This is a genomic window from Citrobacter sp. Cc139 (assembly GCF_030334645.1).
Taxonomy (GTDB): domain Bacteria; phylum Pseudomonadota; class Gammaproteobacteria; order Enterobacterales; family Enterobacteriaceae; genus Citrobacter; species Citrobacter werkmanii.
In genome coordinates, this window is sequence record NZ_JAOWDM010000074.1 from 1 (window position 1) to 41452 (window position 41452).

General features: G+C 48.8%; 33 protein-coding genes. 23 read left to right on the forward strand and 10 right to left on the reverse strand.

The genetic code is table 11. The annotated features are described in order from the left end of the window. Window positions 1-8 precede the first annotated feature (8 nt). From OGV69_RS08105 to OGV69_RS08140, 8 genes are all read right to left on the reverse strand, one after another. Window positions 9-1177, reverse strand: a protein-coding gene (locus OGV69_RS08105) for an IS3 family transposase (RefSeq protein WP_114140367.1) whose coding sequence is annotated in 2 segments (ribosomal slippage) — window positions 9-928 and window positions 928-1177 — 1170 coding nt in all. Because the reading frame shifts where the segments join, the coding sequence is not laid out codon by codon here. A gap of 67 nt (window positions 1178-1244) precedes the next feature. Further along, window positions 1245-1739 (reverse strand): hypothetical protein, encoded by a 495-nt coding sequence (locus OGV69_RS08110; protein WP_141700258.1) that lies wholly within the window; start codon window positions 1737-1739, stop codon window positions 1245-1247. A gap of 107 nt (window positions 1740-1846) precedes the next feature. Then, entirely contained in the window at window positions 1847-2494 is a 648-nt protein-coding gene (gene ptuB, locus OGV69_RS08115; RefSeq protein ID WP_045898148.1) for a retron Ec78 anti-phage system effector HNH endonuclease PtuB, read from the reverse strand. Beyond that, window positions 2491-4149 (reverse strand): retron Ec78 anti-phage system effector ATPase PtuA, encoded by a 1659-nt coding sequence (gene ptuA / locus OGV69_RS08120; RefSeq protein WP_069325323.1) that lies wholly within the window; start codon window positions 4147-4149, stop codon window positions 2491-2493. The genes ptuB and ptuA overlap by 4 nt, the downstream gene beginning before the upstream one ends. Then, window positions 4146-5213, reverse strand: coding sequence for a retron St85 family RNA-directed DNA polymerase (locus OGV69_RS08125; protein ID WP_247672846.1), 1068 nt, complete (start codon window positions 5211-5213; stop codon window positions 4146-4148). Before OGV69_RS08125 ends, ptuA begins: the two co-directional genes overlap by 4 nt. Window positions 5214-5882: 669 nt before the next feature. Further along, on the reverse strand, window positions 5883-6563 hold the full coding sequence (locus tag OGV69_RS08130) for an inovirus Gp2 family protein (protein WP_069325321.1): 681 nt from the start codon (window positions 6561-6563) through the stop codon (window positions 5883-5885). 251 nt (window positions 6564-6814) lie between these two features. Continuing rightward, complete coding sequence (locus OGV69_RS08135; protein WP_069325320.1) at window positions 6815-8326, reverse strand: DUF3987 domain-containing protein; 1512 nt, start codon at window positions 8324-8326, stop codon at window positions 6815-6817. 29 nt (window positions 8327-8355) lie between these two features. Continuing rightward, window positions 8356-8577 (reverse strand): helix-turn-helix transcriptional regulator, encoded by a 222-nt coding sequence (locus OGV69_RS08140; RefSeq protein ID WP_069325319.1) that lies wholly within the window; start codon window positions 8575-8577, stop codon window positions 8356-8358. Between the two features lie 24 nt (window positions 8578-8601). Between OGV69_RS08140 and OGV69_RS08145 the strand changes: the two genes are divergently transcribed. The 3 genes from OGV69_RS08145 to OGV69_RS08155 all read left to right on the forward strand — a co-directional run bounded on the left by OGV69_RS08145 (window position 8602) and on the right by OGV69_RS08155 (window position 14871). Continuing rightward, window positions 8602-10521, forward strand: coding sequence for a hypothetical protein (locus tag OGV69_RS08145; RefSeq protein ID WP_141700257.1), 1920 nt, complete (start codon window positions 8602-8604; stop codon window positions 10519-10521). 319 nt (window positions 10522-10840) lie between these two features. Continuing rightward, on the forward strand, window positions 10841-12862 hold the full coding sequence (locus tag OGV69_RS08150) for an ATP-dependent nuclease (RefSeq protein WP_069325317.1): 2022 nt from the start codon (window positions 10841-10843) through the stop codon (window positions 12860-12862). Between the two features lie 5 nt (window positions 12863-12867). Further along, window positions 12868-14871, forward strand: coding sequence for a UvrD-helicase domain-containing protein (locus OGV69_RS08155; protein WP_069325316.1), 2004 nt, complete (start codon window positions 12868-12870; stop codon window positions 14869-14871). Between the two features lie 49 nt (window positions 14872-14920). On the opposite strand, the gene OGV69_RS08160 is transcribed toward OGV69_RS08155, so the two are convergent. Further along, window positions 14921-15649: a hypothetical protein gene (locus OGV69_RS08160; RefSeq protein ID WP_074458560.1), complete on the reverse strand. Its 729-nt coding sequence runs from the start codon at window positions 15647-15649 to the stop codon at window positions 14921-14923. A 323-nt stretch (window positions 15650-15972) separates the two neighbouring features. Beyond that, window positions 15973-19764 carry a hypothetical protein gene (locus tag OGV69_RS08165; RefSeq protein WP_069325315.1) on the reverse strand — a complete coding sequence of 1264 codons (3792 nt, stop codon included), beginning with the start codon at window positions 19762-19764 and terminating at the stop codon, window positions 15973-15975. Between the two features lie 305 nt (window positions 19765-20069). Between OGV69_RS08165 and OGV69_RS08170 the strand changes: the two genes are divergently transcribed. The 20 genes from OGV69_RS08170 (at window position 20070) to OGV69_RS08265 (ending at window position 41444) form a co-directional block, all read left to right on the forward strand. Then, entirely contained in the window at window positions 20070-20945 is an 876-nt protein-coding gene (locus OGV69_RS08170) for a GTPase family protein (RefSeq protein ID WP_069325314.1), read from the forward strand. Between the two features lie 200 nt (window positions 20946-21145). Continuing rightward, entirely contained in the window at window positions 21146-21850 is a 705-nt protein-coding gene (locus OGV69_RS08175) for a helix-turn-helix transcriptional regulator (protein WP_014226755.1), read from the forward strand. Further along, entirely contained in the window at window positions 21850-22419 is a 570-nt protein-coding gene (locus tag OGV69_RS08180; protein ID WP_069325312.1) for a hypothetical protein, read from the forward strand. The genes OGV69_RS08175 and OGV69_RS08180 overlap by 1 nt, the downstream gene beginning before the upstream one ends. A 36-nt stretch (window positions 22420-22455) precedes the next feature. After that, entirely contained in the window at window positions 22456-22908 is a 453-nt protein-coding gene (locus OGV69_RS08185; RefSeq protein ID WP_000737933.1) for a YfjS/YafY family lipoprotein, read from the forward strand. Continuing rightward, a complete protein-coding gene (locus OGV69_RS08190) occupies window positions 22905-23354 on the forward strand; it encodes an IrmA family protein (RefSeq protein WP_014226752.1) in 450 nt (149 codons plus the stop codon). The genes OGV69_RS08185 and OGV69_RS08190 overlap by 4 nt, the downstream gene beginning before the upstream one ends. Window positions 23355-23425: 71 nt before the next feature. Next, window positions 23426-23656 (forward strand): DUF905 domain-containing protein, encoded by a 231-nt coding sequence (locus tag OGV69_RS08195; RefSeq protein WP_014226751.1) that lies wholly within the window; start codon window positions 23426-23428, stop codon window positions 23654-23656. Between the two features lie 98 nt (window positions 23657-23754). Further along, window positions 23755-24576: a DUF932 domain-containing protein gene (locus tag OGV69_RS08200; protein WP_014226750.1), complete on the forward strand. Its 822-nt coding sequence runs from the start codon at window positions 23755-23757 to the stop codon at window positions 24574-24576. A gap of 30 nt (window positions 24577-24606) precedes the next feature. Then, window positions 24607-25050 carry an antirestriction protein gene (locus OGV69_RS08205; RefSeq protein ID WP_014226749.1) on the forward strand — a complete coding sequence of 148 codons (444 nt, stop codon included), beginning with the start codon at window positions 24607-24609 and terminating at the stop codon, window positions 25048-25050. Window positions 25051-25062: 12 nt separating this feature from the next. Continuing rightward, entirely contained in the window at window positions 25063-25605 is a 543-nt protein-coding gene (gene radC / locus OGV69_RS08210) for a RadC family protein (RefSeq protein ID WP_069325311.1), read from the forward strand. Continuing rightward, window positions 25602-25823 (forward strand): DUF987 domain-containing protein, encoded by a 222-nt coding sequence (locus tag OGV69_RS08215; protein ID WP_069325310.1) that lies wholly within the window; start codon window positions 25602-25604, stop codon window positions 25821-25823. Before radC ends, OGV69_RS08215 begins: the two co-directional genes overlap by 4 nt. Window positions 25824-25848: 25 nt before the next feature. Further along, complete coding sequence (locus tag OGV69_RS08220) at window positions 25849-26214, forward strand: type IV toxin-antitoxin system YeeU family antitoxin (protein ID WP_069325309.1); 366 nt, start codon at window positions 25849-25851, stop codon at window positions 26212-26214. A gap of 38 nt (window positions 26215-26252) precedes the next feature. Continuing rightward, window positions 26253-26582, forward strand: a complete 330-nt coding sequence (locus tag OGV69_RS08225; protein WP_069325308.1) for a TA system toxin CbtA family protein — start codon at window positions 26253-26255, stop codon at window positions 26580-26582. Window positions 26583-26986: 404 nt separating this feature from the next. Further along, window positions 26987-28228, forward strand: a complete 1242-nt coding sequence (locus OGV69_RS08230) for an integrase (protein ID WP_069325307.1) — start codon at window positions 26987-26989, stop codon at window positions 28226-28228. 1198 nt (window positions 28229-29426) lie between these two features. Continuing rightward, a complete protein-coding gene (locus OGV69_RS08235) occupies window positions 29427-29630 on the forward strand; it encodes a helix-turn-helix domain-containing protein (protein ID WP_049034488.1) in 204 nt (67 codons plus the stop codon). After that, window positions 29627-32356, forward strand: coding sequence for a type I restriction endonuclease subunit R (locus OGV69_RS08240; protein WP_049034487.1), 2730 nt, complete (start codon window positions 29627-29629; stop codon window positions 32354-32356). Before OGV69_RS08235 ends, OGV69_RS08240 begins: the two co-directional genes overlap by 4 nt. A 19-nt stretch (window positions 32357-32375) precedes the next feature. Then, the gene (locus tag OGV69_RS08245) at window positions 32376-34835 is read left to right on the forward strand and encodes a type I restriction-modification system subunit M (protein WP_049034486.1); all 2460 of its coding nucleotides are present in this window, start codon (window positions 32376-32378) and stop codon (window positions 34833-34835) included. Beyond that, a complete protein-coding gene (locus tag OGV69_RS08250) occupies window positions 34832-36757 on the forward strand; it encodes a restriction endonuclease subunit S (RefSeq protein ID WP_049034485.1) in 1926 nt (641 codons plus the stop codon). Before OGV69_RS08245 ends, OGV69_RS08250 begins: the two co-directional genes overlap by 4 nt. Further along, complete coding sequence (locus OGV69_RS08255) at window positions 36757-38520, forward strand: AAA family ATPase (RefSeq protein ID WP_049034484.1); 1764 nt, start codon at window positions 36757-36759, stop codon at window positions 38518-38520. Before OGV69_RS08250 ends, OGV69_RS08255 begins: the two co-directional genes overlap by 1 nt. Then, window positions 38513-39610 (forward strand): hypothetical protein, encoded by a 1098-nt coding sequence (locus tag OGV69_RS08260; protein WP_049034483.1) that lies wholly within the window; start codon window positions 38513-38515, stop codon window positions 39608-39610. The genes OGV69_RS08255 and OGV69_RS08260 overlap by 8 nt, the downstream gene beginning before the upstream one ends. Before the next feature lie 665 nt (window positions 39611-40275). Beyond that, a protein-coding gene (locus OGV69_RS08265; protein ID WP_114140367.1) for an IS3 family transposase occupies window positions 40276-41444 on the forward strand; the annotation gives its coding sequence in 2 pieces (ribosomal slippage) (window positions 40276-40525 and window positions 40525-41444; 1170 coding nt in all). Window positions 41445-41452: the final 8 nt, after the last annotated feature.

Here is a 41452-nt window from a genome sequence, read left to right on the forward strand (position 1 = left end):
TGTAGTGGTCAACTAAAACTGGCCACGGCTTTAGAGTTTTTCCAGTATCGGTTTTCCGATTCGTTTGGAGGTAATCCACCGTTATAGTCATGCGGCCTTAGCGAGCTGTAATACCCGACGATATAGTTTGTGATCGCATGAGCTGCTTCGCTAAAGTTTATATAGCCTGTCACTGGCACCCACTCGTTTTTCAGACTTCTGAAGAAGCGTTCCATCGGGCTGTTATCCCAGCAGTTTCCGCGTCGGCTCATACTTTGCCTGATCCGGTAACGCCACAGTAACTGCCGGAACTGCCTGCTTGTGTAGTGGCTACCCTGGTCACTGTGGAACATCACTCCCGCTGGTTTACCTCGGGTTTCCCACGCCATTTCCAGCGCTTTGATGGTTAGCTTGCTGTCCGGTGAGAATGACATTGCCCAGCCTACCGGTTTCCTGGCGAACAAATCGAGAACGACGGCGAGGTAAGCCCAGCGCCTGCCTGTCCAGATATACGTCACATCGCCGCACCATACCTGATTAGGCTCTGTCACTGCGAACTGTCGCTCAAGGTGATTTGGGATAGCGATGTGTTCATGACCACCCCGTTTATACCGGTGGGTGGGTTGCTGACAACTCACCAGTCCCAGTTCTTTCATGAGCCTGCCGGCAAGCCAGCGTCCCATTCTGAAGCCTCTCAGGGTTGCCATAATGGCGATACTTCTCGCGCCAGCAGAGCCATGGCTAATGTTATGCAGCTCCAGAACCTGACTACGTAATACAGCCCGCTTGCCGTCTGGCTTTTCGGGGCTTTTCACCCAGTATTTGTAGCTGCTGCGATGAACCCCGAACACGTGGCAGAGTGTGACCACAGGATACTGCGCTCTGAGTTTCTCGATTAACGAGAACTGTTCAGGGAGTCTGACATCAAGAGCGCGGTAGCCTTTTTTAATATGTCGTTTTCCATTTCGATGCGTTGTAGCTTTTTCTTTAGCTCACGTATTTCAATCTGTTCTGGGGTTATAGGAGAGGCTTTAGGTATTTTGCCCTGTCGTTCATCCCGTAACTGCTTTACCCATCGCGTCATGGTAGAAAGCCCCACGTCCATAGCACTGGCCGCAGCTGCAACTGTGTAGTTCTGATCAAGGACCAGTTGAGCGGATTCGCGTTTAAACTCTGCGCTGAAATTTCTTTTTTTCATTGGGACACCTGTATTGTTCTGAGATGAGCATATCACCTCTGTTCAGGTGGCCAAATTCAGTAAACCACTACAATACTCCATAAAAGTTCAAATCATCCGGATGGGAAAGCCTATGCTGTTCATCGAGTAATGAACGCAAATAGCAGTGTGTAAAGCAGGTAGATGTCAGCGCGATTTTTAGACTCGGAACTCTATTATCAGCATTGAAGAAAGCCGGGTTGGCATGTGCGATCGCAACGTTACGAAACTCTGTCATCTCTTTCCAGTAGGTTAAATAATGCTCCTCTGTAATATCAAGATGCGCCAGAAGCTTTTCTTTAAACACGAGTTCGTCATCCACCAGATTCTTCCAGTGATTCCCCTCGCTTTTCTTGCCGAAAACTTGGCACCACTTAATTGCTGCATCTCCTAACAAGGAATTACAAATATTTCTAAAAGGAAACAGATCGCCGAAGGCATTATCCAACCATGAAATATTATCGTACAGGGCGAAAAAAGAATGTGTACTGCGTGAAACAGCCTCAAGCGACACCATCGCATGTTTGATATTCTCTGATTTCAACGTTGCTTTACTCTAAAGGGCCAGCCTGCACATGAATAAAACATCAGCTCTAGGCAGTCTGGATACCCGATTAACGGGCGGGACACAGCACGGTGCTAACGAGTCAACTAATAAGCATTGTTATATCGCCAAGCATGCTTTAAGGCCGTGCTGAACTCAACGTCTTCTAACCGCTGGATCTCAAAGTGGAGCATCTCACTCCACAATTCCTCTTCAATCTCGTCTTGAACAGCATAAAGCTCCTCAACTTCAGCCATAATGGAGGTTATCGCGGCTCTTCGGCTGCCAAAAAGCGCCGGGTCACCATTGAGGTTAAAAACGCGGATAGTCTCCTGGGCTTTTATCAGGGCGGGGCCGGTTAACCCCGGAATGGGTACTACACGTCCGGTAGTCAGGAATAGCAAATAGTCATCCGGGATATCATCATCAGGCTTAATAAGCTGGTTGGCATCGTAGAGCTCAGCGCCGTCATCTTTATATATGCCGCACCGTTCCCAGCCCCCCGCCTTGTGTGTATCGCCACAGGAGCCAAACAAATTAGTCCATTCAAATGTCAGCGCCGGAAAGTCTTTTCTGGGTCTAAAGTGTTCAACGTGTTTTCGGTTAAGCCGACACTCGCAGTAGGCGCAAAAACCACCCTGCATGAGTAATAGGTGCGACCAAATATCGACCAAGTCAACATATCCCCATTGATCACGCCCAGCCGTAAACCTGGCCAGTTGCGCGGGTCCTTCCCTACGGATCAGCTGCTTCATCCTTCACTACCCTTCTCACGTTTTGCCTCACTTATCCTAGCTTTCATACGGCGAAGGCGGATCAGGCTGTCCGCTTTTTTAAGCTCAGGACTGTCAGGTCCAAAATGCCCTTTAATTTTGTCATAAATCGTGCGGGCGGTTTCGCTGAGGTCTTTGTATTCACCTGTGAGTGCCAGTTCGAAATCATCTAACCATTGGGCTTCTTCAACATTTGGGGGAAGGGAAAAAACCTTCATGACCTGCTCAAGGATCTCCGCATTTTCGCTTCCTCGAGTCTGGATCGGCGGCAACTCTAAAAATGACTCTGCGCTTTCTCTGTTTTCTCCAAAGACCCTTATACAACGCTTCTCGGCCGTGGAAAGAATAATTGGGCTGTGAGTTGTGATAATAAACTGCACATTGGGGAAAACTGCCCGGAGGTTAGTAACAACATCCTGCTGCCATTGAGGATGCAGATGGAGTTCAAGCTCATCTATTAGAACAATACCACGCCCGGCAAGCGGATTAACAAGCACAGGGTTTAGCATAACCAAACGACGCGCAAGATCAGCGACTAATGCTAAAAACACTCGCTGACCGTCCGAAACCTGATCGACGGATACGTCCTGCTGATCGTTGGTGACCTTAATGACATCTGCACCTGAAGCCGTTTCCACCCAAATATTACTGATGCTTGGAACAACCGCTGTAATTGCACTTGCGACGATTGTCATCTGTGCGGCAACGGAGTGCATGTTTTTTGCTGTCGTCACATCTTTTAATTGCGCAATTTGAATTTTCCGCCGCGCGTCATCGAGCAACGGTCTTAAGGAGAGCATACCCCCGTCTACAGAGCGTTGCAGATCTCTGACTAGAGTTTGCAGTTCATCAAGCTGCGAAGAGCTACTTGCCTCACGTCGCTTATGCAGCGCAATAAACCATTCAACGAAATGATCAAAACGCCCAGGGCCCGTCAATGCGTGATTGTAAGCATCAAAGCGGTCATCCCTTCTGTCCGTTCCATCTTTGGCTGGCTTACTCAAAGGGTGGGAGCGTTCAACGGAATAATACGCAAACGTGGGAAGGTTGACAGTTCTCGCTTCATTAATAATCCGCCAGATATCTCCAAACGACTTCGCGGGCTTGACGATGCTCTCTCGTCGTTCTGCCACACCGAGTGCCGATCGCGAAAGTCTCACGGAGAGATGCTTAAGCCCCTTCCCAAAGAAGAAGCTGGTGCTGACATCGGTGAATTTGTCTACTGAATCGTTTTTGATGTCAGTATATTCGCTGAGTCGCTGTCCACTGCTGTCTTCTTTAAGAATGTTCGCGCTGAACCAACTCAGAGTCTTCGCAATTGCGGATAAAATGCTGGTTTTACCACGCCCGTTATTGCCGATGATAATTGTGAGATCGTCTTCAAAGTTCACATCAAGATGCGAGAAACGACGGTAATCGGTCAGTGACAGTGTACGAATGCAAAAAGCGTTTTCAGGCTTGTAATTAGCCTCATCATCGCGCACGGCGTTCTGCAGATAATTCCAGCAGATAGAGAACCATTCCTCTGCCTTCTCTATTATCTCATCAGACGGACTATTGTCTGTGCCACGCTGATACAGTTCAAAGGCGGCGAGCAGGTTTCCACCTCTGGCGCTTCGTTCGAGTTGTTTCGTCACTTGTGTCTCCTGATGCGATCCATCAATTCAGAGGAGTATTTTGCATTCATTCTAAGAATGAACTCCGGTTCAATATGGCTCGCGAAAGCGAGCAGCCCTACCAGATACGCCTTGTCTTCTTCATCAAGCAAATCATACCGGTACTGGTTGATCAGATGCTTGATGTATCGCTTACGCTCTCGCCCCAGAGACAGGAGACCTTCATTGCTCAGTGTGACGCCAGTGACATGGCGATTGTGCGCTTTAGAAGAGAACACAGTCTTCCCACGGTTCAGGCGTAACCTTCTGTTAAAAAGCCTGTTTAGCAGCGCCTCAATTATCGCAGGCAGCGTGCGTAATACGTTCGGCATGCTGCAAGAAAATGTCAGGTCGTCAGCATAACGGGAATAGGCCACCCCCATTGTCTGGCATGATTCGCTTAACAGTCTGTCAAAGTCGTAAAGGCAAAAATTGGAAATCGCCGGTGAAGAGGGCGCCCCCACGCTCAGTATAAGACGCTGGCTGCGCTTGGCTGGCTGCCAGAAAAGGATACGCTCTATATCTACCCTGTCACTGCCGTCAAACATCGGTGCACCGTCGTGAGAAGCGTCGACACATTGCCAGAAAATCTCAGGGGTAATGGAATTAAAGAAGTCTTCCAGATCTGTTTTCAGCAGATAGGAGTTCTGCGCATGAATAAAGGCGTTATCGCGGATACTTTTACCTTCGCGATACGCCAGCGCACACGCATGAACAGGTAATGGGTAGCGCTGAATAAAGGCGCGCTGGCATTCCTTCAGAGCCTTTGCTGGCTGCGCAATGATTCTGAATCCTAATGTGCGTTTAGGAATTTTGTAGACCTTGTATTTGCTCGGCGCATTTTTCAGAAACGCTCTTAAATCCTGCTCATTCTGATTTAACAACATCGCCAATTCACTGATAACAGACATGAATTTACCTGTAAAAAAGCCCGGCAACGCTAAAACTGCCGGGCTCCACTCTTTACTGGAGGAAGCGAAAGTGTCGCAACCCGAGGGAGGAACGAGTGAGGGGGGCGACACTTTCGCAACCCCAAATTCGCTCAATAAGTTAGAGTCTGGCTAATCACCCGACTAGACGTAAAACGCCCAACGCTAAAGAGTATTTTAAGCTTATCCCACGCAGCGACACTTCACAACAATGTTTAAATCAGTTTTTTCAGTATGTTAACTTAGCGTGTCTCAGTGATGTTTGCACTCAGATTGCGAACAAAGGCCCTTTTTTGAGACATATCGCCGATTCTGCATGGCCTTGAGGCGTTACCTGGAAACTTGGCTTACTCTAATACGTCAATTCCTGCTCTCTTCTTTAGCTCATCAGGCACATGTTGCATAAGCATCCCCCCTCTAATCCACGACGCATTGGGGTGATAGACACTGAGTCCACCTTCAAGTACTAACACCGATACACCAAACCATTTTATTACTGCATGGCCTGCGCATCTAAATGGGTCTTGAGCCAGAAGTGCTCAGCCAGCTATACATTAGCAGAGCACAGTTACACTACAGCCGATCATATCATGGCTTCCGACAGGGAAAGTAAACATCATGCCGAAATTCTGTTTCTGAATGGAGCAGGATTTTTGGGTAGGGTTTGCACAGAGCGACATTTCAGATTTGGTTTGGCTGCATGCCATTACAATTCCATGTTAAATCCGAGCTAATACAGGCAGAGCAAGAGGCTTTGAGCCCCTTACTCATTTTTATAGCAAATTATCAATCCAAGATTTGACTTGTGCCGATGTTACGATAACCATCGTGGAAATCTTTACTGTACTCTTTTGCCATGTAACCCATCCGTAGCAGAAAGTCATAATAATCAGGACTTAACGTTAAAGCGTCATGTCGGCTGAACCAAGCACTATGATTCTTCGGAAAATGAGGGAGGTAAGCATAGTCAGGGTAATGAAGCCCAATGGCGCTGCACCAAGCTTTCTGTATTCGTGTTGCCATATTATCTGCACTACGGTTGGTGTAATCCCCTAGGTAGCCATAGACCTCTCGGTTGAATAGCAACAACAGATGATAATGAGGATGATTGCTGGTATCACGTTCTCTAACCCAGACATAAGATGGTAATGCAGGCTCACCAGTCCTGTCTGAGCGTTCGTGTTCTGCTCTTAACTGGCTTTTCAGTGAATCCATAAAACGAGTTATGGCCTTAGCATCTACTCGCTGGAAGCAGACAGGAGCGTCAGGATCATTAGGTATGTGATCCTCTGCGAATCTTAGAACTATAAACATCGCAAATATACGGTTATGCTGTTCCAGTGTATTACTTACCACTGCAAACGCTCTACGAAGCATATAGCACGATATCCGAGAGTTATATTTATCTTCTACTATTTGAAGCAGAGATTCAAACTCTTTTTTAGTTAAACCATAAGGCGATTTCATAATAAATTACTCAGGTAATATTTATTGATTAATGGGTAGCAGTGGGCTACCCATGTGATTAGGCGTATAGTTCCTCTCACAGAGATGGATTATCTATGCTGGTATCTAGGTATATGTTAATAAGGATATATATTACATATACCGACCAACCAAAACTAAGAAAAGATATTATTCGCTACACTCTAACCCGCAACCAACCTAGGCTCATGAGTAAGACAACTCGTTGATAAATCATAAAAATCACTCTGAAGTTATTCAGGCTTAGCAAGCTTGCTCAGTGTCAGTGATCCAGACTGGTATATGGGCGTATTAGTTTTCTCAGCTAGAGAAACAGGATCCATTTCTGAACCAGTAAATTTGACATAATTTATACCCGCCACTTCGAATAATTGCACCTTCCCTCTCGACTCAAGTTTTTCCAGCGCTGGTATCAACCTCTCAGCGCGCCTGACTGAGTTCGGACCCTTTTTGATAATGTCATTTCTTCTGAATTCGAAAGACCTATTTTCTACAAGATGCGACTCTAGCCAGAACAATATTTTCTCTTCATCGCTAAGCTCTCTTGTTGAATCAATTTTTGTGATGGCATGATTGGCAAACCAGTCTGTAAGATCCAAAGCTGACGACAAATGTTCCTTTGTTATTACTGTCGAATCAGGATCACTAGAAATCTGAAAAATACCTGCCAACTTGAGGCTCTGCTCAGGAAGGCGAGCACCTATATCATCATAGTGGTACAAGAGGCCGCCAGGTTTCATCTCCTGCTTCAAGTTCAGCAATGTTGATTCGTAGAGTTCCAGTGCATCCGGAGCCAGGGTAAGTGGAATATATTCATCTTCATTTTCTCTTCGCTTAACACCGGCTTTCATAAGCCGCGTCAAAAGTGAATACAGTTCACGAAGCGCTGACTCATCATGTGCATAACGGCCATTGGCGGTGCATGGTTCAGTAATCTGATCCATATCAATCATTAAGGTACGGGCATATAACCCAGTATCTCTGATGCTTGCCATTTTCTGTCTGAGGGTATTGTTATATGGCTGCGGTTGCATCATTAAAAATGATGAAAACACGTAGTTTTCAATAACAAAACTTTCACTGGATGCTCTGTCTACAGTTTCCTTATCTGCACACCAGTATGTGTTAAGAGACGCAGAATTATTGACGAGCCTCCTGTACACAGTTGCTGCTTCATCGTTGAAGAGAGCCCTGTTTTGATACCCCAGCCCGATGGCTTTTGCGAGTGCTTCGCTTGTCGGATTTGTTAAAATAATTGATTTTCTAACTGGTGCCTTCGGCTTTCGAGCAATACACTCCTCAAGTTCCTTAGCCGTTTCCGTTGTGTCTTCGCTCTGGCTCAGTTCTTTTTTATAACGCTTGTTTAATACTTTAAACTGCGCTTCCCAAAGAACGATGTTTCGCTCAAATACCTCAAGCTCCGTACGGTAATCTTCTTCAAACTCCCGCTCAAGTTGTAAAACCGGCTCCTTCAACTGTCTGAATATACTTGATTTTCCACTACCAGACCTTGAAAGCAGTAGCAGATACAATGCCAGGAAAGTTCGCGGTCTACCCACTAATTTAACACAGTACAAATCCTGACAAGCCAAACCCAAAAAGGCTAATAGCGCAACTGTTGCTATCTCAAGAGCCACTCCTGTTTTGTAGGAAAAATGAGAAGCCCAATACCTGATGTGCCGTGGTAATTTCCCAAAGTTCAGTTTAAGCTCATGATTAATTTCACTTTTAAATTTATTGCTCATTGCATCATCCTTTATTTTTTGCCAAAAAATTAAACTGTTCGGGAAGCGATCCACTCATCAATAGCAGTAGCTCGCCAACCAACAGATGCTGCCCCTAGCCGGACCGGTTTAGGGAACTCAGCATCGTAGTACCTCGATTTCGGATTCAGTTTTTCGTAGATACTTGAGCGCGAGATCCCAAGAATCGCCGTCAACTCAGTCATGCGTAGGATGCATAGCGGGTGTGCTTTTTGTTCACTAACGTTCGACATTTTCACTTCTCCTGTTGGATGTCTTTGGCTGGATTAGAAATTTGCCATAGCATCTGGGATAGTGTCCGCGTAGAAAAATGGAAACCAACCGGAGGAAGTTCAGTGGCACATGCATTTGCAAAACTGATGTACGACGTCTGTCAGATTTTGGGAGTATTCAGGGAAGGGAGTAAACAGCGGGATATACGAGCATATGGAAGTTTTTGGCGTCATCAGGCGTTTTTTAATCAGCGCTATAATGAGATAATCGGAATAATTGATAAAGAAAGGGTATTCAGTGAAGAAGAACGTCGTAGTTTGTTCTACAAATACGAAATGTTTTATAACCAAATCATGTCTTACCCCGTATTCAGCACTCTGACCCGGAGCCAAGTATTCGAACGTTATATTCAGCTCGGGGTTTCTTCATGCTTGGCACTTGATATACACAAAACCTTCAACACCACTAATAACAGTGGATTCTACTTTCATATTCATAGTTTTTTGTTGAGTAATTATAGCCCAACACTGGAAAATAATGAAAGGGATATCCTACAAGGAGTAAAAAACTATTTAAGGGACCTTATCAAGTCATCTAACGGGAGTTATAAAAAAGTTTTCAGCCCACTGCCTGAACATATAAGAAATATCAGAAAAAACAGTACACCGATAAAATCATGGATGAATAGTGCCATAGATGAATGCATTGAAGATTCCAAAATAACTTTAGGCAATAATGAGTTTGAGATAATAAAAAAACAACTGGATGATTTTAAAACAGCCTACTCTTCGCTTCGAATCCTGCTGGCTTTTGAACGAAGAATCGGCCTGACTAAGTATCTTTCCAGTTCTTACAAACATATCCACGAGGGAGGTGGAATGAATGACAGCTATTATTCAGCATTAAATCAATATCTTTATGAATCGAAACACTTCGATGAAAGACTGCTGGTATCAGTAGTCGAAGAGTTTCAGAAAGAAACGAACAAACATGATTTGATAGAGATAAATGAAGATACATGGATGGATATCAAGGTCATCTGGCATCTTGTTTTCAGTTCTCTTCAAGGTGACGTCTTTTCTGAATTAGATTTGATAGAGTTGTCTATCAACCTTAAAAATTCTCCAGACTCAGTTGTCCTGACACCTTATCTGACGTTATCTAAAATAATACATAACATTTGTATAGACGATTTAAACGAGGCAAATAAAAAAGCTAATGCAATGTCAATTAATGAGCTACCCCCAGGTTTTATCTCAGCGGCTATTAGTACTATCAAGTTAGCTCTTAACATCAAATTAAATGGAAATACGATAAAAAATGGAGAGTTACTTTCAGATATAAATACAATTTTAACGTATCGCGGCGTTTATACTGATCATGTCAATATCGATCGCAAATTTAAACAACCCGATTTGATATTAGTAATGTGTGCAAATAACTTGATAATAATGAGTGCGATAAAACAATATAATAATATGGTTCAGATGACAAGTTTCTACAACGAGCTTGAACCATCTGCCATCCACCCACAGTCTATAACAGGCATTCTGGATGAAGTTGAATCTGCATTGGGGAAAATAAATAAACGGCTTGATGAAACCGAGAAAGTTATTAATAGCGAAGAACTGGCCAAGTTAATTATAGATGAGAAAATATTAACCGTTCGGGAGTGCAGACAAAACCTCGTAAGCTATTTGAATGAATTTACATTGTACAATTGCATTCTTAACCTGAATTATATAAAGCCTTACCTGACACTCCCTGGGGAGAAGTTGGTGCATATTTCCGGGCTTGTCGGTAATTCAGAAGAGCGTGTAATTAAGCGAGAATTTTTAGCTGAGGCTATAAGAATTGTAAATGAGAGAGAAGGGAAAATTAAACCTTTAGCTGAAGGTGAGAAATCTCAAAAAATGGCGCTATTACACGACCTGAGCAGTGAGTGTTTCAAAAATGGTGAGTGACCCCCTTTATCCCTGCTACAGCTGCTACATGTAGCAGCTGTAGCAGGAGGTTGTATTTCATTTTTTACATTATCTGCATACAACTCTATGGCATCCCTCATAGAGCTGTATGAATTGTTGACTATTTATAGCCTTCAAACAATGAAGTCTGAAGAAGCTCAGACAATAATACAGACACCTCGAGATTACCAATTTCTCCTTTTAACATTGGTAATAAACATAAAAAATGGGGCTTTCAAAGTTCGGTAGAAAACCAAACACTCTGGTTTCTTGACAATGCTCTTCTTGCTAAAATCGTTAACAGTGGAAGGAGTCTTAAATGTACATATCAGAAATTCGAATTGAGAACTTTCGGTTGTTTGGAGCCGCCGAAAACGCCTTTGTACTAACACTAAATCCAGGGCTAACCGCATTGGTTGGAGAGAATGATGCAGGAAAGACCGCTGTGATTGATGCCATCCGGTTAGTGCTAGGTACACGTGACCAAGATTTTCTGCGCATTGACACCAGTGATTTTCACCAAGCCACTCCGCACTCTGAACGCGCGGATCAAATAGTAATCCGACTGACATTTAGTGGACTTACGGCGGCAGATCGTGGTGCCTTTTCAGAATTTCTGACCTATGAAACGATTGGGGAAGCAGTCGAAACCGTACTCATCATCACTTGGGTGGCAAAACGCAATACTAAAGAAGGAAGCTCACGCCGGGTGCTTCCACCCGAATGGCGTACTGGCGCTATAGGGGATGGACCATTGCTTGATCTTGGAGCGAGATCGCTATTGACGGCGGCTTATCTACGTCCCCTTCGCGATGCCGAACGTGCGATGAGCGCAGGCCGAGGATCACGATTATCGCAAATCCTACAGCACACAAAGGAAATACGTGAAACAGGAAATGCTTTCGACCGACATATCGATCCGCCAGTTGACCCGAAAACTTTGAGTATTCTCGGACTTGGAGATTATGCCAGCTATTTATTTGGTGAGAGTGAAGGTATTAAACAAGCACGCAAGCGTCTCAATGAAGAATATCTTGCTCCACTGTCATTCGCCAACGATATGCTGCTAGCACGGATAGGCGTCGCCAGCACACAGGAAGATAACCTCCGATTACGCCAACTACTCGAAAAACTTGAACTTACCTTGACTGGTTCGGCCGAAGTCGATAACCATCATAGTAGGGGACTTGGCTCTAACAATCTGCTATTCATGGCTTGTGAGTTACTTCTGCTTGCAGCCGAAAGCGACGGTTTTCCATTACTATTGATTGAAGAACCAGAGGCTCATCTCCATCCTCAGCGCCAGCTTCGTCTTATGTCTTTCTTGCAAGAACAAGCAAAAAAAGAACGCACTGACCATCAACATATCCAAATTATCGTCACAACACATAGCCCTAGCCTTGCCTCAGAACTGCATCTTGACAATATAGCTTTAGTTGAGGGTGGCCGAGCCTTTCCACTATGTAAAGGTAAAACTCAGCTTAGCCCATCGGACTATCGCTTCCTTGAACGCTTCCTCGATGTGACCAAGGCTAATCTATTATTTGCTCGGGCCGTAATGATTGTTGAAGGCGATGCCGAAAATATTCTATTGCCAGTGTTAGCAAAACTTCTCGGCCGCGATTTCCATCACCACGGCGTGTCAGTTGTAAATGTTGGTGGCGTCGGTCTTGGTCGCTATGCACGAATCCTCATGCGCCAAGATCCCGAGAATGACGGAATGATTAACATTCCAGTTGCATGCATCACTGACATGGACGTAATGCCTGATTTAGCACCATGGATCGTCGGCAAGCTCGAGGAAGGTCAACAAGTACCAGTTATACCGCCATCGAAACGACAATGGCGAATTAAAGCAGATTTTCCCGGTAATGCACTAGAGCAGCGCCGCATTAATCGACGAGCTAAAGCGTCGGGTCAGAATGTCGAGAGCTTCGTGGCGGATGAATGGACACTCGAATATGATCTCGCTTTTCACGGCCTCGGTAAGCAAATGTATCAGGCTGCGTCGCTCGCACTAGCTGACGATCGACTCAACGCTGGTACAGTCATCAAAGCCGACATTATCAATGCTGCTGACGCAGCCTATGAGACTATCGTGGATAGTTCTACTGACCGAGAGATACTCGGTTCGCATGTCTATGCGTTATTCGAGTCGAATGGAGCATCAAAGGCAATCGCTGCACAGTATATGGCAGAGCTATTAGAAAATGACATTGAATCAGGCAGGATGGATTCGAACAGTCTGCTTAATCAATTACCTCCTTATATCATTGCAGCGATCTCGCATGTAACTACACCATTCGATATAGCGATCAATGACACTGCAACTGAGGACTGACCTCTATGTTTGATGGCCTTATTCGCGAACAGGATATTGCTTGGGCAGCAGCACTGATGGGAGTGGGAGCCGATGGGTTTGCTCCGGTCGGCGATGATGATAGTCGGCTAAAAGCAATGCTAAATCTCGAAACGACCGATTTCGAGGCATGTCCGGGAAGTGGTAAGACAACATTGCTTGTTGCCAAACTAGCGGTACTAGCGATGCGTTGGCCATACCGCCAGCAAGGTATTTGTGTACTTTCACACACCAATGCAGCTCGTAACGAGATTGGCGCTAAACTCAGCAACTCAGCTGCTGGAATCGCACTCTCACGCTACCCACACTTTGTTGGAACAATCCATTCGTTCGTCAATGAGTTTCTGGCCCTGCCATGGCTACGCTCGAAGGGTATAGCTGTGCGCTGTGTTGACACGCAAATCGCCCTTATGAAGCGCTGGAATATGCTTCCGAATAATACACGTTGGGCGTTACAGCAGAATCGATTAACAGAAGCATGTCTAATCTACACACAGCCCGACTACTCTGGTGGCGCTACTGGCAGATTCGGGCCACAGACTCCGACTTATCTGGCGATACTTGAGGCTCGTCGCACTATTAGCGAGCAAGGTTATTTCTGTTTCGATGAGATGTTTGTGTGGGCTAATGAGTTGTTGGACAAGAATCCTGAGGCAGCAATGGATCTACGTCGGCGCTTCCCCTTAGTATTCATAGATGAAGCGCAAGACAATAGCGAGGAACAATCGGCACTATTGCATCGTATCTTCTGTGCTGGCGATTCACCATCGCGACGGCAAAGATTCGGCGATTCGAATCAAGCAATCTATTCGCGAGCGGGACTCGAAGGTGCTAGTACCGATCCATTTCCCGGCTCTGTCGTCCATGTTCTTCCGCGAAGCTATCGCTTTTCCCAAGACATAGCCGATAAAGTAAAGGGCCTCGGCGTCGCGCCGCAGGCATTAATTGGCGCTGGTCCACCGGCCCGAATAAATGCCGAACCCAAAGCCCCAACAATCTTTCTCTTCGACGATGCATCAGTGCAATTAGTCCTTCCCCGCTATGGCGAATATCTTATTGAATCCTTTGATGCAGCAGCTTTGAAGTGTGGTGTGTTTACTGCAATCGCTGGGGTCCACGAGCTAAAAGAAGATGGCCTCGTACCCCATGCCATGGGGCATTACGTACCCACCTATGATCCCTGTAGCGTACGAAAGGAAGCAACTCCGAACAGTTTCGCGCAATATCTGGCTCGCGCATATATTGAGATTATGGGCAGCAACAACTGCGAAAAATTGGTGAATGCAACAGCCTCAGCATTGCTGGCCGCAAGTGAGTTATCAGGTAGCATACATAGCAGAGTATCGCGAAAATCACCGCATCGTCGAGTTGTTGAGCTTTTGGACGAGACAGAGGCAATTACAAGCTATAGGGCGCTACAAGAGAAACTCTTGGCAACTCGTGGAAATATTACGCAAGATGATTGGAACACAGAATTGCTCCCATTAATTGTGTCATGCGTTAAGCAGTTGAGCGGCTCTTCAGTAATTGGCAATAGCGTCACGGCTTTCCTCGCCTGGCCACAGGTCAATACGTTGCAAGGGGGGGAGGCAATTCTCACGCAGAGCACTAATTTTGTATCTTATCCAAAAACTTCTCCTCAAGTACAAATCCGACTAGGGTCAATTCATTCCGTTAAAGGCGAAACGCATACTGCAACGCTTGTACTTGATAGCTTCTACTTCAATCATCATCTGTGCGAACTAAAGCCCTGGTTACTCGGAACGAAGGCCGGTGGTTCGAGAGTTAATAAGAGGGGGACAACAGTATTTGAGGGGCCACGTATGCTTGGTCGATTGAAGCTTCATTATGTAGCCATGACCCGCCCAACTCACCTCTTGTGCCTAGCGATGCGCAAAGACGCGTTTGTAGATGAAGAACTTAGTGTGCTCGCAGGTCGCGGGTGGAACATTATCGATTGTTGTGCTTCTATAATCCCTAAAGACTATTGATAAGTGGCCCTCAAGAGCCACTTATCAAAAGAGACTTAGATCATCTTTTTTAAATATTGCGTTGCCGAAAAAACCTTGGGGGCTTATTACGAAATTTATTTCGTTCAAAGTTTTCGAATAAAATAACCCCCAGCATTGCTGGCACTGCAATAATATACAGTGAATATATACCGAGCCCCCATCCATCCGGAATGGAAAAATTAAAGTGAGAATTAAAAAAACTTGGGACCCCGAAACTAATTACTCCCCCCACCAGTGCTCCAAGAGTTCCTCCCCGTACCCTGGCATTAGTAACTTCATGTTTTGTAGCCTCATACGCAACTTCTGCTTGGCAACCAGTACATACCATCTGACCGTGGGCAACAAAAGAATTACAGTGGCCACAGTACCATCCAGGGGTTTCTGGCCCTTCATCTTCTAAATGTCTACCTTCAAGCTCTTGTCTAATTTTACTCTCAGTTAGACTCTTCCATTCACGAATCACAACTTCTGTATAGATTTTTTCATCACTATCAATAAGTTTCGCACAATTCTGGCACAGCCATATTCCATTTGATATATGTTTACGTTCTTCATTAGAAATAAATGGATTAAATCTAGGCCCATTCTGAGCGGCGGCGGTTATATGTGCCGCAACACCAATACGCGTAGCTTTTCCCTCATCATAATTGGGCCCAGATGTTAGGCAGTTACAGCCTGGGTTAGAGCAACGATTAGCGACTCTTTCCTGAAGGGTTTTCTTTACTTTTTCAGTAAATTCATCTCGAATGTTAACCATGATGTTCCCAATTAGCTATGCTTGTTCGAGCTCTGTGCTATATAGACCGTATGATCTAATCTCTAAGTATTCTGATATTTTTGCGTTAGCAGACAGTTAAACTAATTTAGCGGGCCGCCCTGTCTAGGTCAACATCCCTGTTTTAGGGTTGAAATTGCTAAACCACAATTGAAAAGCTAGTGCCACTTCTATCGCAGAATGATAGTAACTTTGGCATAATAAGCTGCGACGATCGGTAAGTTTATAGAGCTTCCCCACATCAATTAACAATTTTCATCCTCTCAACAGAGCCTGTCCAGGGGCTTCCAACATGATGTCAATATTTACGCTTGAGCTAAGGCAGTTACCAAATCCTGTGTCAGTAAGGTAAATTGTAAGTTCAACAATGCTTCTCCACCGGCAGTCAGTTGTCCATGTAGCAAAGCATTCCCTCCCTCAGCTACGTCTATTCTTCCAGCAATACACTCTTCATTTAATTGTCGGAGACACATTTGAACTTGGGTGCCTTCTGCTATCTTCTCAAATTTGCCCAAGGCACTAATCAGTGCTTTTTCATTTTCCTGGCGCACAGACTGCTCCAGATGAGGTCTTTCTGCGGTACCAAGGTTGAAATGGCGTAGTCCATCAAGCTCGGTGATAAGTGACAATACAGGTTGCGCAGCTTGAGTCAGTGTATCGTTAAGTCGATTGATTTTTAATTCATCAAGCCAGTCATCAACCGCGTATGGAGATGCGAAAAGTTTAAATATCGCGCTAACGGTTAGTTGTGATATTACAATCCCTGCAATGCGGGGAATAACCCAGAGACGATGATGCTCTCCAATTGCGCTCTGAATATGTTCTCCATTTTCGTCAAGCCATAGCAGCCAATCTTCTGGATATTCAACATCAATAATCGCCAGAAACTCTGATGTTGGCCACGGCAAAAGTTGCTCCCAATCTGGGCGAGCGTAGAGTTCCGCTTCAATCCCTCGATTTCTCAGCCGGCCCTCTATCTCCAACAGCTTCTCCATGGCTAACTTATTGAACTGTCGCATTATTACTCTGACAGCGCTGCTCAATGCTCCTCCACGTGCAGCCGCTTTAGACTCTGCAAGCCATAAACGTGTAGGATTTACTCCCTGAGAGCCCGCTGCTGCTGACAACAAACGTAGTGATGTGATTAGTTCTTTCAGTCGAGTGAAGGATTTTTCCGGATAGCCTCCTACGAGTTCCCAAGGGTAATCCTTACCTTCCTCTATGTTCCTTAACAGATCTTTTAGCCACGCAATATATGCGCCATACCTTTCAGGTAAAGATATAAACCGCCAGATCATATCAGCGGAACAGGAAAATAATATATTCTGAATCGGAGTAGTATGTAGTTCTGTATTTAAGCCAATAAACTCCCCTCCTTTCGGTGGGGTAAGCTCGCGGGAAGCTTCATGCACGGCCCCAAGTTGTTCCAGAACTTTAGATGAAGTGGTTTTACACCGCAGGATCCCATCCAGTATCTTCTCAACTAGCGGAACGAGTTTATCTAACAGTTTGATCGATCTCTGTAAATAATCCGTATAACTTTCTGTTCCCACTAGTCCAGCAGTGGTTGCTATCCACCGTTTGTTCCATTCTGGTAATGCCGATGGTGGCAGGTTCTCTCTTGGTATTCGCTTCGATGCAAGGGGATAATCAGGAGTGCCTGAGAGAAAACCACCCGGAGCTATAGCATCTACAGCGACCATTGCAGCGGATGGATCCAATCCAAGCAAAAGTGTGCAAAGACTTACAACATCGTCATGTATGTCTGTCTGGACCGAATGTGCGACATGGAATATTGAGCTACGTAGTAGCCGACCTTCTGGCACGGTTTCAATACTGACAGATCCAGCCCATGGTACTTCTCGTGGAATACGCGCAATTAAATACTCTGGAGAATAATTACTTAACCAAGCAAGAGGAATACCAGGATCGATGAGCCGAGCCACACCAAGTAGATCTGCAATAGCCACAAGCTCCAGCCCATCAAAGCAAGGTCTTAACTCAGCCATAACTTGTCGAATATTTACCGGAATATCTATACCCAACATCGCTCCCAAGACCCCCCGAAGATTTGATACCTCGGACGCAGAAATTATCTGCTTAACAGTAGTAGAAGATACTTGGGTAAATAAAACTAGTCTGGGATCTTCCATAGAGCGTGTTTGCAGCAACCGCATTGAATCTTTTATACGTTCAGGAAAAATATTATCCGAAAGATCGGCATCAGCAATGGCGAACATAACAACGCCAGTAATCTGAGTTGATTCTAGGCCTAGGGTCCGTGCTTCAGGTATCCAGCCTCTCAGCGTCATCTCAATATGTGCCTGACCAAGCCCTGAAAGGGCGGCAATTAGCGTTACGGGTTCGCACTCACGTTCGATTCGAGTCGCAATCGCCTTAATCAAAATGTCTTTAGCTTTCGGATAATGAATAATGACATATGCCGCCAAGGTATCCAGATTCGAATGATGAACGACAAGCGCTGCTTCTGCGATGGTGTGCGAAAGTGTTGGTGGGGGATATTTATGGCAAAGGCGGAATATAGCCGCAGAACGTAGCTGATGTAACCCTCTCAAGAAACCGTTTTGTGGTTCGGATATCAGATGTTCGTCAATGAGCCGCCGTAGTGCTCTGGAAAGATCGTTCTGAGATAGACCTAAAACTTCTGCCAAACGGTTAATATCAACCATAGCCCCTGCGGCCCCAGCCAAGGAGGTAATACGAAGAATAGCTAATTCAGCATCCCTGGCCTCCCTAAGTCGACTATCTATCTGTTCCCCAAGAACAATTTCAAGCCTCTCACCTCGAGTGAGGATATGCGTGTATTCAAGTAAAAGTCCGTTACTTTGTATCCAAGGCTCTCGCCAGCCTGCCCATGTAGTATGATTCTGATGAGAAAGCTGTCGCCAAATTCGTTCAGCGACATCTTCCTCCATGGTTGGACGGACCTCTCCGGCAAGAGACCGGGTTGTCAGCATAAAAGCATCTTCCTCTCTGATTGAACCAAGTAGAAGAATGCCGCTTCCGGCTCTTGCCTCACGTAGCAAACCATCCCATATATCAGCTTTCCCTTTACCCACATCATCAAAAATAAAACCAACGGGCGCTGTAGAGGATGCTCTCAATGAACGGGTAAAGCGGATAAGAATGTGGGCATCGGAGCTGTAGCCTCGCGTAATCTCAAACCAACGAACTGTATGTCGACTGGCTCGTGCCACTTCCCACATAAGTGCTGATTTTCCAGTACCCGACTGACCAACGATTAGAGCGGCTTTTTGAGTTTCCAGCATCTTCAAAACTTCGCTGCGTGCTGCAGGTCTTTCCACGACAAGGCCTGCGGCAAGATGAGCAGGCCGTGTATTCATTCCCAGATAAAATGCAGGATCGTCTACAATAGTAATAAAATCAATAGCATCGCAATATCCTTCACGTAGAGCAATTTCCATACTCGCCACATCAAGAACAGGCTCCATTCGACGTAAAATAGCTTCGACATCGGATATAGCCAATCCTTCATACCTTCCGTCCTTCACCATCCCATTCTCATCTGCCAAACCACCAATGTGGTTTAGCAATTCGCCGTAGTAAACTTGTGCGGCCACTGGTGCACAGGGAAATGTATCACTGATGGTTTCAATTGCTTGTTCCGCAGGTTCAGCAACAATCCAGATGTGGGTACGGGATGAAAGTAATTGCCAGCAAGCATCTCCCTGCAGAGCATCAACTAAACCTGAATGCTCAGTTAGGACATAATCTGTTTTTGGCCCGTGTATAATAGGACGTTCAAGGATCAAGTTAAGTTCTATACTTGGATCAGAAGATGCTTCATAACGGTTCCATAGCGCCCTTACAAAACCTACGACATCGCTAACCGGGAATAACCCCATGTGATCACGACGGGACTTAACTTGAACAAGTGCAGAAGAATTTATGCCCTTTAATTCGTAATCATCTCGCCCCTCAGGAATAACAAGACCATAGGAAAGCTCTTGGCTCCAACAGCGAAGCGCCAACCATACTCCTACCGCATCTTGGTATCGAAACCCTCGCCCCGCATGTGAGCCAGCACCTGATTGATTACGTTTCTTGTATCCCATGGCATTTCATCTTCTCTATTCAAGCATTCTCAGATAAGAGATATACTTTTGCATGGTCATTTTCTTTAGAAAATTCATTACAATAAGTACTATTATTCTACTTCAAAGTTATTCATGAGGCTTGATCTGTCTCCCAAGAACTAAACAGAGCAGACCATTAGCACCAACATTCTGAAATCATTACAACTATAGATGCTGACTTAAGACTAGCATTTTAAATAATTTCAAATAGATATCATCATGGTGAGTCCCCTCGCATCCTGACCGGATTGCGTAAATTTTTGTTTTCACGCCGAGATATCTGTATGAATAAATCTAAAGGCCTTCAGGCTATTGAGGAGCCGCTGGCTTCTCTCCCTCACACTATCCGCAACCATATTCTTGAACGTCTTCGTAGCCTGACGCAGTACGAACCTGTGATAGGTATTATGGGCAAAACAGGGACTGGTAAGTCGTCGCTCTGTAATGCTCTCTTCCAGGGAGAGGTAACACCTGTCAGTAATGTTGACTCCTGCACTCGTGATGTGCTGCGCTTCCGACTTCGCAATGGCAATCACAGTCTAATGATTGTTGATTTACCGGGAGTGGGTGAAAGCGAGCAACGCGACGAGGAATACACCACCTTGTATCGCCGCATCCTGCCAGAATTGGATATGGTGCTGTGGGCTATCAAAGCCGATGATCGCGCCATGTCGGTGGATGAGCATTTCTATCGGAGGGTTATGTTGGCGTACCAGCATCGGGTTTTATTTGTGGTGAATCAGGCCGACAAAATCGAACCCTGCCACGAGTGGAAAACTGCCGATAACCAGCCCTCTGCGGCGCAGCTGTTGACGATTAAGGCGAAACAGCATGCGATGCAGCAATTGTTTCTGCCGCAGCATCCAGTCTGCATGGTGTCGGCCCGTACCGGATGGGGACTGAATACGATGGTGGAAACCATGATGCGCTGCCTGCCTGACCGCGCCACCAGCCCACTGACAACACAACTGCATGGAAGGCTCTGCACCGAGCCGGTAAAAAAGCAGGCACGTGAGCGCTTTGGTCATGCAGTTGATGAAATGATTGGCAATGTGGAGTCATCATCTTTTCTGCCAGCGCCTGTAAGGGCTGTGATTCGAACCGTGCGGGAAGCCGTGGTGACCGTTGCCCGTGCCGTCTGGGACTGGATTTTCTTCTGAAAAACCGCGTATAGCGGACACTTCCTGTCCTTTCCGTGCTCAATTAATGAGCGATTAATACACCTTCAACGCGTAAAGGCGCATTACAACTGTAATCCTCGCACTGAAAAAATACGCCTTCCCATGTCCATACCCTGTCCGACCCCTTCGTTACACTAATCACTTAATTTTCAGCCTGTTAACGGGATGGAGAAAATCTAATGTCCCAGACTGAGCGTCGCCATGAGCGGCTGGCGGTTCGGCTGTCCCTCATTATCAGCCGCCTTGTTGCTGGCGAAACACTGGATATGGGCCTTCTTGCCGCAGAGTTTGGTGTATCGCTCCGTACCCTCCGCCGGGATTTTCGTGAGCGACTGATGTACCTGGACCTGGAATATCGCGACGGCACCTGTCGTCTGCTTTCAGGTAGCCATCAGCGCGAACTGGCGGTGCTGACTTTTGCTCGTCAGTCAGGTGTGGAGGCCTTGTTTCCTGACATGGATAACCACATGGTCAGCTCACTGCTGAGTGGGCCCGGTGAGTCTCCGTGCCTCATATGGGCAGAATCGGAGTCATTGTCGCCACCCAGGCCAGGCATATTTACACGCCTTGTCAGGGCTATATCAGAGCATCGTCGCGTGACGCTGCTGGCTGAAGGTTGTCGTTGCTCAGGGCTTGCACCATACCGCCTCGTACTCTGCGGCGGGCATTGGTATCTGACTGGCGAGCATCATCATCGCGTGGCAGTGTTTCCGCTGAACGATATCCATGCGGTTACCTTGCACCCGGAACTGTTCGTGCCCGACCTTCAGATTCGTAACGTTCTCGCCGAACCGGAATTACTTAGAGCCCTTCCTCATTTTCACGTTTTTCACTCACTGCTCGCCAGAACTGGCGACGGTCTTTTACCTCATAAGGAATCATGATGAAGAAATTACTGATTACAACGGCACTGGCCGTCAGTCTCTGCGCTGGCGCTACCTTTCCGACGTCTGCCGAAACTGTCGTGGGTACCGTCAAATTCTGGCAGTACATGCAGGCGGATGGCTGGAAGTCGGCCGATGGCATGGATAACGACACGCTAAACAATACGCTCTATCAGGCCAGTGTGATTGGCAATTATCCCTGGACCAGGCAATTCCTGCTGCGTCAGCGGGGTGGTGGTGCTTATTTTCTTGCCGATAAGAAAACGCATACTGTGCGCAAGCTGAATCTGAAACCTGCCAGCGGTTATTACTCCGACCTGACATCGGTCTATCAGGGCGAAGACCAGGGGAAAGGGTGTTACTTCACTATCATCGATACCCAGTATCAGCTGGAGCTGGCTGACGAACCTCACAGCAACCAGATACTTGCTGCATTCTCGGAAAACTGTGTCAACAAACAGCAGCAGGCTGCCCTGGCGGCGAAGCGTTCTGCCTCAGAGCAGAAACTGCAGCAGTGGGTAGCCCAGCAGAGTCTGGCTGAGTTGTGCCGACGAACTGGCAACTGCTGAAGCAACGGAACGGACGAATAATAAGGAATCTGCACCATGAAGAAATTGTATCGACCTGTTCTCACTGTTTTGATGGTTATCGGTGCCATGGGGGTTTCTGGCTGCGACCGCAAGGAAGATGCGGGTGTGAAAACGATAGCCAGTTTTAAGGACCTGACTCCGCCACCGTTCAGCAAGGTTGTCTCGCATAAATCCGATATTGCCCAGGAATGGGTAAAGAAGGATGCTTTCGGCACACCGCAATATACGGTGATGAAAACCAACCAGTCGCCGGAAGGCTGTGAGTCAGGCAATTATTACTACATTGCGGATATGCAGCAGAAAACGGTGCAGCCTCTGATTGCTGCCCTGTGTCTTGCGGACAATATCACCCTGAGCTTCCGGATTGAAACCGACAGCTACACGGGTGAAAAATCGGTGGTGTATTCGCACGATGGCAAGGAAATGGGGAAACTCTATCTGCCGGAGAATCAGGAGAAAAATCCATGAAGAAGCTGAAAGGCGTTATCTCAGTTTTCGCTCTGAGCCTTTGTCTGCTTTCACCGGCTCAGGCCGAAGAACAGCGTTACATCAGCATCCGCAACACAGACATGGTCTGGGTGCCGGGCAATGTCTGCGTGTGGCAGTTTCGCCTGGACAACGGCGGAAGTGGTGAAGGATTCGGGCCTCTGACACTTTCCCTGCGTCTGAAAGATAAAGGGGGAAACACGCTGGCCATGGGGAATATGGCAGTGGCTGCATTTGGCGACAGCGATGCCACTCGCTCTCAGGAAGCCTCGCTGGAGAACGAATGCGTGGAAAACGTCAGCTCCGTCGAAATCATGAAGGCAACAGAAGAGCGTAATGGTTACCAGATTGACCTGCCACTTTCCGTTTTCGACCCGCAGTACTACCGACCTGTACAAGTCACGGTTGTCGGTGGTAAGGCATCTTAGCCGATTCGCCATCTGTTTGATTCAGCCCCTGTCGCTAATGCCACAGGGGCTTTTTATTTTAGGGGGCCTGTATGACTGAACTCACTGAATTGCCTGATGGACCGTTTACTCGCCAGCAGGCAGAGGCGGTTGCGTCTCAATATTCCAACGTTGCTATAGAGGACGACCTGGGGACACATTTCCGTCTGGTTGTCCGTCATGAGCGTTGCATGGTCTGGCGAGCCTGGAACTTTGAGCCGGATGCCGGTTACTGGCTGAACCGGTATATCACTCGTTATGGCATCCGCAAATTTCCTGCATAACCACCACCAGCACATCACCGATACAAACAAAGTCAGGCCACACCTCTTTCGGGAAGTGTGGCCTTTTGTCTTTTTACCCACTGCATAAGGAGTTACCCATGCGATTAGCCAGCCGCTTTGGCCGTATAAACCAGATACGCCGTGACCGGCCTCTGACCTACGAAGAGCTGATGAGTCATGTCCCCAGCGTGTTCGGGAGTGACAAACATGAATCTCGTTCAGACAGGTACACCTACATCCCGACCATCACCATCCTTGAAAGCCTGCAGCGTGAAGGCTTTGAGCCGTTCTTTGCCTGCCAGACGAAGGTTCGGGACCAGAGCAAGCGGGAGCACACCAAACACATGCTTCGCCTGCGTCGTGCCGGTCAACTGTCCGGACATCAGGTGCCGGAAATCATTCTACTTAACAGCCATGACGGCTCATCAAGCTACCAGATGTTGCCGGGGCTATTTCGAGGCGTCTGTACCAATGGTCTGGTCTGCGGCCAGTCATTCGGAGAAGTGCGGGTACCGCATAAAGGCAATGTCGTCGAGAAGGTGATTGAAGGGGCTTACGAAGTGCTCGGGGTCTTTGACCGGGTGGAGGAGAAGCGCGATGCGATGCAGTCACTGGCGCTGCCAGCCCCGGCCCGTCACGCGCTGGCGAATGCCGCGCTGAAATATCGCTTTGGCGAAGACCACCAGCCGGTCACGGTATCGCAGCTGCTGACTCCGCGTCGTCGGGAGGACTACAGCGATGACCTGTGGACAGTCTACCAGCGCGTGCAGGAGAACCTGATGAAAGGGGGATTGTCAGGGCGAACCGCTCAGGGGAAAAGCAGCCGCACCCGTGCTGTTACCGGTATTGATGGCGATGTGAAGCTCAATCGCGCCCTGTGGGTAATGGCAGAAAATATGCTCGATTTTTTCGGGCGTTAAACAACCGCTCCGGCATAAGGAGATAGTTTAATGAATACACAAAACTTTGAGTTCGCTGAGCAGGCAGCAATTACTGCCTCGGTGGTCCCTGACGAGTTACGCATCGGCTTCTGGCCGCAGCACTTTGGCTCCATCCCACAATGGATAACCCTTGAGCCCCGAATCTTTGCCTGGATGAGCCGTCTGTGTGTCGATTATCACGGTGGTATCTGGAACTTTTCGACGCTCAGCAACGGCGGTGCTTTCATGGCTCCTGAGTCAGAGCACGATAAGACGTGGGCATTGTTCAACAGCATGAACGGCAACGGCGCTGAACTTACTGGCGAAGCGGCAGGGATAGTCGCCTGTCTGATGACATACAGCCACCACGCCTGTCGTACCGAATGTGATGCGATGACTGAGCACTATTATCGCTTACGTGACTTCGCGCTACACCATCCAGAGTGCAGCGCCATTATGCATCTCATCGACTGAGGAATGCCTGACATGAATACCGCATTATCCCCGCTGTCATCGCAGCCTGAACTCTTTCCGCTGGCGGCTATGACCCGGCATGGTTGCCTGCTCCCAGCGACATCCGGATTGACACCTTATGCCCGACGGACCATCCGCCGGGCTATTAATTTGCTTGATAAATATCTGCGCCAGCCTGGAATAGCCTTTACCTCAAGTACTGCTGCCCGTGACTGGCTTCGGTTACAGCTGGCCGGACAGGAGCGGGAAGTGTTTATGGTGCTCTATCTCGATAATCAGCATCGTTTACTGGAGAGTGAAACACTGTTCGCCGGTTCGGTAAACCATGTGCAGGTTCATTCCCGTGAGGTAGTGAAGTCGGCGCTTCGTTTCAATGCCGCAGCTGTCGTGCTGGTGCATAACCATCCCTCCGGTGATCCGGAGCCCAGCCAATGCGATCGCAACATTACGGGCAGGCTTAAAGAAGCGTTAGAACTGGTTGATGTGAAAACGCTCGATCATCTTGTTGTCGGTCGGGATGGCATTGTGTCGTTCGCTGAGCGAGGTTGGTTATGAAAATCATCAGTAAACGTCAGGCAATGGCTTTGTACCGACAGCATCCAGGCTCTCGGCTGTTTCGCTTCAGTACGGGAAAATATAAATGGTCAGGCAGTATCTGCCATTATGCTGGCCGCGAGGTGGAAGATATACGCGGCGTTCTGGCCGTATTTGCTGAACGTCGTCAGGACCGCAATGGTCCCTATGTCATTCTTCGAAGTGTCACTCTCAATTAATCTTTCCCTTTAATCAGGAACAATAATGAACAATTACTCCGAATCCGGTACTAAGCCGGATAATCCCGCCTGCCAACAGTGGGGACTAAAGCGCACGATCACACCCTGTTTTGGCGCTCGTCTGGTGCAGGAAGGCAACCGGGTGCATTTTCTCGCTGACCGGGCCGGATTCAACGGTGCTTTCAGCGACGGGGATGTATTACACCTGGACCAAGCTTTTCCCCTGATACTCAAGCAACTGGAACTAATGCTCACCAGCGGCGCGCTAAATCCCCGCTATCAGCACTGCGTCACGTTTTACCACAACGGACTCACCTGCGAAGCCGATACACTCGGCTCCTGTGGTTATGTCTACATTGCTATTTATCCTGACCAGACTGAACCGCATTAGCTCACCACTTATTCCCTGAACATCACAGAGTAAACATCATGCAAGCCTTATCATCACACCCGACACGGGCGGCTCAGCCCTGCCTGTCACCCATTGAAATCTGGCAGTGCCTGCTAACTCATCTGTTGTCGCAGCACTATGGCCTGACGCTGAATGACACACCGTTCAGTAATGAAACCACCATCCAAGAGCATATTGACGCCGGGATATCGCTCAGCGATGCGGTGAACTTTCTGGTAGAAAAATACGAGCTTGTCCGTATCGACCGGAAGGGGTTTTCGTGGCAAGAACAAACCCCGTATATTTCCGTAGTGGATATTCTGCGAGCAAGGCGCTCTACCGGATTGATAAAAGCTAACGTGAAATAAACGCTTAAATACAGAGCAGACTAAAGGAAAGCAAAATGCTAATCTCACAGACAAAGAGACTTCTACTGTAACCTCCCCTCCCTGCAAAAAACCTGACATTTTCTTTTAGGACCAACAATGGGACCAAATTGAAAATTGAATTGAAGGTTATCAGCTATTAAACAACAAGTTACACAACCAATTCAGACTCCGCCAGCCCAAAATTCTCCATCGGTGATTACCAGAGTCATCCGATGAAGTCCTAAGAGCCCGCACGGCGCAAGCCCTGCGGGTTTTTTTGTGCCCTCAATTTGTCCCGCGAAGTCTGATGCCAACTAATTAAATCCGAACCTTTTAGGCACCTTGTTAGGCACCTCATAAAGCTTTATTGTTTTTGAGGTGCCTAAAACTATGGAAACCCGGCAATGGCAAGACAAACCAAACCTCTCTCCGTTAAGGAAATCGAATCAGCCAAACCCAAAGAAGCGGACTACGTTCTCTATGATGGTGATGGCCTTGAGCTACTCATCAAATCCAGCGGGAGTAAAATCTGGCAGTTTCGCTACATTCGCCCTGTCACCAAGAAACGTGCGAAGAAGAGCATTGGCCCCTACCCGTCAGTTACGCTTGCCGATGCCAGAAACTATCGCGCAGAGTCTCGTTCTCTTCTGGCGAAACAAATCGACCCTCAGGAACATCAGCAAGAACAACTTCGCAGTTCGCTGGAAGCTAAAACCAATACTTTCCAGCTCGTGGCTGAACGTTGGTGGAATGTGAAGAAAGCCAGCGTGACCGAAGACTACGCAGAGGATATCTGGCGCTCTCTTGAGAGAGATGTTTTTCCTGCGATTGGCGACATTAGCGTTACAGATATTAAAGCTCACACGCTGGTTCAGGCCGTCCAACCGGTTCAGGCCAGAGGAGCACTGGAAACCGTTCGTCGCCTGTGCCAGCGCATTAATGAGGTCATGATCTATGCCCAAAACACAGGGCTGATTGATGCTGTTCCCAGCGTTAATATCGGTAAAGCCTTTGAGAAGCCGCAGAAGAAGAACATGCCCAGCATTCGACCGGATCAGCTACCTCAACTGATGCAGACAATGCGAACAGCCAGCATTAGCCTTTCCACACGCTGCCTGTTCATGTGGCAACTTCTTACTATTACTCGCCCTGCCGAAGCGGCTGAAGCTCTCTGGGAAGAGGTAGACATAGAAGCGCGAGAGTGGAAGATTCCTGCAGCACGCATGAAAATGAACCGCGACCATACTGTTCCATTGTCAGATGAAGCAATTGCAATACTGGAGATGATGAAGCCGTTAAGTGGAAATCGAGAATTTATCTTTCCCAGCCGCATCAAGCCAAACCAGCCGATGAACAGTCAAACCGTTAACGCATCGCTGAAACGCGCAGGGTTTGGTGGAGTGCTCGTTTCACACGGTTTGCGATCTATTGCCAGTACAGCTCTCAACGAGGAAGGATTTCCTCCTGATGTTATTGAAGCAGCTCTTGCCCATGTAGATAAGAATGAGGTCCGTCGCGCCTATAACCGCAGTGACTATCTTGAGCAGCGTCGTCCAATGATGCAATGGTGGGCTGACTTCTTTATGGCTGCTGACCGCGGAAGTATGATTGAGGGAGGTATGAGAGGAGTGCGTTTAGCGGTGTGACGGATAATTAATGACGGTTCCCACTTTAGAAGTGGGCTGAATGAGAATTTATATTTCAAGCCGAAGTTAATAGTTTTAGAAATCAAGCTAATTAGCATAATATCTCTTAATTGAAGGGATATGGAGCCGCAGAAATAAATGAAAACACGCCAGTAGCGCAAAAATCGATCTTTGATCTGGAAGTAATCTTCGAGCTGTCTCGCAACAACGTTAATGAACTTGAACGGCTGTTGAACGAGCTGACCTTCCGCAATACTGCCAGGGCCTGAGCCTTGACGACTAAAATCGAGCAAGCCCGAACTGTACTTAGCGATCACAGCGTGGGCTCAACGTGGGGTTCCTGTCCATCAGCGTGTCATCCCGGTTCGGCGTCCTCGCAAACCTTCCAAGTTACACCCCGTGATGCTCCTGCAACAGTAGTGCAACAGCAGTTCGGCGAAGACCAGAACGACCTAGGTTCACTCCCCTCTTTCTCTCCTACAGGTAAGGCGAATGATACGCACGCGATACTGGCAGCAAGTACAGCCCTCGATCATAGAGCAGAACATGCGTCGGCGTCTCGACAGTGAGACTGATTTGCTGCGGGCGCTGGGAGTAAAAGGGGATGAGTGGAGTCGTGACCGTGTAGGCAAGAGCCACACGTTCCAGGGCCGAGAAGCGGACACGATCATCCTGTTGCTAGGTGCGCCGAAGGCTAGCCAGCAAAGAGCCCGCCAAACATAATCAATGTAGCCGTCTCACTCGCCAAGCAAAACCTGTATCTGATCGGCTTGGCTGCTGCATGGGCAGGGGCGGGAACTAGTCTGTAGGTTCTGAAGCGGGAATTGGCGCAATCAGCCTGACAATCTCCGAGGCTACTCTCTGTTAAAGGTAAATCCCCAAGCTTCGTAATCAGTGGCTAAAGACAGTTGCTTGTATTGCTGAGAGTAAAGGGGGAGGGGCTTTTTCTATTCAGTTGTTGCTTTGCTCATGTTCCACCTCTGCCAATGGTTTTAATCACTTAACGAGGTGTCTATCAAGAATGGGTTAGATCATCGTGCTGCTCGAATTACAAGTCGAGAATTCGAGTTCGTAGTTCGCACCAGTGAAGTGGGAGCAGTCAACTACCCGCTAATTTTGCATAGTCATCTAAGGGTTGATTAGGTAGACTATTAATGACTTTAAACGACTCTAGTCTTTTTTGAAGGGTGCCACTGTTATGACCGCCGAACCCTGGGTCACCGCCCTCGACGTTGCCCAACACTTGGGTGTTGTCAAAGATACTGTCTACCGCTGGCGCGAACGCCAGGGACTACCCGCCCATAAAATTGGCCGGCTGTGGAAGTTTCAGCTGTCTGAAGTGGACGAATGGGTGCGGGCTGGTGGGGCGGGTGAGCCTGCTGAGGGAGGTAGCACAGAATGACTTCAAACCGTGACGAAGCACAGACTCGCACCGAGATTATTGATTCGCAGCTCTCTCGTTCTGGCTGGTCACGAAGTCGGCGTACCCTTATGGAGGAATTTCTGCTCAAAACGGCGGAGCCCGAGATTACCGATAAGGACTACCAATTTGCGGATTACATTTTGCTCGGCTCAGACGGCAAACCAATTGCTGTAGTCGAGGCTAAACGATCATCTCGCGATGTGCTCGCAGGAAAGCGCCAGGCTGCAGATTACGCGGATGCGATCAAAAACCAATTTGGCAGCGACCCGTTTATTTTCCTTACCAATGGCAAAGAAATTCAATTTTGGGATCGTGCTCGTTACGCCCCTCGCAAGATCTCCGGTTTTTATACCCGAGATGATTTGGAGCGCCTACGACACCAGCATCAGTTCGCCGAGCCCGTGGGCAATGTAACTATAAATGCTGACATAGCCGGACGCGACTATCAAAACGAGGCTATTCGTCGCGTCACTGAAGGCGTAGATGCCGCCAAGCGCAAGTTCCTATTGGTGATGGCCACTGGTACCGGCAAAACGCGGACGACCATTGCCTTGGTTGATACCTTGCTGCGCTCCAAGCGCGTGCAGCGAGTGTTGTTCCTGGCAGACCGACGGGAATTGGTGCGTCAGGCTATGTCGGAGTTCAAATCATATCTGCCCAATGAAAGCCTGGCTCGCATCGAATCTGGCGAAACTTCTGGAGCTCGCATCCAGTTTTCTACCTACCCAAGCATGATGCAGGTGTATTCGCGCCTGTCAGTGGGTTATTACGACCTGATCGTAGCCGATGAAAGTCACCGCTCCATCTACCAGCGCTACAAGGCTATTTTTGATCATTTTGATGCGATACAGCTCGGGCTAACCGCAACCCCAACCGATTACATCGACCATAACACATTTGAACTATTCGATTGTGGCGACGGAGCTCCCAGCTATTACTACAGTTACGAACAGGCCATCGCTGATCAGAACCTAGTGAATTACCGTGTGCTTGACGCACAAACCAACTTTCAGCTTCAAGGTATTCAGGGGGACACACTACCCGGGCCCTTGAAGCAAATGGCACGTGATCAAGGCGTAGATCTTGATGAGCTCAATTTCGATGGCAGCGACATCGAAAAAGGCATCATCAATCAAGGAACCAACGATGCCATGGTGAAAGAGTTTATGGACAAAAGCCGCAAAGATATTCGCGGCCTGCCGCACAAGTCTATCATCTTCGCCGTCAGTCACGCTCATGCCAAAAGGCTTTACGAAGGCTTTAATCGCCTATATCCAGAACTGCAGCGCCAGGGCATGGCCGAAATCATTGACAGCCACATGGAGCGTGCTGACGTCACGTTGGACGATTTCAAATACCGTACCATGCCGCGTGTGGTCATCTCGGTGGATATGCTTGATACCGGAGTGGACGTTCCAGCTATTCAAAATTTGGTCTTTGCCAAGCCTGTATTTAGTAAGGTCAAGTTCTGGCAGATGATCGGGCGTGGCACACGACTACATATCGACAAGGCAACAGGCGAAATCAAGAAGGATTTTCTGATCATTGATCACTGGAAAAACTTCGCCTACTTCAAGCTCAAACCCGATGGCGAAGTGGAGTATCCGAGTGAGCCGCTGCCAGTGCGTCTGTTCCGCCTGCGGTTGGAAAAGTGGCTGCTTCTGCACTCCCAGCAGCAAGATACACAAACAACTATCGCCGCTTTGCTGGCCATGCTGGATGCTTTACCTCGACACAGCATCAACGTGCGGCCGCATTGGGATGCTCTCGACACGCTGGTGCGGCAATGGCCAGAGCCAAGCCAAAGCGCACTGGAGCATCTATCCAGGACCATCGCGCCATTGATGCGCTTTGCACTGTTGGTATGCTTGGAAGAATTGCAGTTCCGCATCTGGTGTGAGCGTCTTACTGTGGCTTATCTTAAGGGCGATGCTCTCGAACAAACCAAAGTGCAGGAACGCATCCAAGAGGCTGTGAGCAGCTTAGCCGACAACATCCCCGAAGTGCAGCGTGTGGCTGAACAACGAGTTTGGGTGCAATCTACTGGTTTTTGGCAGCACCTAAATACGGCACGTCTGAGCACGCTGCAATCCGTGTTCTCACCTTTGATGCGCTATCGCACATCCATACCAAGCCGCACGGTCGAAATCAATCTACCGGACAGCATTACGCAACGTAGCTGGATAATTTATGGCCCTACCGGAGAAGGAGCTTTTGCGGAAAGCTATCGTGAGCAAGTGGAAGCGTTGGTACGCCGGCTGGTGGGCCAGCTACCAGAAATAGCCAAACTCAAACAAGGCGAGCATCTGGATGACGAGGAATTGGACCAAGTCAGCAAAACATTGAACCAGACTGATCTGTTCGTTACCGAAGACACCTTGCGCAAAGCTTTTGAAGCCCCAGCTGCATCTCTGGCTGATTTTTTACGCCACATACTTTGTGAAGGTGCGCATCTGCCTAACCGCGAGCAGCGCATCAATGCCGCTTTTGAAGCATTCATTGCCGCTCACGGCTATTTGCGTGCCAATCAACTTAACTTCCTACGCGCTGTAAAGGCCGCCGTGCTGCGCCACGGGAGCATTACCCGTGCAGCACTCGGCGAACCACCGCTCTCGCGCGTGGGCCGAGTGGAAACGCTATTTCCGCAGCAGGACATCGACGAACTTATCAACCTCGCCAACCAACTGTTGGACGACGTAGCCTGATTTATCAAGGACACCCTGAATGCTTGCACCTCATATCAAGAAAAAAGTTGACGAACTTTGGAACCGCTTTTGGGCAGCGGGCCTCACCAACCCCTTGGTGGCAGTTGAGCAAATCACCTATCTGCTTTTCCTTAAACGCTTGGAAGACATCGATCTCAAGCGCCAGCAACGAGGCTTTTCCTCCATTTATGTGGGTTACGAATCCTGTAAGTGGAGTTACATCCGTCAAGAAAAGACCAATCCCGGCCATTTGATTGACGTAGTTTTCCCGTGGTTACGGGAGCTCGATAAACACTTCAGCAGCGCCAGCGCCAACGGTACAGAGCTATCCAGCCTCAATAACCGCATGGCTGATGCATACTTCCAGCTAGACCCCAACAAAGGCAAGGTGCTGAGCGACGCGATTGATGCCATCGATCAACTCTTCGCCAGAGCGGGTGAAGGCTCAGCCGCCCAAGACATCATGGGCGACACCTTTGAGTACCTGCTTAGCGAAGTAGCCACGGCAGGTAAGAACGGCCAGTTCCGTACACCGCGACATTTGATCCGTTTCATGGTTGAGCTACTCGACCCTGAGCCAGGCCAAAGCGTCATAGATCCCGCCGCCGGCACAGGTGGTTTTCTGTTTAGCACTCAGCAGTACTTAATGCGTAAATTCTCCGCGCAAGACAATCTCGTGTTGGAATGGGACGGCACCCCGCATCGCACCGATGGCGCCGCCGCTACACCAGAGCAATATGACGCAATCCACAACGGCGCCTATTTTGTCGGCCTCGATAACGACCGTACCATGGCCCGCATCGGCTGGATGAACCTAGTGCTGCATGACGTGATCGACCCGCACTTGCTGCAGGGCGACTCCCTTAGCAAACGCGAAGGAAAAGCCAAGCTTAAAGAACTGCTTGAGCCCGGCAGCTACCAATTCGTGCTGGCCAACCCACCCTTTACCGGAACAGTCGACAGCGGCGATCTGGAACCTGACACCGTACTGTTCCCACGCGTGGGCGGTGGCGGTAAGAAAAAGGATGAATCAATCACCAACAAGAGCGAACTGCTCTTTCTGTGGTTGATGCTCGACTTACTCGATATTGGTGGGCGCTGTGCGGTGATCATCCCCGAGGGTGTTTTGTTCGGCAATACCGATGCCCACGTGCGTTTACGCCGCGAGCTTCTGGTCGAGCATATGGTGGAAGGGGTAATTTCCCTTCCCGGCGGCGTTTTTCAACCCTACACCGGCGTCAAGACCTCGATCCTGATCTTCAGAAAAGTCACTCGGCGCGACAACAAGCAAAGCCTGCCCAGCAATGCAGTACCACTGACCGAACACGTTTGGTTCTATGAGGTAGAGGAAGACGGTTACTCAAAAGATGCCAAGCGCAATCCACGCCCAGGCCAACAAAACGACCTATGGGATGCACTCATCAAATTCAAAGCCTGGATCGAGCACGGTCGCAGTGGCGCGCAAAGCCATGAAAAGACCTTGCTGCAACCCAGTTTTCACACCGAACGCTGGCGCCAAGCCCTACTGCGTGACACTGCCGACAAACTTACACCCGCAGGTGAAGCTTTCTCGGCCTTGCCCGACACCAGTATGTGGGACGGTCAGGTATGGGGCATACACGAGCTGTTTCCCGAGCTTCCTGCGGATCCAAAAGAAGCAGAAGACCTGGTGCGCAACGAAGCCAGCCGGACACTCTACGATTTGGTGATCCAGTTCTTCGCAGCCCCCACCCAGCCTGTATGGATCAAGTGGAAAGATAAGCCCACTGCTGCCAAACAAATGGATAGCGACAAGGCGCTGGCGGAATGGAAAAGAGCCATTAAAGTACCGCAACAAGAATTCAACCGTGCCGTACGCGATGTGCAACGATTTTTTGAAGCGGAAGATGGGTCTGCGCTACTGCTGTGGAAAGACATGGTCAAGGATGCGCTCAAAGCCGGCTTGTCCTACCACCAGCAGGCAGTCATGCAAGCGTCCACGGTCCAGCTCAGCACCTATGAGCCGGTGGCCGACCTGAACGCTGCACTGGAAGGCATCGCTCGCGAAGTAGCCAAGCTCGACGGCTTTGACGTAACCCTACGTAGCCTAGCTATTGATCAAGCTACCGAGCTCAAAGCTGCCAAGCATTGGGTCGTCCCCGTGCGGGCTTGGGCGCGTAACGACGAGTGGAAAAGTGCAGACGGCAAGGTCGTAGGTTCACACAACGCAGAGGGATTAGTGCGGCCTTCTTATGTGGAAGCGATGCTGGCCGATGGGCTCTATACCGAAAAAGGTGTTCTGAAAGATGGCTTGCTAGACTCGGACTGCATCGAGGCACGGGAGTGGAATTTGTCCGCCGGGCAGTACAAGCCATTTGACTTCACCCAGCTCAAGAGCGACAAGAGTTTGGCCGAGTTAATCGGCTCGCTCAAAACCACTGAGCAAGACATTATTAAAGGCCTGGATAAATTGCTGGCTATGGTGGAGGGGCGGGAATGAGATTACCAGCAACATGGGAAGAGGCCCGATTGGGCAATGTTCTTTCTCGGGTTGAAACTAAAGTTAACCCCCAGACATCTCAAGCCAATAGTCACTTTTATGTCGGTCTGGAGCATATTGAATCACACACTGGCAGGTTGCTCCGCAAGGCAGAAGATGTCACCGAAGGTAGCGATATCCTTAGCATCAAGACAGTCTTCAGCGCTGGCGACATTCTGTATGGAAAGTTGCGCCCAAACCTGAACAAGGTTCATTTGGCAACTCAGGATGGTATTTGCAGTACTGATATCTGGGCATTGAGAGCATCTGAGGAGCTATTACCTGATTTCGCAATTCGTTATTTGCGATCGCCGGCGATTTATGCGCGTGCCGCACAACTGGCTGTGGGTGCCAATCTCCCAAGACTTTCGGCGGACGCGTTTGATCGTCTTCCAATCCCACTCCCCACCCTCCCCGAACAACAACGTATCGTCGATGTACTGCAACTGGTAGAGGAGGTCACTAAGGCTAAGAAGTCCATTAGCGATCAAGTTGATCACTTGGTTCGGACGGCCTACTGGGAATATTTTGGCGATTGGTACACAGCTGATGGCCTGATTGATCCAGTTCGAATCAGCGATTACGTGGCGGACTCCCAATATGGGGTATCCGAAGCTATGGGCGAGACCGGAACGCATGCGGTATTGCGAATGAACAGCATAACCGCGAGTGGCTGGCTGGATTTGACGGATTTGAAATACGCCTCCCTGTCGAAAAAAGACATTGAATCCACGAAATTGGCCGATGGTGACCTGCTATTTAATCGTACCAACTCAAAGGAGTTGGTGGGCAAGTGTACTATCTGGCGACCAGTTGCGGGGGTATTCAGTTTTGCATCTTATCTTGTACGCCTTCGATTGAAGCCAGAGATGTTGCCTGAGTTTCTCTGGGCCACGCTAAATAGTGCTTATGGAAAATATCGCCTCTTAAATTCAGCCAAGCAGGCCGTTAGCATGGCGAACGTTAGTCCGACTGATCTCGGACGTATCACCGTTCCTCTGCCTCCACTGCCGTTACAACAGAAGTTTTCTGAATTGGTGCGTGAAATCGAAGCGTTACGGGCTCAGATGCTTGGAAAGTTAGAGATGTATTCCGAATTGCAGGAGTTCATTAGCCAGCAAGCCCTCGTCGGACATTTGACTGCAAACTGGCGTGTTGCGCATACAGATAAAATTATCGAGGCTGCCAAAGCTCGCGATATATCGCTGCGCGAACATGGCGCTAAGATCGTCAATGCGACAGCAAATATTGTGATTGCCAGTACAGTACAAACCGATTCCACCACCCACACCGAGCGCCATTGGTTGCTCAGCGAGATCAGTGAGTTCCAGCGCCAAGTATTGGCGGCCTTCACAGATTATTGCCAGGAGAATGGCCAACCCTTGCTGGTAGAAGATCCGGAGGTCTTTTCTCGATTTTGCGATGACGCGACTGTGACGGAACGTTTACAAGCCTTTGGCCAGTCGCACGGCAATCGCATCCGCCGCTCCTTGAGTCAATTGGCTTCACTGGGCTTAATCGCCAAAATCACCTTGCCCAAGCAAGACCTGGAAAGCGGCGAGCTGGATTACCTTAAAGCCTTCCGCCCCTTACGTCCGGAAGAGTTCACACGTATGGCAGATGTGCAGACTCTGCGTAAAACGTTGACGTCCGGTGTTGACCAGCAGCACTACCATTTTGAAGTCCAGCTGGACTACGAGACCTCTGCACACGCTGGAGCAAGCGGAATGTTCCAAGTTTTCGCCGTTGAAGATGAAGACGGACAAGACTTCACTCACTTGGTGGACTTGGGCAAGCATTACGCCTCGCTCGATGAGCTGAAAGAAGACATCGCCAGCGCGCTCAAGGTAGAGGCGCGGCAAGTTGATTTGGAGCCTGTCTAATGCGTCTTCGTTACTTACGTCTGCAAAACTACCCGCCCATCTCTGACATCAAGGTGTGTTTCGCCAGCGGCTCGCCGCTGGCGCGCGAGTGTGCCATTCGTTTCGTCGTCGGTGTGAATGGCAGTGGTAAGTCCAACCTTCTGCGGGCTGTCGCCGAGGTTTTCTTGGCATTAGCAGCTGGACAGCGAACCCTTTTCCCTGTGCAATTGGTATATGAACTTGGGAGACACGGCGCACCTAACGCGCGAACATTGATCGTGGATTGGCTCGGAGATCGTCAGTCCGCGAGCCTGTGGATTGCCGACAAATTTTCCTTCCCAGACAATCTGACGGCGGATCAATTCGAGCAAATGCTTGCGCATTTTTCAGCCGAATCCAGCGATATTCCTTCGGAATTTCGGCCTCTTGTGCACAAAGGTGAATGGCCCACAGGATCGGTGACACCACACAGCATAGCCTTACCTTCCGCCGTTCTGGCCTACACCACCGGAGATTTGCGCCCTTGGCGTTCTGTGTGGAATCGCAATCAGCGCGCAGAAGGTATACTTGATAGCAATGATAATGCCCAAAGTGACGAACGCCCCGCAGGCTGGACCGTCGCTCAGGAAAATGCCTTTCAAGCAGTGCAACAGTCGGGGGGGAATACCCAACGGCAGCCACAGAATGCAAACCTTGGCGAGATGGATAGCTTCCGCCGCCCGGTTTTGCTTGACGCCACATTGCTGAAATGTGCGCTGCTGGCTGTGGCTTTGCCACAGGCCTTGGTTGAAACAAAAGACCAGTCAGGGCGAGCTGATAACAAAAATTCTCTGCAAAAGCTTCTGGAGCGGGGGGGGTGGCACCACTTGGTTTCTATCGCATTCCGTTCGCGTTTACAAGCGACTCAATGGGATCAGAAACTGTGTGAAACTGCCCATGATTGGTGGTTGTGTGCCAGTGAAGTTGTCGCAGAGCCGCATCCTGCGGAACCTCGTCGTATCCTGTGGTTCGATTTCAAAGGCCCCTTCAACGCACAAGGCATCTCGTTTTTGTCACCCGCCCGCGATGAGCTGCAAACCTGCACCAGCCAGGGCGAAGCGCTTTGGGCGTTACTCGGCGGCGCCAAGGACGTGAGCAGCTTTGAGCTTTTCACCCGTTTGTTGGAGCTGAATCAGGCAGGCATGTTTGATGATGTGCTGTTGCGCTTGCGCCGAACACCCGCACCTGACGAAAATACCGACTTCAACTCGGTTGACATTGGCATACTGCGCTACGAGGAGCTTTCAGACGGTGAGCAAATGGTGTTGGGTCGCATGGCGCTGTTCCACCTGCTGGAAGGCCAGCAGGACGCCTTACTACTACTCGATGAGCCCGAAACCCATTTCAATGACAAATGGAAGCGTGAGATTGTTGACATCATCGACGATGCGATTGGCAATACCAGTAACGATGTATTGATTTCCACCCATTCCGCCATCGTGCTCTCGGATGTGTTCAACAACGAAATAGTGATGGTACAAAAAACGGCGGATGGATCCACCGTGCGCAACGTGGACGAACCGACGTTCGCTACCGACCCCAGCGCATTGATGATGACTGTGTTTGGTGCTGATGACAGCATTGGCAAACGCGCCCAGGAGTTTATCGAAGACAAGCTACAGCAAGCCACCGGCACACCCGAAGACATCGCCGATCTGGAGCGTCTGATCGCCCGTATGGGTTCGGGCTTTTATCGCAGTGAATTGCGTACCCTGTTGAATACCTGGCGGGGTAGTAATGCTTAAGCCTATCCACCGCGTCACGTGTTCTCCTGCGTTGGTCGCATGCCAGCGGTTGATGCAACGTTTTGCACTGTGGTTGAGTGCTCCTGCCACCACAGGACCTCACATCAGTCAGCAAGGGTTACAGCCACCAGTACTGGCTAGCACCATTGAGGCGAATTGGTTGTGGGACTTTCTCCAACGAGTTGAAGCCGGTCAATCGCTATTGAATTGTGCACAAAAGATTGCTGCCATGCCTTCGGCCCAGAAGACGGCGTTGAGGGCTTGGATACAGACAGTCTCTGCTCTTGCAACTCAGTTTCAACCTAGACCAACTCTGTGGCCAATCAATTGTCCTGTAACTAGCACTTCCGATTGGAAGGCATTCAAAACATTGATGGAAGCCTTTTACGAAAAAGGATTTCGTAGTGGCTTGCCATACCAGCCAAATGGCACCCCCACCGCTGTTAATGGCGTTAAATACGCTGACTATGTGGAAGCTTTCCGCAATGCGCATCGTCTGAACCCAGTTCCAGATGCTCGAGAGGTTTGCGTGCTATGCGGTGGCCCGCTTGGCGACACACCTCACGTTGACCATTGGATTATTAAGAGCAAGTTTCCGCTATTGAGCGTATGTGCTGAAAACCTCACGCTGATATGCAGTACCTGCAACGAAGCTCCAAACAAAGGGGACAAACCTGTGCATTCCAACGGCAGCTTTGCCGATTGGTTTCACCCATACTTGCGTCCAAGCAATGGCACGGTACGCCTAGAGTACGTGCTGGCTGATCTGTCTGTGCAGTGCTCGTCCGTCACCCCTGCAGATCAGCCCAAATCAGCCAAACTCGACGAGCTGCTCAACTTGAGCACTCGGTGGACGCGGGAGTTTAAAGCGGAATATGCCAAGCATCAGGATGTACTTAGGCGTAGAGAACAGCGCCGGCTCCAAAATGCACAAGCGCGGCATAGCGTGGCCGATATTCAGTCCTACGTACAGCAATGGCAGGCAGATCTGGTGCATAGCGAACCTCATCATGAAGTGCATCAGACTTTGGCTCTTGCATTGCAGGAACCTTCTCGCCTGGCAGCGTGGCACAGCGAGTTGGGTCTCTAGTGACGGAAGCGAAGCCCAAGACAAGTTATATAGCCCCCGCTTGAGGCTGATGTGGCCCCTTGCGTTGGATAGCCAGTTTAGTACTCAGCGCTTAAGTGATTCTACTTATCAGCGCTGTCAAAAGTAGGGGGGTTACCGGCCCGCCTAAGAATGATGTTGTACTACTGCTACGTTAACATGCGGGCAAATGAACTGAGGATGCAGAACTGGCCGTATTCGCTGAAAATGTCGGCACTACTATATGGATGACGGGGGAAACCGTTAGAGACTGTACCATCTCGAACTTCCGTTTCACTCTACGAGTAGCTGGTTTGGTTTTGTTTCATAGCTGCGTCAGATCAAACCTGAGCTAAGAGCAGATAAATCCAGGCCCAATAGCTTATTGTTTATCAAATAATTAAGCTATGAGCCAGCTTGTGCCGAAGTTACTATATCTTCATCGCCTACGTTGACGGGTTGAAGAGCATCCCTGACACCATTAATGCAGTTTGTGTATCATTCACATGGTGCGTAAGAGCCTGCGGCTCGTATCATAGAAGGACTACAAAGCATTACCCATGACCTGAGGCACCAACGGCAGAGGCGGTTTTACATGTAGTGGTTTACTGAATTTGGCCACCTGAACAGAGGTGATATGCTCATCTCAGAACAATACAGGTGTCCCAATGAAAAAAAGAAATTTCAGCGCAGAGTTTAAACGCGAATCCGCTCAACTGGTCCTTGATCAGAACTACACAGTTGCAGCTGCGGCCAGTGCTATGGACGTGGGGCTTTCTACCATGACGCGATGGGTAAAGCAGTTACGGGATGAACGACAGGGCAAAATACCTAAAGCCTCTCCTATAACCCCAGAACAGATTGAAATACGTGAGCTAAAGAAAAAGCTACAACGCATCGAAATGGAAAACGACATATTAAAAAAGGCTACCGCGCTCTTGATGTCAGACTCCCTGAACAGTTCTCGTTAATCGAGAAACTCAGAGCGCAGTATCCTGTGGTCACACTCTGCCACGTGTTCGGGGTTCATCGCAGCAGCTACAAATACTGGGTGAAAAGCCCCGAAAAGCCAGACGGCAAGCGGGCTGTATTACGTAGTCAGGTTCTGGAGCTGCATAACATTAGCCATGGCTCTGCTGGCGCGAGAAGTATCGCCATTATGGCAACCCTGAGAGGCTTCAGAATGGGACGCTGGCTTGCCGGCAGGCTCATGAAAGAACTGGGACTGGTGAGTTGTCAGCAACCCACCCACCGGTATAAACGGGGTGGTCATGAACACATCGCTATCCCAAATCACCTTGAGCGACAGTTCGCAGTGACAGAGCCTAATCAGGTATGGTGCGGCGATGTGACGTATATCTGGACAGGCAGGCGCTGGGCTTACCTCGCCGTCGTTCTCGATTTGTTCGCCAGGAAACCGGTAGGCTGGGCAATGTCATTCTCACCGGACAGCAAGCTAACCATCAAAGCGCTGGAAATGGCGTGGGAAACCCGAGGTAAACCAGCGGGAGTGATGTTCCACAGTGACCAGGGTAGCCACTACACAAGCAGGCAGTTCCGGCAGTTACTGTGGCGTTACCGGATCAGGCAAAGTATGAGCCGACGCGGAAACTGCTGGGATAACAGCCCGATGGAACGCTTCTTCAGAAGTCTGAAAAACGAGTGGGTGCCAGTGACAGGCTATATAAACTTTAGCGAAGCAGCTCATGCGATCACAAACTATATCGTCGGGTATTACAGCTCGCTAAGGCCGCATGACTATAACGGTGGATTACCTCCAAACGAATCGGAAAACCGATACTGGAAAAACTCTAAAGCCGTGGCCAGTTTTAGTTGACCACTACA

Excerpts from the sequence above, each read along its gene's own strand:
- ptuB (WP_045898148.1), bottom strand. The coding sequence starts at position 2,494 with ATGAAGCAGCTGATCCGTAGGGAAGGACCCGCGCAACTGGCCAGGTTT.
- OGV69_RS08130 (WP_069325321.1), bottom strand. The coding sequence starts at position 6,563 with ATGAAATCGCCTTATGGTTTAACTAAAAAAGAGTTTGAATCTCTGCTT.
- OGV69_RS08135 (WP_069325320.1), bottom strand. The coding sequence starts at position 8,326 with ATGAGCAATAAATTTAAAAGTGAAATTAATCATGAGCTTAAACTGAAC.
- OGV69_RS08140 (WP_069325319.1), bottom strand. The coding sequence starts at position 8,577 with ATGTCGAACGTTAGTGAACAAAAAGCACACCCGCTATGCATCCTACGC.
- OGV69_RS08150 (WP_069325317.1), top strand. The coding sequence starts at position 10,841 with ATGTACATATCAGAAATTCGAATTGAGAACTTTCGGTTGTTTGGAGCC.
- OGV69_RS08155 (WP_069325316.1), top strand. The coding sequence starts at position 12,868 with ATGTTTGATGGCCTTATTCGCGAACAGGATATTGCTTGGGCAGCAGCA.
- OGV69_RS08160 (WP_074458560.1), bottom strand. The coding sequence starts at position 15,649 with ATGGTTAACATTCGAGATGAATTTACTGAAAAAGTAAAGAAAACCCTT.
- OGV69_RS08165 (WP_069325315.1), bottom strand. The coding sequence starts at position 19,764 with ATGGGATACAAGAAACGTAATCAATCAGGTGCTGGCTCACATGCGGGG.
- OGV69_RS08170 (WP_069325314.1), top strand. The coding sequence starts at position 20,070 with ATGAATAAATCTAAAGGCCTTCAGGCTATTGAGGAGCCGCTGGCTTCT.
- OGV69_RS08175 (WP_014226755.1), top strand. The coding sequence starts at position 21,146 with ATGTCCCAGACTGAGCGTCGCCATGAGCGGCTGGCGGTTCGGCTGTCC.
- OGV69_RS08180 (WP_069325312.1), top strand. The coding sequence starts at position 21,850 with ATGAAGAAATTACTGATTACAACGGCACTGGCCGTCAGTCTCTGCGCT.
- OGV69_RS08185 (WP_000737933.1), top strand. The coding sequence starts at position 22,456 with ATGAAGAAATTGTATCGACCTGTTCTCACTGTTTTGATGGTTATCGGT.
- OGV69_RS08190 (WP_014226752.1), top strand. The coding sequence starts at position 22,905 with ATGAAGAAGCTGAAAGGCGTTATCTCAGTTTTCGCTCTGAGCCTTTGT.
- OGV69_RS08195 (WP_014226751.1), top strand. The coding sequence starts at position 23,426 with ATGACTGAACTCACTGAATTGCCTGATGGACCGTTTACTCGCCAGCAG.
- OGV69_RS08200 (WP_014226750.1), top strand. The coding sequence starts at position 23,755 with ATGCGATTAGCCAGCCGCTTTGGCCGTATAAACCAGATACGCCGTGAC.
- OGV69_RS08205 (WP_014226749.1), top strand. The coding sequence starts at position 24,607 with ATGAATACACAAAACTTTGAGTTCGCTGAGCAGGCAGCAATTACTGCC.
- radC (WP_069325311.1), top strand. The coding sequence starts at position 25,063 with ATGAATACCGCATTATCCCCGCTGTCATCGCAGCCTGAACTCTTTCCG.
- OGV69_RS08215 (WP_069325310.1), top strand. The coding sequence starts at position 25,602 with ATGAAAATCATCAGTAAACGTCAGGCAATGGCTTTGTACCGACAGCAT.
- OGV69_RS08220 (WP_069325309.1), top strand. The coding sequence starts at position 25,849 with ATGAACAATTACTCCGAATCCGGTACTAAGCCGGATAATCCCGCCTGC.
- OGV69_RS08225 (WP_069325308.1), top strand. The coding sequence starts at position 26,253 with ATGCAAGCCTTATCATCACACCCGACACGGGCGGCTCAGCCCTGCCTG.
- OGV69_RS08230 (WP_069325307.1), top strand. The coding sequence starts at position 26,987 with ATGGCAAGACAAACCAAACCTCTCTCCGTTAAGGAAATCGAATCAGCC.
- OGV69_RS08235 (WP_049034488.1), top strand. The coding sequence starts at position 29,427 with ATGACCGCCGAACCCTGGGTCACCGCCCTCGACGTTGCCCAACACTTG.
- OGV69_RS08240 (WP_049034487.1), top strand. The coding sequence starts at position 29,627 with ATGACTTCAAACCGTGACGAAGCACAGACTCGCACCGAGATTATTGAT.
- OGV69_RS08245 (WP_049034486.1), top strand. The coding sequence starts at position 32,376 with ATGCTTGCACCTCATATCAAGAAAAAAGTTGACGAACTTTGGAACCGC.
- OGV69_RS08250 (WP_049034485.1), top strand. The coding sequence starts at position 34,832 with ATGAGATTACCAGCAACATGGGAAGAGGCCCGATTGGGCAATGTTCTT.
- OGV69_RS08255 (WP_049034484.1), top strand. The coding sequence starts at position 36,757 with ATGCGTCTTCGTTACTTACGTCTGCAAAACTACCCGCCCATCTCTGAC.
- OGV69_RS08260 (WP_049034483.1), top strand. The coding sequence starts at position 38,513 with ATGCTTAAGCCTATCCACCGCGTCACGTGTTCTCCTGCGTTGGTCGCA.